Genomic DNA, 49,529 nt, shown 5'->3' with positions numbered 1-49,529 from the left:
AAGGAACGGACACTTCCTTCGTACTCACCCGAGAGACTCTCTCAGGCTTTCCTCCGGGCGTTTCCCTTCGGTCTTGCGATTCCGACTCTATCAGACCGTTTTCCGATCCGATTTCCTCGGTGCTTTCCAGGTTTCCGCTTTCGCGTTTCCCTTTCCGGCGGTTCCGACTCTATCAGATCCTTTCGGGCCTGATTCCCAGTCAGGGGGCTTGTCTTCGCGGCTGCAGAGCCGTTCTGACGAGTGAGACGTTAGCGGAATCTCGGCTCCCGAGCTAATCGGGGGTGACGTCCTTTCGAACGTGGATTCCTCATTTCGCAAACGCACAGCAAAACGAGTCGACGACGGATCGTCGTTCGTTGAGTGCTTGTTGCGGAATGACTGTCCGGGGACCGACCGGAGTCGGCGCTCACGTCGGACAGCCCGGAGAACATTACGTACGGGGTGGAGGTGTGTCAACTCAGCTCCAGGCGGCCTGCCGGCGGCGTAGTCTGGAGCCATGACTACGCATACGTGCACCCAGCAGTGGTGGGCCGCCTGACGGCGGCCGTACTCACGTATGTACTCAACGGCCGCCGCCTCGGCGGCCGTTTTTGTGTCTCCCTCCTGGAGAGCCGGCCGGCGGGTGCGGCGGCCTCGACCAGGAGGTGGAGAGATGACGCGGATCTTCAGTGGGGTCAAGCCGACCGGGCATCTGACGCTGGGGAACTATCTGGGGGCCGTACGGCGGTGGGCTGATGTCGATCAGCACCGGGCCGATGCTCTGTTCTGCATCGTCGATCTGCACGCGCTGACCGTGGACCACGATCCGGGGCGCGTGCGCAGGCTCAGTCGGCAGGCGGCGACGTTGTTGCTGGCGTCGGGGCTCGATCCGGAGCTGTGCACCGTATTCGTACAGAGTCATGTGGACGAGCACGCACGGCTGTCGTATCTGCTGGAGTGCGTCGCGACCGACGGGGAGATGCGGCGGATGATCCAGTACAAGGAGAAGGCCGCGCGGGAGCGGGAGCGCGGTGGGAGTGTGCGGCTGGCGCTGTTGACGTATCCCGTGCTGATGGCGGCGGACATCCTGGCGTACGGGACCGATGAGGTGCCGGTGGGTGATGACCAGACGCAGCATGTGGAGCTGACGCGGGATCTGGCCACGCGGTTCAACCAGCGGTACGGGCACACGTTCGTGGTGCCGCGGGCCACGCGTCCGGAGGTTGCGGCGCGGGTCATGAATCTGCAGGAGCCGACGTCGAAGATGGGGAAGACCGATGACGTCGGGCCCGGGGTCGTCTATCTGCTCGACGAGCCGGAGGCCGTGCGGAAGAAGATCATGCGGGCCGTGACCGACAGCGGGCAGGACGTCGCGTACGACCGGGAGGCTCGGCCGGGGGTCTCGAATCTGCTGGAGATTCTTGCCGCCTGTGAGGGTGGGAACCCCGAGGCCTTGGGCGGTGTATATGAGTCGTACGGAGCTTTGAAGAAGGACACCGCCGAGGCCGTGGTCGAGCTCCTCAGGCCCGTACAGGAAAGGCACAAGGAGTTGTGCGCGGATCCTGCGTACGTGGAGGGGGTGTTGCGGGACGGGGCGGCGAAGGCCAGGGAGTTGGCGCGGCCGAGAGTGGACGCGGCGTATCAGGCGATCGGTTTGCTGACGGCGGGCTGATCGGGCCATCGGTTTGCCGGCAGCGGGCTGATCGGGCGATCAGTTTGCCTGCGGCGGGCTGCAGGACGGTGGAAGGCACGGCTGGAGGGCGGTGGGGCCGGGGGCGGGCCCGGCCCCGGGTCCGCTAGCTGTTGCCGGAGGCCAGTTCGCGGCTGCGGTCGCGGGCTGCCTCCAGTGCGGCGATCAGGGCTGCGCGCACACCGTGGTTCTCCAGTTCGCGGATGGCGTTGATCGTGGTGCCCGCGGGTGACGTGACGTTCTCGCGGAGCTTCACGGGGTGCTCCCCGCTGTCGCGGAGCATCACGGCGGCGCCGATCGCGGACTGGACGATGAGCTCGTGTGCCTTGTCGCGGGGCAGGCCGAGCAGGATGCCCGCGTCCGTCATGGCCTCCACGAGGTAGAAGAAGTACGCCGGTCCCGAGCCGGAGAGGGCGGTGCAGGCGTCCTGCTGGGACTCGGGGACGCGGAGCGTCTTGCCGACGGCGCCGAAGATCTCCTCGGCGTGGGCGAGGTGTGCGGCGGTGGCGTGGCTGCCGGCGGAGATGACGGACATGGCCTCGTCGACGAGGGCGGGGGTGTTCGTCATGACGCGGACGACCGGAGTGCCTGCGGCCAGGCGCTCCTCGATGAAGGAGGTGGGGATGCCTGCCGCGCCGCTGATGACCAGGCGGTCGGCGGGGATGTGCGGGGCGAGTTCGTCGAGGAGGGTGCCCATGTCCTGCGGCTTGACCGTGAGGATGAGGGTGTCCGCGGACTTGGCTGCCTCGGCGTTGGTGACCGCCGTGACTCCGTGGCGCTCCTGGAGTTCCTTGGCGCGCTCGGGGCGGCGGGCGGTGACCAGCAGGTCGGCGAGGGGCCAGCCGGCCCGGATCACTCCGCTGAGCAGGGCTTCGCCGATCTTGCCGGTGCCGAGGACTGCGACTTTCTGGGTCATGGTGCGGGTGCCCTCCGGGGGGTGCGTCGTCCGGTGTCCATCCTCGCACCGGGGGTGCGGGACGGGGTGGGCTGTCCGTTGGGCGGACGGGCCGCCGGTTACGCGGTCCGGCGTCGCAGGGTTGCCGCGCCCAGGGTCAGGACCAGGAGGGCGCAGCCCGCGACGATCAGGACGTCGCGGACGAAGGTGGCTGTCATGTCGGTGTGTTTGAGGACTTCGCTCATGCCCTCCACGGCGTAGGACATGGGGAGGACGTTGGAGATGGCTTCGAGGACGGGGTGCATGTTGGAGCGGGGGGTGAAGAGGCCGCAGAGGAGGAGTTGGGGGAAGAGCACTGCCGGCATGAACTGGACCGCCTGGAATTCCGAGGCCGCGAAGGCCGAGACGAAGAGGCCGAGGGCTGTGCCGAGGAGGGCGTCGAGGAGGGCGACAAGGAGGAGCAGCCAGGGGGATCCGGTGACGTCGAGGCCCAGGAACCAGACCGCCAGGCCGGTGGCCAGGGCCGACTGGATGATGGCGAGGGCTCCGAAGGCGAGGGCGTAGCCGGCGATGAGGTCGCCCTTGCCGAGGGGCATGGCGAGGAGGCGTTCCAGGGTGCCTGACGTGCGTTCGCGCAGGGTGGCGATGGAGGTGACGAGGAACATCGTGATCAGCGGGAAGATCCCGAGGAGGGAGGCGCCGATGGAGTCGAAGGTGCGCGGGCTGCCGTCGAAGACGTAGCGGAGCAGTACGAGCATCAGGCACGGGACGAGGATCAGCAGCGCGATGGTCCGTGGGTCGTGGCGGAGCTGGCCCAGGACGCGGGCGGCGGTGGCGGTGGTGCGGGAGAAGTTGATGGCGCTCGGGCGTTGGCCGGCGTGGGCACCGGCGGGCCGGGGTGCGGTGGTGGGCGTGGTCGTCGTGCTCATCGGACGGTCTCCTTGCGGGGGTGGTCGCCGGAGGGTGACTCGTTGCTGGAACGGGAGGCGTTGTCGGATCTCTGGCCGGGTGTGGGCCGGTTGGCCGTCGCGTTCGCCTCGTCGACCAGGTGGAGGAAGGCGGCTTCGACGGTGTCGGAGCCGGTGCGCTCGCGCAGGGCGTCCGGGGTGTCGTCGGCGAGGATCTCGCCCTCGCGCATCAGGAGGAGTCGGTGGCAGCGCTCGGCCTCGTCCATGACGTGGGAGGAGACGAGCAGGGTGGCCTCGCGTTCGGCGGCGATGGCGTGGAAGAGGTTCCAGAGGTCGCGGCGCAGGACGGGGTCGAGGCCGACGGTCGGTTCGTCGAGGACCAGGAGTTCGGGGGTGCCGAGGAGGGCGACGGCGAGGGAGACGCGGTTGCGCTGGCCGCCGGAGAGGTTGCCGGCGAGGGAGTCCGCGTGGGAGGTGAGGTCGACGTCGGCGATGGCCTGGGTGACGTTGGCGTGGCGGCGCTCGGCGCCTGCGCGGCCGGGGTCGAGGATCGCGGCGAAGTAGTCGAGGTTCTGGCGGATGGTCAGGTCGTCGTAGACGGAGGGGGCTTGGGTGACGTAGCCGATGCGGGAGCGGAGTGCGGCGTCGCCCGCGGGGCGGCCGAGGACTTCGAGGGTGCCGGTGACCTTGGCCTGGGTGCCGACGGTCGCGCGCATCAGGGTCGACTTGCCGCAGCCGGAGGGGCCGAGCAGCCCGGTGATCTGGCCGCGCGGTACGGCGAAGTCGAGTCCGCGCAGGACGGTGCGGGTGCCGCGTACGACGGTGAGGGCTTCGGCGCGGACGGCGGGCTGCCTGGTGGGGGCTGGCGGCTCTGGCGTGTCGGGTGACCTTGAAGCAATATTCATCATGTGATGAATATTGCTCCTGCGGGGTGGGGTCGTCAAGCCCGGCACCAGGTCGGGCTAAAGCCCCGTCGCATCCGACGGCGCAGGCGCGCGGGGGCGTGATCGGAAGGGGGCGGTCCGGGGTGGTGCGCTTCCGCGTTCACGCGGTGGTTACGCGAGAGGGGTACGTGCCCAACTCCCCTTCCTGACAATGGATTTCAGTGAATTTCAGGGAAGTGGGCGTGATCGGGACGGTGTTTGCGTTCGCGCTGATCGCCTCGGCCGAGTCGCTGTTCAGCGCGGCGGCGGTGGACCGGCTGCATCGGGGGCCGCGGGCCGACTACGACCGGGAGCTGATCGCGCAGGGCGCCGGGAACGCCGTCTGCAGCCTCCTCAGGGCACTGCCAGACCGCGGTGATCGTGCGGAGTGCGGCGAATGTGAGGGCCGGGGCGCGGACGAAGGTGTCCCGGGTGCTGCACGGGGTGTGGTTGCTGATGTTCACGGCCCTGCTGCCGGGGGTGCTCGGGGTGATTCCGGTGGCCGCGCTGGCGGGGCTGTTGGTGCACGCGGGCTGCAAGCTGGTGCCTGCACGGGAGTTGGGGCCGCTGTGGCGCGAGCATCGCGGGGAGCTGGTGGTGCTTGTCGTGACGGCGGTGGCGATCGTGGCCGGGAATCTGTTCGAAGGGGTCATCGTGGGCTTGCCCTTGCCGTCGCCAAGGCCGCCTGGGACATCAGCCATGTGCATGTGGAGACCGTGGACCGGGGGGGGGGACGCGGGGATGGTCGTACGGGTGGTCGGGCATGCGACGTTTCTACGGCTGCCGAAGCTGCTCGACGCCTTGGAGGCGCTGCCGCACGACCGGGACGTACGGCTGGAGCTGGGTGGGCTGCGGCACCTGGATCACGCGTGTGCGGCGGCCCTTGAGGGGTGGGCCGCCGGGCGGGGTCACGAACGCGTGGCGACGATCAGTTCGACGTCGTAGACCTCCTCGACCACGCCGTCCGGGAAGATGCCGAGCAGGTGGGCGCGCTCTTCGGTGAGGAAGGCGTTCGTGCCCTCCTCACCGAGGACCAGGAAGGCCGAGTGGCTGCCGATGTTGGCGAGGTGGGTGTCGAGGGGGACTCGGCGGCTCCAGCGGACCTGGTCGCGGTCGACGTTCAGGGTGCCGACCGGGGTGGTGGTGAGGGTGGCTGCGGCGGCGGCACCGCTGCCGTTCTTCTTCACGACCGCGTCGAGGCCGAGGAAGCGCTCGACCCGGTCGGCCGCCTCCGCGATCCAGGGGATGTCCAGGGCTTCGGTGTTCCACCAGAGGGCGAGCGCGCCGCCGTCCGGGCGCAGGACGCGGAACGCCTCCGGGATGGCCTGGGCCGGGTCGGTCCAGTGCCAGGCCTGGGCGTAGGTGACGAAGTCCGCGGAGGCGGTGGCGAGGGGGAGAGCGTTGCCGTTGCCCCGGACGACGGGGGTGTCGGGGAGCGTGCGGCGGAACTCGGCCGCCATGCCCTCGCCGGGTTCGATGGCCAGCACGTGCGCGCCCCTTGCCTTGAGGCGGGCGGTCGCGATGCCGGTGCCGGCGCCTACGTCCACGACCGTCGCTCCGGTGAGGGGGCGGTGCGCGAGGTCTTCGATCGCGTCGAAGAGGGTGGGGGGATAGGAAGGGCGGTTCGCGGCGTACTGGGCTGCGGCTGTGTTGAAGGAGTGGGCTCGGGTGGTGTGGGAGTGGGTCGCCATATGGTCATGATGGCGGGGGTGGGGCCTTGGGGGCGGGCGGTTTGGTGAGAGTTGGGCGTGGGTGACTGGAGGGGTTTTCGCCCCCTCCGCCCTTACCCGTCCCTTGCTTCCTGGGGGCTGCCGCCCCAGACCCCCACATCGCGCTGAACGCGCTCGTCCTCAAACGCCGTACGGGCTGAAAGATCAACCCCGGCCCGGGCTGAAGATCACCGGCTAGGAGTTGCGGCGCTTCTTCGAGGGGTTTCCCGTGCGGCGCTTGCTGCGGCGTTCGTACTGTTCGCGGGCCGTCTCGTACTCCTCGCGGTGGAGTTTCTCGCCCGGGGCCTCGGTGAGGGAGCGGAGGAAGTAGGCGAGGAGGGAGCCGATGAAGCCGATCGTGAGGAGGCCTCGGAGGGAGGCCTGGCGGTCGGGGTCGGGGCGTTTGGTGTATGCGGCTGAGGTGTGCCGGAACGCGAGGGCGCTGCACGCCGCGAACATCACGACGACCAGGATGTTCACCGCCTTGCCCACGTCCGCGATCTCCAGGCCCTGGTAGGCGAAGCGGAGCACGAAGCAGGCGGCCACCGCGGCGGCCAGGGAGCCGACGGCGACGCCGGCTCGGCGGACCGCATAGCCGTCGGTGTGGTCCACCCAGGTCGTGCCGAAAAATCGAAGGGGTTCGGGCTGGGGCCCCGCGGGGGTGCCGGTGCTGTCGTCGCTCACGCGTCGATTATCGCTCCGGCTCGGCCGCGGGGCCCTGGCGGTGGTCGGTCAGGCGCAGCGCGGGGCCACGTAGCCGTCGCTGCCCGTCTGGACGTAGGCGTCCGAGACGTACTCGCTGACGGCTATGCCGTCCCAGATGTTCGACGTGCCGTACGGGCCGGTGACCGACTCACCCGGCTTCTGGCAGAAGATCGGGACGTGGGCGCCCTCGGACAGGACGCGGACGATGCGGTAGGTGGTACCCGGGCCGCTGCGGACGTTGAGCCTGACGCCCGGTGCGACCGGGTAGTACCGCAGAGCCGCCGTCTCGGCCTGGGTCGCGACCGCTTCCTCGCCGCCGCCCTCGATTTCCTCAACACGGTCAACAGACATAAAAAACCTCCCCCGTTGGACCCCATGGCTGCCATGGGACCCCTTTGATTCCCCTGAATCAGGCCATGCACACACGTACGTTTCTCGCACTCGGAGGCTAGCAAGCCGCCTCCGTTTCGTACGAACCATCGACTAGGCTCCGTGCGTCGCGCGCGCGAAGGAACATCACGGGGGTGGGTCCCATGGCGCCACAGCGGAACAACGGAGCGGGCGTGGAAGCGGAACTTCCCGAGTACGCAGGTCACTACCGGTTGGAGTCCCGCCTGGGCTCCGGCGGCATGGGCGTCGTGCATCTCGCCCGCAGTACGTCGGGGATGCGGGTGGCGGTGAAGGTCGTGCACGCCCGGTATGCCATGGACCCCGAGTTCCGGGGGCGTTTCCGGCAGGAGGTGGCGGCGGCTCGACGGGTGAGCGGTGCTTTCACCGCGTCCGTAGTCGATGCCGATCCCGAGGCCGAACGCCCTTGGATGGCCACGCTGTTCATCCCGGGTCCCACCCTCGCCGACCAGGTGAAGCGGAACGGGTCCATGCCCGCCGGGGAGTTGCGCCGACTGATGGCCGGGCTCGCCGAGGCCTTGCGCGACATACATCGCGTGGGCGTCGTGCACCGGGACCTGAAGCCGAGCAACGTCCTGCTCGCCGAGGACGGCCCGAAGGTCATCGACTTCGGCATTTCCCGGCCAAAAGACAGCGAACTGCGCACCGAGACGGGCAAGTTGATCGGCACACCGCCGTTCATGGCACCCGAGCAGTTCCGGCGGCCGCGCGAGGTGGGACCGGCCGCCGACATCTTCGCGCTCGGCTCGGTGATGGTGCACGCCGCCACCGGGCGCGGGCCGTTCGACTCCGACAGCCCGTACGTCGTCGCCTATCAAGTCGTGCATGACGAGCCGGACTTGACCGACGTACCGGACAATCTTGCTCCGCTGGTGCTGCGCTGTCTCGCCAAGGAGCCCGACGACCGGCCCACTCCTGACGAGTTGATGCGGGAACTGCGGTCGGTGGCGGCCTCGTACGACACCCAGGCGTTCATTCCGGCCCAGCGGCCCAGTCGTGATCCGCAGCCGGAGGAGGACATTGTCTGGGCGAACGATCCACCGCCCGGCAGAGCCGTGGGGCGCCTCCGCAATGGGGTGATCCTGGCGGCCGGGGCTCTTCTCCTCGCCGCGGGCGGGACGTTCGCCTCGGGTCAGCTTCTCGACGGCAGCGGCGGCGCGCCCGCGGAAAGCGGCACACTGTCCGCGCCGGTAGCGTTCGACGGCTGGCACACCAAGCCCAGCTCCGGAAGCCGTGGGATGCCGCAATGCTCGTACGGCGGAGGGAAGTTGCTCTGTGCCCTGGCGGGGCTGTTCTCCGCCCTCGACCCGGCCGACGGAACGGTGCTCTGGCGGCACACCCTTGCCGATCGGGACACCCCGGACGGCCCACCGGTCGCGGAGGGCGGGCTGGTGCAGGCCGTCACGAGCGACGGTCAGCGGCTGGTGGCCCTCGACCCCGACTCCGGTGCGACGCGCTGGACGATGGACATCTCCGCGTACGGGCGAGTGCAGTACGCGGGCGGCATGGTGCTGCTCACGCGCGCCGACGGAACGGTCGTCGGGATGGACGCCTCGTCGGGCAAGCAGGTCTGGAGTCGCAGGATCGGCGACCAGACCGAACCGGCCTTTGCCGCGTTCAGCGCCGACGGACTCGCCTACGCCACGAGTACGACCGTGGACGGGACCCACACGCTTGTGAGCGGGGTGGATCGGCAGACCGGTGACGCGCGGTGGGACGCCCGCCTTGCGGGGGAACTGAAGCCGGTCGGCGCGTACGACGGCAAGGTGTTCTTCATGTCGGTGGACAGCTATGGCGAGACCGACGCGCTGGTCCGGTACGACCCGAAGAGCCTCGCGGTACAGCGCGTACCGCTCGAAACGTCACTCCCCACCGCGCAGGCCACCGTGCACGGAAACACCGTGTATCTGCTGGCCACCGGTGGCGGGCTGGTGGCCGTCGACATGGAGCCGCGTGCGCTGCGCTGGCGGCTCGAGACATCCGTCAGCCAGGGCTCGGCGCCCGTGGCCGACGACAGGCACGTGTACTTCACCGCCGCCGACGGGCGGCTGCTCGCGGTGGATGTCCGTACGGGGAAACTCGCGGGGCAGACGCGTGCGCGGCTCGGCTCGGACTCCGAGTTCGTCGTGCTCGCGCTGCAGGCTCCCGTGATCGTCGAAGACCGCGTCTATGCCACCGCCCCCGACGGAACCGTCTTCGCCGTGGACGCGGGCGACCCGTCCCACTGGTGACGAGCGGAGAGTCCGCCCCCGTGTCCCACTGGTGATGCGCGAAGGGGCTGCACCCGTGTCCACTGGTGCCACCCCAAGAGTCCGTCCCCTTGTCCCACGCGAAGAAGCCGTCCCCGCGTCACACTGCTGACACGCAAAGAGGCCGCTCCCGAAGGAACGGCCCCCGCGTGCAAGCCTCAGCCCAGCAGGGAGACGTCCCGCACCGCGCCCTTGTCCGCGCTGGTCGCCATCGCCGCGTAGGCGCGGAGGGCGGCGGACACCTTGCGGTCGCGGTTGGCGGGGGCGTAGACGCCGTTCAGGGCGTCGCGGCGCGCGGCCAGCTCGTCGTCGGAGACGAGGAGCTCGATCGTACGGCTGGGGATGTCGATACGGATGCGGTCGCCGTCCTTGACCAGGGCGATCGTGCCGCCGGAGGCCGCCTCCGGGGAGGCGTGGCCGATGGACAGGCCGGAGGTGCCGCCGGAGAAGCGGCCGTCGGTGACCAGGGCGCAGGTCTTGCCGAGGCCCCGGCCCTTGAGGAAGGAGGTCGGGTAGAGCATCTCCTGCATGCCGGGGCCGCCCTTGGGGCCCTCATAGCGGATGACGACGACATCGCCGTGGGTGATCTCCTTGCGGAGGATCTTGTCGACGGCCTCGTCCTGGGACTCGCAGACGACCGCGGGGCCCTCGAAGGTCCAGATGGACTCGTCGACTCCGGCGGTCTTCACGACGCAGCCGTCGACGGCCAGGTTGCCCTTGAGGACGGCCAGGCCGCCGTCCTTGGAGTACGCGTGCTCTGCGGAGCGGATGCAGCCGCCCTCCGCGTCCTCGTCGAGGGCCTCCCAGCGCTCGGACTGGGAGAAGGCCTCGGAGGAGCGGACGCCGCCGGGGGCCGCGTACCACAGTTCGAGGGCCTCGGGGGACGGGGAGCCGGCGCGCACATCCCACGTCTTCAGCCAGTCGGCGAGGGACGGGCTGTGGACCGAGTGCACGTCCTCGTTCAGGTGGCCGCCGCGGTGCAGCTCGCCCAGGAGGGCCGGGATGCCGCCGGCGCGGTGCACGTCCTCCATGTAGTACGTGCGGTCCTTGGCGACGTTCGGTGCGACCTTGGCGAGGCAGGGCACGCGGCGCGAGACCTCGTTGATCTCGTCCAGGCCGAAGGGGACGCCCGCTTCCTGGGCGGCGGCCAGCAGGTGCAGGATCGTGTTCGTGGAGCCGCCCATCGCGATGTCGAGCGCCATGGCGTTCTCGAAGGCCGCGATGGTGGCGATGTTGCGGGGCAGGACCGACTCGTCGTCCTGGTCGTAGTACCGGCGCGTGATGTCGACGACCGTGCGGGCCGCGTCCTCGTACAGGCCCTTGCGCGCCGTGTGGGTGGCGAGGACCGAGCCGTTGCCCGGGAGGGACAGGCCGATGGCCTCGGTCAGGCAGTTCATGGAGTTGGCCGTGAACATGCCGGAGCAGGAGCCGCAGGTCGGACAGGCGTTCTCCTCGATACGGAGGATGTCCTCGTCCGAGATCTTGTCGTTCACGGCGTCGGAGATCGCGTCGACCAGGTCGAGGGTGCGGACCGTGCCGTCGACCAGCGTCGCGCGGCCGGACTCCATCGGGCCGCCGGAGACGAAGACCGTCGGGATGTTCAGGCGCAGGGCCGCCATCAGCATGCCGGGGGTGATCTTGTCGCAGTTCGAGATGCAGATCAGGGCGTCGGCGCAGTGGGCCTCCACCATGTACTCGACGCTGTCCGCGATCAGGTCGCGGGAGGGCAGCGAGTACAGCATGCCGCCGTGGCCCATCGCGATGCCGTCGTCGACCGCGATGGTGTTGAACTCGCGCGCGATGCCTCCGGCCGCGGTGATGGCCTCGCTCACGATCCGGCCGACCGGCTGGAGGTGGGTGTGACCCGGCACGAACTCCGTGAAGGAGTTGGCGACCGCGATGATCGGCTTACGGCCGATGTCCGCGCCCGGTACACCGGAGGCGCGCATAAGGGCGCGTGCGCCCGCCATGTTGCGGCCGTGGGTGACTGTGCGGGACCTCAGCTCGGGCATCGTCGCTCGCTCCTTCGGAGGGATACCGGCTCGTACGGGCCGGCAGTCGTGACTGCTGGTCGTGACTGATTCGAGCGTACGCCGGTGCTCCAAGGGCTGGACAGGGTGTCCGGTATGCGGGACGAGCGTCTCGGCCGACGGTCATCGGGGAGGGGCGGGGCGGGGGCGGGGGCGGGGGCGGGGGCGGATCAATCATGCGCGTAAGCGTTTACGAAGACGCTTACGTCCCCTGTCAGGGAGCCGTGAGATGCCCCTGCACCACCGGCGCCACCCGCTCGATGATCCACTCCGCGTCCGCCGAGGCCAGTGGCTCGACCTTGATCACGTACCGCAGCATCGCGATCCCCACCAGCTGCGCGGCCGCGAGTTCGGCGCGGAGTTCGGCGTCCGGCAGGTCGACCTGCTGGGCGACACGGCGCAGCAGTTGGGTGGCGATGAGGCGGCGGAAGATGGCGGCCGCGACCTCGTTGTTGAAGGCGGAGCGGACGATCGCGAGCAGCGGCGTACGGGTCGTCGGGTTCTCCCAGACGCCGAAGATGAAGCGGGTCATGCGCTCGCCGACGCCGTCGAGCGGGCCGTCCCCGAGCTCGGTCGACGCGGCGAGGGCGGGTGCGAGGACGACCTCGATGGCCGCCTCGAAGACCTGTTCCTTGGTACCGAAGTAGTGGTGCACGAGCGCCGAGTCGACGCCCGCGGCCTTGGCGATACCGCGTACCGACGTCTTCTCGTAACCCCGCTCGGAGAACTCCTCGCGGGCCGCTTCGAGAATGCTGTCGCGGGTCGCGGGGGCCGCCTCCGTCTGCGTACGGGAGGGGCGTCCCCGGCGGCGGGGGGCGGCCGCGTCGTGCGGGGCGGCGTCCGTCACCGGCGCGGCACCTTCATCGGGGAGGCGAGGTGGAGCCTGGTGAAGGCCAGCGCCTCGGCCAGGTCGGCCTCGCGCTCGGCGCTGGACATGGCGCGGCGGGTGTTGACCTCGATGACGACGTGGCCGTCGAAGCCGGTGAACGCGAGGCGTTCGAGCAGCTCGGCGCAGGGCTGGGTGCCGCGGCCCGGCACGAGGTGCTCGTCCTTGTTGGATCCGTTGCCGTCGGCGAGGTGCACGTGGCCGAGGCGGTCGCCCATGCGGTCGATCATCTGCAGGGCGTCGGTGCGGGCCGTAGCCGTGTGACTGAGGTCGATCGTGAAGTGACGGTAGTCCTCCTTCGTCACGTCCCAGTCGGGTGCGTACGCGAGCATCTCGCGATCGCGGTAACGCCAGGGGTACATGTTCTCGACGGCGAACCGTACGTCCGTCTCGTTCGCCATCCGCCAGATCCCGGTGACGAAGTCAGCGGCGTACTGGCGCTGCCAGCGGAAGGGCGGGTGTACGACGACGGTGCCGGCACCGAGCTTCTCGGCCGCCGCCTGTGCGCGCTGGAGTTTGACCCACGGGTCGGTGGACCACACGCGCTGCGTGATCAGCAGGCAGGGGGCGTGCACAGCGAGGATCGGGACCTGGTGGTAGTCGCTGAGTCTGCGCAGCGCCTCGACGTCCTGGCTCACCGGGTCGGTCCACACCATGATCTCGACGCCGTCGTACCCGAGGCGCGCGGCGATCTCGAAGGCCGTCGCCGTCGACTCCGGATACACGGACGCCGTGGACAGCGCGACCTTCGCATCCGGGATGCGCACAACTGGTTCTGCCACGAGGGACAGCGTACGGGTTGCCTCCGGCGGTTTGGCGGGGGTGGTGGGGTTTGGCTGGGGGCTGCCGGTGACCCCCAGCCCTCCACCCCTGGCCTCTGCGCCTGATCGCCGTTGGGGTCTGCCCGTAGGCGACTGACACGTCGTGTGTGGCTGAGCGCGCAGTTCCCCGCGCCCCTGGCCGGGCGCCGCCCGCTCCCGGACCCTCACCTGATCGCCGTTGCGGGAACCGCCCGTACGCGGCTGACACGTCGTATGTGGCTGAGCGCGCAGTTTCCCGCGCCTCTGGCCGGGCGCTCGCCCGGGCAGATGGTCTACTCCGATGCCATTTGGTCGAGGCGGCGGAGGATCACGCCCTCTCGGAGGGCCCAGGGGCAGATTTCGAGGGTTTCCACGCCGAAGAGGTCCATGGCCGCCTCGGCGACCAGGGCCCCCGCGAGGAGCTGGCTCGCGCGGCCCTCGGAGACGCCGGGGAGTTCGGCGCGCTCCTCGGCGGTCATGGCGGCGAGGCGCGGGACCCAGTCCTGGAGGGACCGGCGCTTGAGCTCGCGCTGGACGTACAGGCCGTCGGCGGAGCGTGCGGCGCCGGCGATACGGGCGAGCTGCCGGAAGGTCTTGGATGTGGCGACCACGTGGTCGGGGGCCCCGATACGGCTGAACTCCCCGACCGTACGGGCGATCTCGGCCCGCACATGACGGCGCAGCGCCCTGACGTCGGCGGGATCGGCGGGGTCGTTCGGCAGCCAGGCCGCGGTCAGCCGGCCGGCGCCCAGCGGCAGCGACACCGCGGCGTCCGGCTCCTCGTCTATGCCGTAGCCGATCTCCAGTGAGCCGCCGCCGATGTCGAGGACGAGCAGCTTGCCCGCCGACCAGCCGAACCAGCGGCGGGCCGCGAGGAAGGTGAGCCGGGCCTCTTCCGCACCGGTCAGGACCTGGAGTTCGACGCCGGTCTCGGCCTGGACCCGGGCGAGTACGTCGTCGGCGTTGCTGGCCTCGCGCACGGCGGAGGTCGCGAACGGCAGCAGGGCCTCGACGCCCTTGTCCTCGGCGGACTCCAGCGCGACCCTGACCGTCTCGATCAGTTTGTCGACGCCTTCGGGGTCGATCGCACCGCTCGCGTCGAGCAGTTGAGCGAGCCGCAAATCGGCCTTGTGCGAATGCGCGGGCAGCGGCCGTGCGCCGGGGTGTGCGTCCACCACCAGCAGATGCACCGTGTTCGAACCCACATCGAGGACACCGAGTCTCATATACGGAACGCTACTGCGAGTCCGGCCCTTCGAGTGGGGCGGGGCGGACAGCCTCGATGAAAGGCGGTGGTCGGACGGCGGGTGGGGCGTCCCCGGAGCGGGCCCGCGCGACTTACCCTGGACGGGTGCCAAAGACGAAAAAGGCGAAGCCCGACAAATCGGCCAAGGGTTCTTCGCAGGCGAAGGCCACCAAGTCCACGAAGTCTCCGGACAGGAGGGACGAGAAGGGGCTCGACTTCGCTCGCGCGTGGGTGGAGTTTCCGGATCCCGCCGACGGCGAGCAGGTCTTCCGGTGCGATCTGACATGGCTGACCTCTCGCTGGAACTGCATCTTCGGAAGCGGCTGCCAGGGCATCCAGGCGGGCCGCGCCGACGACGGCTGCTGCACCCTGGGGGCCCACTTCTCGGACGAGGACGACGAGAAACGGGTGGCCGGCCATGTGGCGAGGCTCACCCCGGACCTCTGGCAGCACCACGGCGTGGGGACGAAGACCGGCTGGGTCTCGGAGGACGACGACGGCGAACGCCAGACCCGCCCGTACAAGGGGTCCTGCATCTTCCAGAACCGCCCCGGCTTCGCGGGCGGTGCGGGCTGCTCGCTGCACATCCTCGCCGTGAAGGAGGGCCGCGAGCCGCTGGAGACCAAGCCGGACGTCTGCTGGCAGCTGCCCGTGCGGCGGACGTACGAGTGGATCGACCGGCCCGACGACACTCGGGTGCTCCAGGTGTCCATCGGTGAGTACGACCGGCGCGGCTGGGGTCCGGGCGGCCACGACCTGCACTGGTGGTGCACGTCGGCGACGTCGGCGCATGGCGCGGGCGACCCGGTGTACGTCTCGTACCGCCCCGAGCTCGTCGAGCTGATGGGCAAGGAGGGGTACGACCGGCTGGTCGAGCTCTGCGAGGAGAGGCTGGCCTCGCAGCTGCCCCTGCTGGCTCCGCATCCGGCCGACCCGGTCCACTGAGGTACTCCGGGACCTGACGGTTACGTCCACTGAGGTACTCCGGGACCTGACGGTTACGAGGACGGGCTCGGGTCGCCGCTGTTGTCGGGCGGCGGGGTCGAGCCCTCCGGATCGGAAGGCGTCGGGTCCGTGGGGCTCGGCGTGGGCGTGGACGGGGGTTCGGACGGAGTCGGGTCGCTGGGCGTGGGATCCGGGTCGGACGGGCCCGGGTCGCTCGGAGTGGGGTCGGGGTCGGACGGGGTCGGGTCGCTGGGGCGCGGGCCGGGGTGGGTGGGGCGTGCGTTCCCGAATCCCCCGATCGTGACCTGGGCTCCTGCCGGTGCGATCGACACCCGCGCGGTCCAGGGGCCCACCGGCTCGCGCAGATGATCGACGTACACCTTGATCGTCAACGACTCGCCGGGTTCGAGGGTTCCCGCGGACTGGCTCAGATAGAGCCAGTGGGCACCGGTGTACGCGGACCAGTGAACCGGTGAACTCCCGGACGCCCTCAGCGTGATGAGCGTCGTGTCGCCGCTGTTGCCGGCCTCCACGGAGAGCTGTCCCGCGCCTGGTGACCGGCTGCTCCCGGGGGCGCTGATGACCTCCACGGAGACGTCGGGCGACTGGCTGCCCTTGGTGAACGGACTGTCAGGTTCGGTACTGGCGTTGCCCGCGTTCTCGTAGCCGCCCGAGCCGTCGCCGCCGATGCCGTCGAGTTCGTTGTCGCCCTGCTCCTCGGTCGCGGTGATCGAGCGGCCGTCCGCGCCCTCGCCGGTGAGGGGCGCGCCCCGGTAGGCCGCCCAGAGGGCGAGCACGGGGGCGGCGACGACGGTGGCGACGACGGTCGTCGTCACGGCACGCGCGCGTAGCCGGTCCCTTCGTGCGGCACGGTCCTTGGGGTCCATCGGGAAACCGCGCCGGTCGAAGCGCGGAGCGCCGCCCCGCGCGCGTGGGACGTGCGCCATCGCGACGTGCAGGGCCGCGCGGGGGGCCTCAAGGACGGGAAGCGCGGCGGGCGTGACGCTGGTGCCGGGCCAGGATCCTGCGACCGCGCGCTCGGCGGTACGGCGGCAGCGCGGGCAGTCGTCGACATGCCGGACCAGCTCCCGGCGCAGGGCGGTGCCGAGCACGAGCTGGTGGTCGCCGGTGAGGCGGGCGACGCTCGGGCAGCTGCCGGTCTCCACGACGGCGAGCGCGGCGCGGGTGCGCTCGACCTCGCAGGCGGCGGAGCCGAGCAGTTCGCGCGTGGAGGCGAGATCCATCCCGAGGACGGCGGCGACCTCGTGGGCGGCGAGCTGGTGGCGTACGGCGAGTTCGAGCGCCTCACGCTGCTCCGGTGTGGTGCCGGCGGCCTCCGGCCAGGCCAGCAGGGCGAGTTCACGGTGGCGCTGTGCCTGGGTCTCTTCGGACACGGAGGGGGAGCCGGACACGGAAGCTGAGGCGGATCCGGCCACGGACCCGGACCCGGGGGCGCTCAGGGCTGCCGCCGCGCGCCGGTCCGCGGCGTCCTTGTCCGCCGGCGTGTACGCCGTCTCCTGCGCCGTCCTGCGCGCGGACTTGGGGTCGCTCTTCGGGGCGCCCTTATGGCTTGCGCGCCCCCGGCCGGAGGCGTGCGCCGCCTGGCGCCTGCGCCGCGTCTCGGCGAGTTTGCGCAGACAGGCCCAGCGGGCCAGCGCGTACAGCCAGGCCCTGCGGTCGTCCGCGGCCGCCGGAGCGCGCGTGCCCCGGCGTTCGGCCAGGGCGAGAACGTCACCCAGGGCGGCGGTCGCCGCGTCGTGGTCGCACAGGACGGACAGGCAGTAGGTGAACAGGCCGTCCAGGTAGGGCTCATAGCGCGCGGGTGGGCGCTGAGCCATGGTGGTGCGGGTCGACGCGCCCCGGGGCGCGGCCCCCCGCTTGCGCGCGTCTCCGTGCGCCCGGTGTGCGCCGGTGGTGTGCGTGGAGGTCTCCGGACTGCTGCTCATCACCCGTGCGACCGTAGGTGCCAATCGGTGGCCCCTTCCTCCTCCTTGAGCACATTTAATCCGTACGGGTGAAACGATCCCTCATTAGGGGACAGGCACCTCCGATTCCGTGGCCTACGCCGTCACGGCGGGCGATGGCAATGCCATACGGGGGCGCGTGCCGGGCAGGTATCAGGCACGCGCCGGGCGAGAGGCGGATGAGGACCCGGGAAGCCTCCGGGTACTCCTGTGCACAGCGCCGGCCGCGGTGTCGGTGGGCTCGGCTACGGTTCGGTGCATGGCTGCCCGTACGAAATCCGCGAAGGACCGTCCGTCCTACCGCTGCACCGAGTGCGGCTGGCAGACGGCCAAGTGGCTCGGCCGTTGCTCCGAGTGCCAGGCGTGGGGGACGGTCGAGGAGTACGGCGCGCCCGCCGTCCGGACGACGACACCGGGCCGGGTCACCACGTCCGCGGTGCCCATCGGCCAGGTCGACGGCCGCCAGGCCACCGCCCGCAGCACCGGTGTCCCCGAGCTGGACCGCGTCCTCGGCGGCGGTCTCGTCCCCGGCGCGGTCGTCCTCATCGCGGGTGAGCCGGGCGTCGGCAAGTCCACGCTGCTCCTTGACGTGGCGGCGAAGGCGGCGAGCGACGAACACCGCACGCTGTATGTGACCGGCGAGGAGTCGGCCGGCCAGGTGCGGCTCCGCGCCGACCGCATCAAGGCGATCGACGACCACCTGTATCTCGCCGCCGAGACCGATCTGGCCGCCGTTCTCGGTCACTTGGACGCGGTGAAGCCGTCCCTGCTCATCCTGGACTCCGTACAGACCGTCGCCTCCCCGGAGATCGACGGAGCACCGGGCGGTATGGCCCAGGTCAGGGAGGTCGCCGGGGCGCTCATCCGGGTCTCCAAGGAGCGCGGCATGTCCACCCTCCTGGTCGGCCATGTCACCAAGGACGGCGCGATCGCGGGCCCCCGCCTCCTCGAACACCTCGTGGACGTCGTCCTGAGCTTCGAGGGCGACCGGCACGCGCGCCTCAGGCTCGTCCGAGGAGTCAAGAACCGTTACGGGACGACGGACGAGGTCGGCTGTTTCGAGCTGCACGACGAGGGCATCACGGGCCTCGCCGACCCCAGCGGCCTCTTCCTGACCCGTCGCGCCGAGGCGGTTCCCGGCACCTGTCTGACGGTCACTCTGGAGGGCCGCCGCCCCTTGGTCGCCGAGGTGCAGGCGCTCACGGTCGACTCGCAGATCCCCTCCCCGCGTCGTACGACCTCCGGTCTGGAGACCTCCCGCGTCTCGATGATGCTCGCCGTCCTGGAGCAGCGCGGCCGGATCACCGCCCTCGGGAAGCGGGACATCTACTCGGCGACGGTCGGCGGCGTGAAGCTCTCCGAGCCCGCCGCGGACCTCGCGATCGCGCTCGCCCTCGCCTCCGCCGCGAGCGACACCCCGCTCCCCAAGAACCTCGTGGCGATCGGTGAAGTGGGCCTCGCGGGCGAGGTCAGACGGGTCACGGGCGTGCAGCGCCGACTCGCGGAAGCCCACCGGCTGGGCTTCACGCACGCGCTCGTGCCGAGCGACCCGGGCAAGATCCCTCCCGGTATGAAGGTCCTGGAAGTCGCCGACATGGGGGCCGCGCTGAGCGTCCTGCCGAGGTCGCGTCGTCGAGAGGCCCCACGGGAGGAGGAAGAGCGCCGGTAGACTTTGCCCTGGTCTCGCCCATCCGTACGAACCAAGGGCGACCGGAAACCCCCCGCGACCCGAGGAGTGCAGTGGCAGCCAACGACCGGGCAGCAGCTCCCGGAAAGTCCGGTGGGAGCTCCGGTGCCGATGGCCTGATGCGCGCCGCCCTGAGCGCCGTGGCACCCGGCACGGCACTGCGCGACGGACTCGAGCGGATCCTCCGCGGCAACACGGGCGGACTCATCGTGCTCGGGTCCGACAAGACCGTCGAGGCGATGTGCACCGGCGGCTTCGTGCTGGACGTCGAGTTCACCGCGACGCGGCTGCGCGAGCTGTGCAAGCTCGACGGCGGCATCGTGATCGACAAGGACATCACCAAGATCCTGCGGGCGGGCGTCCAGCTGGTGCCCGACCCGATGATCCCCACGGAGGAGACCGGCACCCGGCACCGCACCGCGGACCGGGTGAGCAAGCAGGTCGACTTCACGGTCGTCTCGGTCTCCCAGTCGATGCGCCTGATCGCCCTCTACGTGGACGGCCAGCGCCGCGTCCTGGAGGACTCCGCGGCGATCCTCTCCCGCGCCAACCAGGCCCTCGCGACCCTGGAGCGCTACAAACTCCGTCTCGACGAGGTCGCGGGCACCCTGTCTGCCCTGGAGATCGAGGACCTGGTCACGGTCCGCGATGTCTCGGCGGTGGCCCAGCGGCTGGAGATGGTGCGCCGGATCGCCACCGAGATCGCCGAGTACGTGGTGGAGCTGGGCACCGACGGGCGCCTTCTCGCCCTCCAGCTCGACGAGTTGATCGCCGGCGTCGAGCCCGAGCGCGAACTCGTCGTACGGGACTACGTGCCCGAGCCGACCGCCAAGCGCTCCCGCACGGTCGACGAGGCCCTCTTCGAGCTCAACGCGCTCAGCCACGCCGAGCTGCTCGAACTCTCCACCGTGGCACGGGCGTTGGGCTACACCGGCTCCCCCGAGGCGCTGGACTCCGCCGTCTCCCCGCGCGGCTACCGCCTGCTCGCCAAGGTGCCCCGCCTGCCCGGCGCGATCATCGACCGCCTGGTGGAGCACTTCGGCGGCCTGCAGAAGCTTCTCGCCGCCAGCGTCGACGACCTTCAGACGGTCGACGGGGTGGGCGAGGCGCGGGCGCGCAGTGTCCGGGAAGGGCTTTCGCGACTGGCGGAGTCGTCGATTCTGGAGCGGTACGTCTGAGAGGTGGCCGACCGGTACCGGTCGGCTGCTCAGGGGGCTGCGCCCGCCCCCTCAGGTGTCTCAGCTCCGTCTGCCCTCCGCTTTCAGTCCTTGGAGAGCACGAACGACGTCTGCGCCTTCGTCAGTCCCGGCACCTGGACCTCCACCAGGTACGTGCCGGCGGTCGCCGAAATCGCGGGCGGCGTGGCGCACTCGGGGGCGCTGGCCTTGCGGTCCCACTCCACCGTGCGGGTCACCTGTCCGTTGGCGGTGACGCGGAAGAGGAGACTGGCGGAACCCGTCGGGCAGTCGCCGGAGGACCAGATGTCGTCGTCGCTGCCGGCCTGGGTGATCGTCACGACGGCACCCTTCGGGCCGAGGTCGACCTTGCAGTCGCTGCCGGAGGAGTTCGTCGCGGTCAGCTCGAACGTGGGCTTCTCGCCGGGCGCGTAGCTGTTGCGCACGCTGCTCAGCGTCAACTTGACCGCGCTCGCGGTGCAGTTGGGGAGAGTGGAACCGGCCGGAAGCTGATCGGCCGATCCTCCGGAGCCGTTGGAGCCGTCGTCGGTTCCAGTACCCGTACCGTCGCTCCCACTTGAGTCCCCGGAACCGGCGGTGGACCCTGCGCCGGAGCCCGAACCCGACCCGTCGTCGGATCCGTCGTCCGAACCGCTGCCACCCGTGCCGGCCGTCGACTCGTCGCGCCCGCCCGGGTTTTCACTGATCGCGGGACCTGAGCCGGACGGCCCGGGAGTGATCGTCGAGGGCACCGGGTTCTTGCCGTTGGATCCGTCCCCGTTGTTCGACCCGCCTCCGCCGCCGGAGCCGATCACCCACACGATCAGCAGCGCCAACAGGGCGAGCAGGGACAGCAGAACGGCCCTCCGACGCCAGTAGATGGTGGAGGGAAGCGGCCCGACCGGATTGCGCAGTGATCCCACGGCGCAAACTGTACGAGAGATCCGCGTCGGTGCTTGCCCCCACCCGCCGCCCTGGGTCAACTTTTCCGGATCATCATTCCGGGCTATGTGCTTACGGGGCACCGGGGTTGGGCTTTTTCGCCCCCTCCGCCCCTACCCGTCCCTTGTTCCTGGGGGCTGCGCCCCCAGACCCCCCTTCGCGCTGAACGCGCTCGTCCTCAAACGCCGGACGGGCTAAAAGATCTCTAGCCCCGGCCGACGGAAACGGGTGGGGGCGAAGGGAGCGAAAAACCACCCCACCCGACCTGCACCAGCAGACATCCCCGCCCACCCCCACATGGCAGGATCGACCCCGTCATGACTGCACCCACCAAACCCACGCCCCAGTCCGCGAACGCCACCACAGCCGCCGCCACCGGCGAGACCCTCCACACCCCCGTCATCGCCTGGTTCGACGCGCACGCCCGTGATCTCCCGTGGCGCCGTCCGGAGGCCGGCCCCTGGGGAGTGATGGTCAGCGAGTTCATGCTGCAGCAGACGCCGGTGAACCGTGTGCTGCCCGTGTACGAGCAGTGGCTGTCCCGCTGGTCCCGCCCCGCCGACCTGGCCAAGGAGCCGCCGGGCGAAGCGGTCCGCGCCTGGGGCCGCCTCGGCTACCCCCGCCGCGCCCTGCGCCTGCACGGCGCCGCGGTGGCCATAACGGAACGGCACGGCGGCGACGTACCGGCGGAGCACGCGCAGTTGCTCGCGCTGCCCGGAATCGGGGAGTACACGGCGGCGGCGGTGGCGTCGTTCGCGTACGGCCGGCGTCACGCCGTGCTGGACACGAACGTACGACGGGTCTTCGCGCGGGCGGTCACCGGTGTGCGGTACCCCCCGAACGCGACGACGGCGGCGGAGCGCAAGCTCGCCCGCGCGCTGCTGCCCGACAGCGAGCGGACCGCCTCCCGCTGGGCCGCCGCCTCCATGGAGCTGGGCGCACTCGTCTGCACGGCGAAGAACGAGACCTGTGACCGCTGCCCGATCGCGGCGCGCTGCGCGTGGCGTCTGGCCGGGAAGCCCGAGCACGAGGGGCCGCCGCGGCGCGGCCAGACGTACGCCGGTACGGACCGCCAGGTGCGCGGCAAGCTCCTTGCCGTACTCAGGGAGGCCGTCACCCCGGTCCCGCAGGCCGTCCTGGACGGCGTGTGGGCCGAGCCGGTGCAGCGGGCCCGCGCCCTCGACGGCCTCGTCGCCGACGGGCTCGTGGAACCGCTCGCGGGTGGTCTGTATCAACTCCCCTTGACGTAACCGACGCAGCCGGTACGGCAAAACAATCGCAACCTGGACATAACAGCACCCCGTCTTACCCATGCCCTACATCCGTTACACAACCGACGGACAGCCGAGCGTTCTCCGCATGCTGGCTCGGACAGGCCCGTGACAACCCCTCCGTAGCTTCATCTCAGGCAACGGACAACCGGCGGCCGGCGACAGCCGACAGGCCGGAAACGGGGATGGAGGCGGTTGATCATGGCGCACGGCGAGGTGCTCGAATTCGAGGAGTACGTCCGCACCCGGCAGGACGCGCTGCTGCGCAGTGCCCGCCGCCTGGTTCCCGACCCCGTCGACGCCCAGGACCTGCTGCAGACGGCGCTCGTGCGGACGTACGGCCGCTGGGACGGCATCGCGGACAAGCGGCTCGCCGATGCCTACCTGCGGCGCGTGATGATCAACACGCGGACCGAGTGGTGGCGGGCCCGGAAGCTCGAAGAGGTGCCGACCGAGCAGCTTCCGGACGCCTGCGTCGACGACTCCACCGAGCAGCACGCGGACCGTGCCCTGCTGATGGACATCATGAAGGTGCTGGCTCCCAAGCAGCGCAGTGTCGTGGTGCTGCGACACTGGGAGCAGATGTCCACTGAGGAGACGGCCGCCGCCCTCGGCATGTCGGCCGGTACGGTCAAGAGCACGCTGCACCGGGCCCTGGCCCGGCTCCGCGAGGAGCTGGAGAACCGGGACTACGAGGAGCGCGGCGCACGCGCGCTCGAAGTGAGTGAGGGGCGGGAGCGTTGCGCGGCGTAGAAAACCGGGCCAGGCAGGTCGGACGGGCCGGCTCAGTCCGGTCGTCCCGGCCGGCCCGGCAGGCTGTGAAGGCGGGGAGTGCGGCGGTGGCCGCGTTCGCCGCCCTCGGCCTTTTCCTGACCGCCTGCGCGACGGGCGGTACGGGAGCCCGCGACGAGGGCCCGGCGGGCAGCGAAGCCGCCGTGCCCAGCACCGCGCAGTCACCCGCCGCCTCCGCCGCGAAGACACCCCAGCGCGTGGACGCGGTCAAGCTCGTCAAGAACGACCCGGAGGTCAGCCCGGCGGTCAAGAGCGCCCTGAAGCCGTGCGTCGCCGACGAGTACCCGGTGGACGTGTCGTACGGAAAACTGACCGGCGGAACCGCGAACGACGTCGTGGTCAACGTGATGACCTGCGCCGATGCCGTCGGCGTCGGCTCGTACGTCTACCGCGAGAAGGACGGCAGGTACCAGAACGTCTTCAAGACCGAGGAACCTCCGGTCTACGCCGAGATCGACCGGGGCGACCTGGTGGTCACCCAGCAGCTGTACGCGAAGGGCGACCCGATGTCGTATCCCTCCAGCGAAGAAGTGATCACCTACGCCTGGTCGGCGAACCACTTCGCGGAGGAGTCCCGGATCCACAACGACTACAGCAAAGCGGTGGGCGGCGCGGAGGCCCCCACCGCCGCGACCGACAACTGAGAACAGATACCTGACAACAAGGGATGGCAGAGCCTCGGATGGCAGAACACCGGATGCCGGAGCACCGGATGTCGGAACATCGGTCGGCAGAGCATCGGATGGCAGATCACCGGATGTCGGAGCATCGCATGTCGGAGCACCGGATGGCAGAGCAGACCCACGTCCTGTTCGTCGAGGACGACGACGTCATCCGCGAGGCCACCCAGCTCGCGCTGGAGCGGGACGGCTTCGCGGTCACCGCGATGCCCGACGGACTGTCGGGCCTGGAGGCGTTCCGCGCGAACCGCCCCGACATCGCGCTCCTGGATGTCATGGTGCCCGGTCTTGACGGCGTCAGCCTGTGCCGCCGTATCCGCGACGAGTCGACCGTCCCCGTGATCATGCTGTCCGCGCGCGCCGACTCGATCGACGTCGTCCTGGGGCTGGAGGCGGGCGCCGACGACTACGTGACCAAGCCGTTCGACGGCGCCGTCCTGGTCGCCCGCATCCGCGCGGTGCTGCGCCGCTTCGGGCACGCGAGCGGGCCGGCGAACGGCTCGGCGACGGAGGGGCACTCGTCGGTCGACGGCAGTGTGCTCTCCTTCGGCCACGGCGATCTGGAGATCGACACCGAGGGCATGGAGGTCCGCAGGGGCGGTACGCCGGTGGCGCTGACGCCCACCGAGATGCGGCTGCTCCTGGAGTTCTCGTCGGCGCCGGGCACGGTCCTGAGCCGCGACAAGCTGCTCGAACGCGTGTGGGACTACGGCTGGGGCGGTGACACCCGCGTCGTCGACGTCCATGTGCAGCGGCTGCGTACGAAGATCGGCCAGGACCGCATCGAGACGGTCCGCGGCTTCGGCTACAAGTTGAAGGCCTGAGCAGGGGTATGCGGGGGATATTCAGCCGCCGGGTTCCGAAAAGAACGGCCGGGGCCAAAAGGGGCAACGGCGCGGGCATCCGGACCGGCGTCCGATGGAAACTCAGCGCCGCGATCGCCCTCGTCGGCGCGCTGGTCGCGATCGCGCTGAGCCTGGTCGTGCACAACGCGGCGCAGGTGTCGATGCTCGACAACTCGCGCGATCTGGCGGACGAGCGCCTCCAGGTCGCACAGCGCATGTACGAGTCGGGGCGCACGCTGGCCTTCGGGGTCGAGGTCGACGACCCGTCCATCCCTGCGGCCCTGCTGGAGAAGGTCACGCAGGGGCGGCGGGCGACCTACGTGTCCGACGGCCCCAGCGGCGTGCCGGACATCTGGGCCGCCGTGCCGCTCAAGGACGGCCGCGTCCTCTCGCTCCACACGGGTTTCACCGACCGCAACAGCGACGTCATGACCGATCTCGACCAGGCGCTGCTCATCGGCTCGATCGCGGTCGTCTTCGGCGGCAGCGCGCTCGGCGTGCTCATCGGCGGCCAGTTGTCGCACCGGCTGCGCAAGGCCGCCGCCGCGGCGAACCAGGTCGCCTCGGGCGACACCGAGGTCCGGGTGGGCGACTCCATCGGCGGGTTCCTGCGCGACGAGACCGACGACCTGGCACGGGCGGTGGACGCGATGGCGGACACGCTCCAGCAGCGTATCGAGGCCGAGCGCCGGGTGACCGCCGACATCGCGCACGAGCTGCGTACGCCGGTGACGGGGCTGCTGACCGCGGCGGAACTGCTGCCTCCCGGCCGCCCGACCGAGCTCGTCCGCGACCGTGCCCAGGCCATGCGCACCCTCGTCGAGGACGTCCTGGAGGTCGCACGGCTCGACGGCGCCTCCGAGCGGGCCGAGCTGCAGGACATCCTGCTCGGCGAGTTCGTGTCACGGCGGGTGACGGCCAAGGACGCGGACATCGAGGTACGCGTCGTGCACGAGTCGGAGGTCACGACGGACCCGCGCCGCCTGGAGCGCGTCCTGTTCAACCTCCTCGCCAACGCGGCCCGGCACGGCAAGCCGCCCGTCCAGGTGACCGTCGAGGGCCGCGTCATCCGCGTACGCGATCACGGCCCCGGCTTCCCGGCGGCCCTCCTAGTCGACGGCCCCCGCCGCTTCCGCACCGGCAGCCCCGACCGCGCGGGCTACGGCCACGGCCTCGGCCTCACCATCGCCGCAGGCCAGGCCCGAGTCCTCGGCGCCCGCCTGACCTTCCGCAACGTCCTGCCCCCCGGCGCCCCTGACGACGTCCCCGCCGAGGGCGCGGTAGCAGTCCTCTGGCTACCGGAACACGCCCCGACGAACACGGGGAGCTATCCGATGCTGCCGGACTAGACATCGACATCCGCAGCCCGGCTGCCGCTGGAGATTTTCAGCCCGTCCGGCGTTCGAGGACGTGCCCGTCCAGGCCGACAGCGGGGGTCTGGGGCGGCAGCCCCCAGAAACGGGACCGGAAGGGGCGGAGGGGGCGAAGAAACTCACGCCCCAGCCCCGTACACGCACACGCACACGCACACGTAAGAACGAAGACCCCCGGGGCGGACAACGCCGGGGGTCTTCGGGCCGAGAAGGAGTGGACGCGACTCAGACGGCCTCTGCAACCGTCTGCTTCACCCCGGCGGCGTCCCCAGCCGCCCCCTCCTCGACCGGCTTCGCCGCCCCCGCCCCCTTGAGCGGAACCTCCTTGACGAACAGCCCGGCGACCAGCGCGATCACAGCCACCACCGCCCCCAGCAGGAACGCGGAGTGCGTCCCGGAGGACACCGCGTACTGGTACGCCTCCCGCGCCGCGACCGGCAGCTTCGCCAGACTGGCCGCATCGAGCTGCGCGGACTGCTCGGTCACCTGCGACCCGAGCGCCCCGGCCCGCTCGACCATCACGTCCTGCACCCGCTGGTTGAACAGCGCACCCATGATCGCGACACCGAAGGAGGAGCCGAGCGTACGGGCGAGGGTGCTGGTGGAGGACGCGACACCCATGTCCTTCAGCTCGACGCTGTTCTGCGCGACCAGCATGGTGATCTGCATCAGGCAGCCCATACCGGCGCCGACCACGGCCATGTACACCCCGGACGTCAGCCGGGTCGTCTCGGTGTCCATCTGCGAGAGCAGGTAGAGGCCGACCGTCATGAGCAAGCTGCCCGCGATCGGAAAGACCTTGTACCGGCCGGTGTTGGTGGTGACCCGCCCGGCCACCATCGAGGTGACGAGCATCGCACCGAGCATCGGCAGAAGCAGCAGCCCCGAGTTGGTCGCGGACGCGCCCTGCACCGACTGCTGGTACAGCGGAAGGAAGAGCGTCGCACCGAACATCACGAACCCGGTGATGAAGGCGATGATCGACATGAGGGTGAAGTTGCGGCTGCGGAAGATGTGCAGCGGTACGACCGGCGCGGCGGCCTTGGTCTGCACGAGGACGAACCCGACGAGCGCGACGACACCGATGGCGATGAGTTCCATGATCCGGGCCGAGCCCCAGGCGTACTCACTGCCGCCCCAGGTGGTGACGAGCACGATGGATGTGATGCCCACGGTGAGCAGCCCGGCGCCCAGATAGTCGATCCGTCCCTCCACCCGCTTCTTCGGCAGATGCAGTACGGCGCTGATCGCGAGGAGCGCGACGATGCCGAGCGGCAGGTTGATGTAGAAGGACCAGCGCCAGCCCCAGTGGTCGGTGATGGTGCCGCCGACGAGCGGTCCGGCGATCATGGCGAGCGCCATCACGCCGGCCATCATGCCCTGGTACTTGCCCCGCTCACGCGGCGGAATGAGGTCCCCGATGATCGCCATGACGCCGACCATCAGACCGCCGGCGCCGAGCCCCTGGATCGCGCGGAACCCGATGAGCTGTCCCATGTCCTGGGCCATACCGCTGAGCGCGGACCCGATCAGGAAGATCACGATCGAGGTCATGAAGGCGCCCTTGCGCCCGTACATGTCGCCCAGCTTGCCCCAGATGGGGGTGGAGGCCGCGGTCGCGAGGGTGTACGCCGTCACCACCCACGACAGGTGTTCCAGTCCTCCCAGCTCGCCCACGATCGTCGGCATCGCGGTGCCGATGATCATGTTGTCGAGCATCGCCAGCATCATCGCGACCATCAGCGCGAACAGGACCACGCGCACGCTGCGTGGCTGTTTCTCGGGCTCTGCCACCACTCCGGTGTTGTCCGCCATAGTTCCCACTCCCCTAGGTACAGCTGCCGTCGTCGGCCACTTACTTGCCGACCGGCAAGTTGTCTACACTAGGGAAATTAGACCGGCAACTAGCCGGGCGTCAAGTAAGTTTGACCGGGCTTTGCCGGCCGGGCGACAGGCAGGTTTCCCAGGGAGCGCGAGGACCAGGAGAATGGGCGGCACCATGGACGGCACCAAGCGACAGCGCCGCGGGGACACCCGCCAGCGCATCCAGGACGTGGCCCTCGAACTCTTCTCCGAGCAGGGCTACGAGAAGACCTCGCTGCGCGAGATCGCCGAGCACCTCGACGTCACGAAGGCCGCGCTCTACTACCACTTCAAGACCAAGGAAGAGATCCTCATCAGCCTCTTCCAGGACCTGACACGACCGCTCGACGAGCTGATCGAGTGGGGCAGGCAGCAGCCGCACAGCCTGGAGACCAAGAAGGAGGTCCTGCGCCAGTACAGCGAGGCCCTCTCCGGCGCGGCCCCGCTCTTCCGCTTCATGCAGGAGAACCAGGCGACCGTACGAGAGCTGAGCATCGGCGAGACGTTCAAGGACCGTATGCACAGCATGCTGGACATCATCAAGGAGCCGGAGTCGGCGCTGACCGACCAGGTCCGCTGCGTCAGCGCGCTCTTCACGATGCACGCCGGGATGTTCGTCCTCAGAGACGTCGAAGGCGACCCCGAGGAGAAGCGAAAGGCTGTCCTGGAGGTCGCGATCGACCTGGTGACGCAGGCACACGGAGGCACCGCCGCCTCCTGACCTTTCCTAGACAGTCACACCCTTGGAGCGCAGGAAGGCGACGGGGTCGACGGCGGACCCGTAGTTGGCGGTCGTACGGATCTCGAAGTGCAGGTGGGGTCCGCTGGAGTTGCCGGTGCTGCCGGACAGGGCGATGCGCTGACCGGTGGTGACGACCTGGCCGACCTTCACATTGATCTTCGACAGGTGGGCGTACTGCGAGTACGTGCCGTTGCCGTGCTTGATCACGATGGCATTGCCGTACGCGGGGCCGTCACCGGCGCCGTTCGGGCCGGCCTTGACGACGGTCCCGCCGTGCGCGGCGACGACCGGGGTCCCGGTGGCCACGGCGAAGTCCTGCCCGGAGTGGGTGGACGACCACATGGTGCCGGCCTGGGCGAAGCTGGCGGACAGGGTGTACTTCTTCACCGGGTCGACCCAGGCGGCCTTGGTGGCTTTCGTCGCGGCCTTCGCCTGCGAGACGCTCGCGGCGGTGACGGTTGCGCTGCTGCTCGCGGCGGCCGCGACCCCGGCGCCCAGCACGACCGAGGCGCCGAGGCCGACGGCCAGGACGGCCGCCCGCGTGCGGATCAGGGACGTACGGGAGTGACGGGACGTGACGCGCTTCGACATGGGGACCTCACGGAGACGGGGGCAGAAAGCCCACCCGACGAGGGGACACCCGCCGAATGGACCACTCCTTGGTAACCCCCACACCCACAGACCCCCAAACACGCCATCTACGATGAAAGGTCGTACTTGACCACGAAACTTACTCCTTCTTGACAGACGCCCCATCCAGCGATGAATCCTCCCGATTTTTTACAGGAGGGTGGGTTTAACCCCACTTCGAGCAGTCCCACCCCAGGGGAACGGCCACCCCCACCCACCCCTACGGGAAGCGCCGGACGCCCCACTGAGCCCCTAACCCAAAGGTCCGTTTTGCCCACATGAACTCTTCCACTATTCCCCCTAGTAACGGACAAATCGCCTGTGGGTCATGTCACCGGGTGACGCAGTCCGGGCCCGCGCAAATGTGACGCGGCCTACGCCCGCGGCGCGCCGAATACCCACACACCCCGCGGCCGTCACCGGCGGACACCCTCCGCGAAAGTGACACCCCGGACGTCACATTCACCACCACCCCAGCCGCACTGGCGACGCTCATACGAAGCCTCAATCGCCCCCACCCACGGACGAACCGCCTGTCGGAGGCATGAAAAAGGGGCCGCCCCAGAACCGAAGTCCCGGGGCAGCCCCTCCGTTCAGGCGAGCGCGGTAGCGCCTACGCCTCCTTGCTCAGGTTGGGACCGGCCCCACCCGCGGCCTGCTCGATCGGCGGGACGTCGGGGAGGGCGGACTTCTCCTCACCGCGGAAGGTGAACTTCTTCGCGTCACCCTCGCCCTCCGTGTCGACGACCACGATCTGGCCGGGGCGCAGCTCGCCGAAGAGGATCTTCTCGGAGAGCAGGTCCTCGATCTCGCGCTGGATCGTCCGGCGCAGCGGCCGGGCGCCCATGACGGGGTCGTAACCCTTCTTGGCGAGCAGCGACTTGGCGGTCGGGCTGAGCTCGAGGCCCATGTCCCGGTCCTTCAGCCGCTCGTCCACCTTGGCGATCATGAGGTCGACGATCTGGATGATGTCTTCCTCGGTGAGCTGGTGGAAGACCACCGTGTCGTCGACACGGTTCAGGAACTCGGGGCGGAAGTGCTGCTTCAGCTCCTCGTTGACCTTGACCTTCATGCGCTCGTAGTTGCTCTTGACGTCACCGGAGGCGGCGAAGCCGAGGTTGAAGCCCTTGGAGATGTCCCGGGTGCCGAGGTTGGTCGTCATGATGATGACCGTGTTCTTGAAGTCCACGACCCGGCCCTGGGAGTCGGTCAGACGACCGTCCTCCAGGATCTGGAGAAGCGAGTTGAAGATGTCCGGGTGAGCCTTTTCGACCTCGTCGAAGAGAACCACCGAGAACGGCTTGCGACGCACCTTCTCCGTCAGCTGGCCACCCTCTTCGTAACCCACGTAACCGGGGGGCGAACCGAAGAGCCGCGACACCGTGTGCTTCTCGCTGAACTCCGACATGTCGAGGGAGATCAGCGCGTCCTCGTCGCCGAAGAGGAACTCCGCGAGGGTCTTCGACAGCTCGGTCTTACCGACACCCGAGGGGCCGGCGAAGATGAACGAACCACCGGGACGCTTCGGGTCCTTGAGACCCGCTCGCGTACGACGGATCGCCTGCGAGAGCGCCTTGATGGCGTCCTTCTGGCCGATGACCCGCTTGTGGAGCTCGTCCTCCATGCGCAGCAGACGCGAGGACTCCTCCTCGGTGAGCTTGAAGACCGGGATGCCGGTGGCCGTGGCCAGGACCTCGGCGATCAGCTCACCGTCGACCTCGGCGACGACGTCCATGTCGCCGGCCTTCCACTCCTTCTCCCGCTTGGCCTTGGCGGCCAGGAGCTGCTTCTCCTTGTCGCGGAGGGAGGCGGCCTTCTCGAAGTCCTGCGAGTCGATCGCGGACTCCTTGTCGCGGCGCACGCCCGCGATCTTCTCGTCGAACTCGCGGAGGTCCGGCGGCGCGGTCATCCGGCGGATGCGCATCCGGGAGCCGGCCTCGTCGATCAGGTCGATCGCCTTGTCGGGGAGGAACCGGTCCGAGATGTAGCGGTCCGCGAGCGTCGCGGCCTGCACCAGGGCCTCGTCCGTGATGGAGACGCGGTGGTGGGCCTCGTAGCGGTCCCGCAGGCCCTTGAGGATCTCGATCGTGTGGGGGAGGGAAGGCTCCGCCACCTGGATCGGCTGGAAGCGGCGCTCGAGGGCCGCGTCCTTCTCGAGGTGCTTGCGGTACTCGTCCAGAGTCGTCGCACCGATGGTCTGCAGCTCGCCGCGGGCCAGCATCGGCTTCAGGATCGAAGCCGCGTCGATGGCGCCCTCGGCGGCACCCGCACCGACCAGCGTGTGCAGCTCGTCGATGAACAGGATGATGTCGCCGCGGGTGCGGATCTCCTTGAGCACCTTCTTGAGGCGCTCCTCGAAGTCACCGCGGTAGCGGGAGCCGGCGACCAGTGCGCCGAGGTCCAGGGTGTAGAGGTGCTTGTCCTTGAGGGTCTCGGGCACCTCGCCCTTGACGATGGCCTGGGCGAGTCCCTCGACGACGGCGGTCTTGCCGACGCCGGGCTCACCGATCAGGACCGGGTTGTTCTTCGTACGACGGGACAGCACCTGCATGACCCGCTCGATCTCCTTCTCGCGCCCGATGACCGGGTCGAGCTTGGACTCACGAGCGGCCTGGGTGAGGTTCCGGCCGAACTGGTCGAGGACCAGGGACGTCGAGGGAGTGCCCTCGGCGGGGCCGCCACTGGCGCCGGCGGTCTCCTTGCCCTGGTAGCCGGAGAGCAGCTGGATGACCTGCTGCCGCACCCGGTTGAGGTCTGCGCCCAGCTTGACCAGGACCTGGGCGGCGACGCCCTCGCCCTCACGGATCAGGCCGAGCAGGATGTGCTCCGTGCCGATGTAGTTGTGGCCCAGCTGAAGGGCCTCGCGGAGCGAAAGCTCCAGGACCTTCTTGGCACGGGGGGTGAAGGGGATGTGCCCGGACGGGGCCTGCTGACCCTGCCCGATGATCTCCTCCACCTGCTGGCGGACCGCCTCGAGCGAAATCCCGAGGCTCTCCAGGGCCTTAGCGGCGACACCCTCACCCTCATGGATCAGGCCCAGGAGGATGTGCTCGGTGCCGATGTAGTTGTGGTTGAGCATCCGGGCTTCTTCCTGAGCCAGGACGACAACCCGCCGCGCGCGGTCGGTGAACCTCTCGAACATCGTTAATCGCTCCTCAGAGCGGTCAGGCAGTAAGGGGACGCTCCCCTCCCTGTCCTTCCGCAGCTTAGTCCCGCAAGCAGGGACCGCTCATTCCAACTGCCGACACCGTCCTTGGCCTCCTGACCCCGAACGCCGACATCTGCTCCAACCTGATGGTGCGAGACGATGTTCCCGCAGGCCAGGCAGATACCCTCTCCCGCTGTACGCCGATGGCGAACGTGAGATGCCCGAGCCATGCGTGTCGCCCCTCCCACTAGGGATGTCTTACCCGCACGCACTGACACTCCATGCCGCGCGCGCCGGTTCCCTCCGCTACGGGCGAACACCCTTGCGCCGTCGATCACCCCCGCACGCCCCCATTTCCCGCACTCTGTGCGTTCACCGGAACACCCAGCGTAACTCCGGAGCCTTTCCGGCTGTTGCTCTTGGCATGATTCCCACCGTTCCCCACCCCCGTCGGCCGCTCGATCGGAGAGATCCGAGTGACCCCGTGCGGCAGTGGTACGAGAACGAACTCGGCTGGGCGACAGTGCCCGGAGCGCCGGTACGACTTGTCACGGGCCTGCGCTTCGACGTGCTGGACGTGCCTGCGGAGGCGGGATACGCGGTTCTACGGCGGCACATGCGGCCTGGTACGGGGTCTCCGGTGGCACTTCACACGGGGCGCCCGACGCGGGGTGAGCGGATGCGGTTCCTGGTCGCCCCGGGGAGCGCGGACGAGCTGCCGGGGCTGCTCGACTGGCTGGAGTGGGGCGCCCTCACGCTGGACCTCAGGGCGATCGGCGCGGGCGGGAGCATCGAGGCTCCTGGGCCACCGGACCTGGGCACTTCACAGGGGGCGGGTTCAGCAGGGGCCTGCTCACCGGTCTCACCAGGAGCCGGTCCACCACTGACCAGTCCACAGGGGGCCGCTGTCTGGCTGCGGCCCCCCGAGCCTGGGTGCGAGGTCGAGTCCTCGCTGCCGACGATGTCGGCGCTGCCGGCACTTTCGGCCGTGGGGGGCGGTGGGGGCGCCCCCGATCTCGTACGACTCGTCGACACGATGGCGACGCAATGCCACCGGGTACGGCTGCGGCGCGTGTGCGCTCAGCCGTTGGCCTTCTCGTAGGCCTCACGAATGGCCGCGGGAACCCGGCCACGGTCATTGACCTCGAAGCCGTTCTCCTTCGCCCACGCGCGGATCTGCGCGGTGTCCTGGCTGCCACCGGAAGCGACGCGAGCCTTTCCGCGTGCACCCGAAGCGCGGCCCCCCGTACGGCGGCCACCCTTCACGTAGGCGTCGAGAAGGCCACGGAGCTTGTCCGCATTGGCAGTCGTGAGATCGATTTCGTACGTCTTGCCGTCCAACGCGAACGTCACGGTCTCGTCCGCCTCGCCACCGTCGAGGTCGTCGACAAGAAGGACCTGAACCTTCTGTGCCACCGGATTTCCTTTCATCGATAACTTCAGGGCCGCGGGACTACAGCGTCTGCCGCTGTTTCACGGCCCCTGTTATATGCAGTACTGCAGTACGTCGGAAAGCAAACCGCTTTTGCTGGAAAAACACAAACCCCTGGAGGAGACTCACTGGGCACTGACAGACCGGAAACGTGCGCGTTTCGGACATAGGGAACCTGGGCAGGGCGTTCAACCGGAATAGTTGTCGGCGATCACAGATGCAGAAGCATCCGGCTGTTGCCCAAGGTGTTCGGTTTCACTCGTTCGAGACCGAGGAACTCCGCCACGCCCTCGTCATAGGAACGCAGGAGCTCGGCGTAGACATCGGTGTCAACGGGTGTCTCACCGATCTCCACGAAGCCGTGCTTCGCGAAGAAGTCGACTTCGAAGGTCAGACAGAAAACACGTCGAACGCCGAGCCAGCGCGCGGTCTGCAGCAACTTCTCCAGCAACTGATGACCGACACCTACGCCCTTGACCGCTGGGTTCACGGCGAGAGTACGGACTTCCGCGAGGTCTTCCCACATCACGTGCAGCGCGCCGCAGCCGACAACCTGGGCGTTGTCGTCCCGTTCCGCGACCCAGAACTCCTGGATGTCCTCGTAAAGCGTCACCGTCGCTTTGTCGAGCAGGATGCGCTGTCGGACGTTCGAGTCAAGGAGTCGGCGCACGGCGGCGACATCGCTGGTCCTGGCCCGCCGGACGGTGATGGCTTTTGCGCTCGCTTCGGGACGCTCTGACGGAAGCTCCGCGGGATGCTCTGCTGGCATGAGCGGACGCTATCGCCCGCTGTCGTCGCGGCCGGAGCCGGGGTTCTCGCCGGGCGGGTTCTCCGCCCCGGGCGTTTCCGGCCCTTGGACCATACGTACGGCGTCACGCAGCGCTTGTCCCTGTTCCTCGCTCATCATGCCGAAGAACGCGACGAGAGCGGCGGCCGGGTTGTCACTCTGTGACCAGGCCTCGTTCATGAGCGCGGCCGAGTAGGCGGCACGGGTGGAGACCGCCTCATATCGATAGGCCCGGCCTTCGGCTTCCCTGCGCACCCAGCCCTTCTGATGGAGATTGTCCAAAACGGTCATCACCGTGGTGTAGGCGATGGACCGTTCCTGCTGAAGGTCTTCCAGGACTTCTCGAACGGTCACCGGGCGGTTCCACTTCCACACCCGCGTCATGACCGCGTCTTCGAGTTCTCCCAATGGGCGAGGCACAGCTCAGAACAATAGTGGGAGATCACCAACAAAAAGGGCGTACGACTCGAAAAACGTATGAGTCGTACGCCGATGAGTGCGCAGGTGAGGGCCGGATGCTCAGCCCTCGGTGCTCCGTGAGTCCTGTCGGGCGCTCTCCGCGCGCGCGAGGGCGGCGTCGACGACCGCGTCCTCCTTGGCCTTGTTGGCCCCGCCCTGGCTCTTCACGATCGTCACGATCAGCCCGATGAAGAACACGGCCATCACTACCGGGGGCACGAGCGCGGAGACATAGTCCATGGCTCCAGAGTAGCTAGCCCGCCGCGAGCTGTTGAGGGGGGTTCGCCGGTGGCGGTGCGGGCTTGCGCTTCGGGGGGAAGACCTCGCCCGGGGTGGGAATGGGGCGCTCCGGGCGCGGGGTCTTGGCCGGGGGCCGTGACTGAGGCTGCGCGGCCGGCTTCTCCGCGGGCTTCTTGGCGCCCTCGTCCGAGGCCAGGCCGCCGGGGAGGGCGAGGAGGCGGGTGCGGGACGACGGGACGGCGCGGCCGGCCAGCCGTGCGCGTACGTCCTGCTCGGCGAGCACCCGGCAGCGGTGCAGGAGGGCCGCCGCCGAGGGGTTGCCGCGCAGGGCGCGGAGCGCGGAGAGGTCGTCCGGGTTCGGGCGGTAGCCGTTGCCGAGCACCTCCTCCAGGAGCAGCAGGTAGCCGGCGGCGGTGCCGGGCAGCGCGGCCCGGTAGCGGACCAGGTCGGCCACCAGGAAGGTCCGGAGCCTGGCTCCCTCGCGGGCCGCCTCGTCGAGGGACTCGGCGAGGCGAAGGCAGTCCTGGAGGTCCTCGGCCGAGACGGGGCTGGGGTGGAGGGCGAGGGCGAGAGCGCGACGGAGCACACGCAGCTCCTCCGCACCGAACGCCATGCCGCCGCGGGATCCGTATGGCGTGGGCATGCGCCGACGATACGCGCTAATCAGACAAAACGCGCATAAGGCGAGACCGCGGCGCGCCTCACTCCGGGGGCCACGCTTCAGCCCGCCCGCCGCTCAAGGACGACACGGCACCACCCCGATCCCCAGCCCGGCCGACGTTCGTGAACGAGGAGGCGGCACAGCACCCACACCCGGTCCGGGTTGTGAGGACAGGCAGCGCCATCCCCATCAGCCCGGCCGACGTTCATGAACGAGGCAGCGCCATCCCCATCCCTCACCCACCCACGGAGGCAGCACCCTTCCCCCCGGGGCCGGGGGGTCTTTCAGCCCGTCCGGCGTTTGAGGACGAGGCCGTTCAGGCCGAAGCGGGGGTCTGGGGGCGGCAGCCCCCAGGAACGGGACGGGTAGGGGCGGAGGGGGCGAAAAACCCAGCAGCGGCCAGCCGCAGGCGCTACGTCCGGGACACGTTCCGCTCGTACACCAGCCGCAGCCCGATCAGCGTCAGCCACGGCTCGTGCTCGTCGATGACCGACGCCTCGCCGAGAACCATCGGCGCGAGGCCACCCGTCGCGATGACGGTGACGTCGTCGGGATCGTCGGCAAGCTCGCGCGCCATCCGGTTGACGACACCGTCGACCTGGCCGGCAAACCCGTAGATGATGCCGGACTGCATCGCCTCGACGGTGTTCTTGCCGATGACCGTCCGCGGCCGGGCGATCTCGATCTTGCGGAGCTGGGCGCCCTTGACGCCGAGGGCCTCGACGGAGATCTCGATGCCCGGAGCGATCACCCCACCCGCGTACTCCCCGCGCGCGGACACCGCGTCGAACGTCGTCGCCGTACCGAAGTCCACGACGATCGCCGGCCCCCCGTAGAGCTCGACCGCCGCCACCGCGTTGATGATGCGGTCGGCGCCGACCTCCTTGGGGTTGTCCATCAGGATCGGCACACCGGTCTTGATGCCGGGTTCGACCAGCACGGCGGGCACGTCCCCGTAGTAGCGGCGTGTCACCTCGCGCAGCTCGTGCAGCACGGACGGAACCGTGGAGCAGATGGCGATGCCGTCGATGCCGTCGCCGAGTTCATCGCCCAGGAGCGGGTGCATGCCCATCAGGCCCTGGAGGAGCACGGCGAGCTCGTCGGCGGTGCGGCGGGCGTCCGTGGAGATGCGCCAGTGCTCGACGATCTCCTCCCCGTCGAAGAGGCCGAGGACGGTGTGCGTGTTGCCGACGTCGATCGTGAGCAGCATGGGTCCTACGCCGCCTCGTCCGTCGACGCCTCGCGCAGGTCGAGGCCGATGTCCAGGATCGGCGAGGAGTGCGTGAGCGCGCCCACCGCCAGGAAGTCGACGCCGGTCCCGGCGTAGGCCTCGGCGGTGCCGAGGGTGAGGCGGCCCGAGGCCTCCAGGAGTGCGCGGCCGTCGACCAGGGCGACGGCCTCCGCGCACTCGTCGGGCGTGAAGTTGTCCAGAAGGATCAGGTCGGCGCCCTCGTCCAGGACCTCGCGAAGCTGGGCCAGGGTGTCGACCTCGACCTCGATCGGCAGGTCCGGGAAGGCCTCGCGTACGGCCTTGAAGGCCTGCGCCACGCCGCCTGCGGCGACCACGTGGTTGTCCTTGACCAGCGCCGCGTCCGAGAGGGACATGCGGTGGTTGACGCCGCCGCCGCAGCGCACCGCGAACTTCTCCAGGGAGCGCAGGCCCGGCGTCGTCTTGCGGGTGTCGCGTACCCGGGTGTCGGTGCCCTCAAGGGCGTCCGCCCACGCGCGCGTGGCGGTCGCGATGCCGGAGAGGCGGCACAGCAGGTTCAGCGCGCTGCGCTCGGCCGTCAGCAGGTCACGGGTGAGCGTGGTGACGGTCAGCAGCTTCTGGCCGGCCTCCACCCGGTCGCCGTCCTCGACGTGCCGCTCGACCGCGAACTCGTCCGTGCAGACCACGGAGATGACCGCCTCGGCCACCCGCAGCCCCGCGACCACACCCGCGTCGCGGGCGACGAAGTCGCCGGCGGAGACGGCGTCCTCGGGGATGGTCGCGACGGTCGTCACGTCCACGCCGTGGCCGAGGTCCTCCTGGATGGCCACGTTCGCGATGTCCTCGACCTCCAGCGGGTCGAGTCCCGCCTCGGCGAGGAGCTGCGCGAGCGCGGGGTCGAGGCCGCACTCCAGGTACGTCTCGTCCGTGTCGGCGCCACAGGCGCAGCCGTCGCCGCAGCCGCCGCTCTGGACGAGGGGAAGGTCGGGGGTGCTCACTTCGGTCACTGCTCCTGGGAAGGGGACTGACGGACCTGGCGGGTCTGCCGGGTCGGGGGGAAGTCTGCGGTGTCTGTGGTGTGTACCGCGAGCGTCCGGTCTGGATTCAGCCGTACGACGATGTGGCGGCGCCAGTCCGTGTCGTCCCGGTCGGCGTGGTCCTCGCGCCAGTGGCAGCCGCGGGTCTCCTCGCGGAGGCGGGCGGCGGTGACCAGGGCCCGGGCCACGCTCAGGAGGTTGGTGGCCTCCCAGGTGTCGACGCCGGGCTCGGCGGTCTTGCCGTTCTCGTCCAGGGCGTCGCGGGCGTCGGTGTGCAGCCGCTGGAGTCGCTCGGCGGCGTCGGCGAGGGAGGCTGCGGAGCGCAGGACGCCGGCGCCGTCCGTCATGATCCGCTGGATCGCGAACCGGGCCTCCGGGGCGAGCAGCGGGTGCGCGGGCTTGTCGGGGTGCGGAACCGGCTCGGGCACGCGCGCGTGGAGGCGGTTCTCCTCGTGCCGGGTCGCGATGTCCGCCGCGATGCGCTCGGCGTAGACCAGGCCCTCCAGGAGGGAGTTGGAGGCTAGCCGGTTGGCGCCGTGCACGCCGGTGCAGGCGACCTCGCCGCACGCGTACAGGCCCGGCACCGTGGAGCGGCCCAGGGCGTCCGTGCGGACGCCTCCGGAGGCGTAGTGGGCGGCCGGGGCGACCGGGACGGGCTCGGTCACCGGGTCGATGCCGTGGGCGCGGCAGGCGGCCAGGATCGTCGGGAAGCGGTGCTCCCACATGTCGGCGCCGAAGTGCCTGGCGTCGAGGAACATGTGCTCGGCGCCCTGCTCCTGCATCCGGCGCATGATGCCCTTGGCGACGATGTCCCGGGGCGCCAGCTCGGCCAGTTCATGCTGGCCCACCATGAAGCGCACACCGTCCGCGTCGACCAGGTGGGCGCCCTCGCCGCGTACCGCCTCGGAGACGAGCGGCTGCTGCCCCTCGGCGTCCGCGCCCAGGAAGAGCACGGTCGGGTGGAACTGGACGAATTCGAGGTCGGAGACCTCGGCGCCCGCGCGCAGGGCCAGCGCCACTCCGTCGCCCGTCGACACCGAGGGGTTGGTCGTGGCGGAGAAGACCTGGCCCATGCCGCCGGTGGCGAGGACCACGGCGGGGGCGTGCACGGCTCCCACGCCGTCGTGCTGGCCCTCTCCCATGACGTGCAGGGTCACGCCCGCGGTGCGGCCGTCGGCGTCCGTGAGGAGGTCCAGGACGAGCGCGTTCTCGACCGTCCGCAAGCCACGCGCGCGTACCGCCTCGACGAGCGCCCGGGAGATCTCGGCGCCGGTCGCGTCGCCGCCCGCGTGGGCGATGCGGCGCCGGTGGTGGCCGCCCTCGCGGGTCAGTTCCAGGGCGCCCTCGGCGGACTCGTCGAAGTGGGCGCCGGTCTCGATGAGACGGCGTACGGCGTCGGGGCCCTCGGTGACCAGGATGCGTACGGCCTCCTCGTCGCACAGGCCCGCGCCCGCCACCAGGGTGTCGTCGAGGTGCTGTTCGGGGGTGTCGCCCTCGCCCAGGGCCGCGGCGATGCCGCCCTGCGCCCAGCGCGTGGAGCCGTCGTCCAGGCGGGCCTTGGTGACGACGACGGTCCGCAGGCCCGCGGCCTCGCAGCGGAGGGCGGCTGTGAGGCCCGCGACGCCGGAGCCGACGACCACGACGTCGGCGGTGAGGGCCCAGCCAGGGGCGGGCGCGTGCAGTCGTATGCCGGTACCAGTGCTCTTACCGGTACCCGTACCTGTGCCTTGGCCGGTCACGAGGCCGCTCCGAAGGTGAGGGGGATGTTGTCGATCAGGCGGGTCGTCCCGACCCGGGCGGCGACGGCGAGGACCGCCTCGCCGGTGAAGTCCTCGTCGATCTCGGTGAAGTCGGCCGGGTCGACCAGCGCCAGGTAGTCCAGGACCAGGGGCGGCTGCATACGGGCCGCCTCGTCCAGGACGAGGCGGGCAGCCGCGCGGACACCGGAGGGAACGCCGGGGACGGCCTTGGCGACGGCGTGCGCGTCGGCCGCCGCGCGCGACTCGCCGATCGCGCTGAGGGCCTCGGCACGCGCGCGCGTGGCGGGCACTTCACGGGCACGCGCGCGCAGGGCCTCCTGGGCGGCGTGCCGGTCGCGGCCTGCGAACAGTGCCCCCGAGAGGGCGAGCGCGGTGCGCCGCTCCTGGGGCGAGAGGTAGCGGTTGCGGCTGGAGAGGGCGAGCCCGTCCTCCTCACGGACGGTGGGTACGCCGACGATCTCCACGCCGAAGTTCAGGTCACGCGCCATGCGCCGGATCACGGCGAGCTGCTGGGCGTCCTTCTGCCCGAAGAGGGCCACGTCGGGCCGGGTGAGGTGCAGCAGCTTGGCGACGACGGTGAGCACGCCGTCGAAGTGCCCGGGGCGGGTGGCTCCTTCGAGGAGCTCACCCATGGGGCCCGCGCTGACGCGGACCTGGGGCTCGCCGCCCGGGTAGACCTCGTCCACGGAAGGGGCGAACACGGCGTCCGCGCCCGTCGCTTCGGCGATCTTGAGGTCGGCGTCGAGGGTGCGCGGGTAGCGGTCGAGGTCCTCGCCCTTGCCGAACTGGAGGGGGTTCACGAAGACCGTGACGACCACTTCGCCCTCTTCGCCGGCGATCTCCCGAGCGGTGCGGATCAGGGTGGCGTGGCCCTCGTGCAGGGCGCCCATGGTCATGACGACGGCTCGACGGCCGCCGCGCACGCGCGCGTGCAGCTCGTCGGCGGTGCGCAGGAGGGCGGTGGTCGTGGTCATCGGGAACTCCCGTCGTTGCGCAGGAGGGCGAAGTTCATCGGAGGCTCCCGCCGCCGGGGAGGGGGGCGGCCGTCATCGGAGGCTCCCGTCATCGGGCAGGAGGACGGCGGTCATCGGTCGCTCCCGTCATCGGGCAGGGCCGCGCCGTTGGCGAGTACCCCCAACAGGTCCTCGGCCAGTTCCGGCTTGAGGAGCCCGTGGGCGAGCGCGCGGTCGGCGGTCGCGCGGGCCATCGCCAGATAGCCCGGGACGGTCCCCGGGGCGTGCTTGCGCAGCTCCGCGACGTGCGCGGCGACCGTGCCCGCGTCGCCGCGCGCGACGGGCCCGGTGAGGGCCGCGTCGCCCGACCGCAGAGCGTTGTCCAGGGCGGCGCCGAGGAGCGGGCCCAGCATCCGGTCGGGGGCTTCCACGCCGGCGGCGCGCAGCAGCTCCATGGACTCGGCGACCAGGGTCACCAGGTGGTTGGCGCCGAGCGCGAGGGCCGCGTGGTAGAGCGGCCGGTTCTCCTCGGCGATCCACTCGGGCTCGCCGCCCATCTCGATCACCAGGGCCTCGGCGGCCAGCCGCAGCTCCTGGGGCGCGGTGACCCCGAAGGAGCATCCGACGAGCCGCTGTACGTCCACAGGGGTGCCGGTGAACGTCATCGCGGGGTGCAGGGCGAGCGGCAGCGCGCCCGCCCTGAGCGCCGGGTCGAGCACGCGTGCGCCGTACCGCCCCGAGGTGTGCACGAGCAGTTGCCCGGGTCGCACGGCCCCGGTCTCCGCGAGCCCCTCCACGAGCCCCGGCAGGGCGTCGTCGGGGACGGTCAGCAGCACCAGATCCGCCCGCGCCATCACCTGCGCCGGGGTGACCAGCGGCACGTCGGGCAGCAGCTGCGCGGCCCGCCGTACGGAGGCGTCGGAGACTCCGGAGACGGCCACCGGGCGGTGCCCGGCGAGCTGGAGGGCGGCCGCCAGAGTGGGGCCCACCCGGCCGGCGCCGACGACGCCGACAGTGAGCCGCGCGGGGCGGTCCCTGGGATCTGGCTGTTGGAATGTGCTCACTCGACGACGGCCTTCCCGTTCCAGTCCGCTCGGGGTACCGGACGATGTACCGGACGATTTCTCGTCATGTTAACGCGATTGCTTCGAGGGGCGTTTTCGTTGTCCACAGGCTGTGGGTTTCCGCAGGTCCCGGGGGTGCGGAAATCGGGGTGCCACAGCGGCCTCGCGCGTTGCATCATCCGGGGATGAGCGATACGGCGAGTGAGACGGCGGCAGAACCGGTGGACCAACCCGCGGAAGAGACCGATGAGCAGAAGCGAGGGCGCCGTGTCGCCGCCTGGCGGGCCGCCCGGCGGGTGCTGTGGCGCCCCAGCTACCAGACCACGGTCCGCGACCGGCTGGCGTGGCTCAACGACGGGGCGGAGGGCGTCTACGACCTCGACCAGCCGGTCGACATGTACGGCGACCGGCTCGTGGAGACCCTGGAGGAGCGGGTCGCGGGCCTGCTCGGCAAGGAGGCCGCCGCCTTCTTCCCCACCGGCACCATGGCCCAGCAGATCGCCCTGCGCTGCTGGGCGGGCCGCACCGGGAACCCGGCCGTCGCGCTGCACGGGCTGAGCCACCCGGAGAAGTATGAGCGGCACGCGTTCAGCCAGGTCAGCGGTCTGCGTCCGGTCCATGTGACGGACGAGCCGAGGCTGCCGACCGCCGAGGAGATACAGGACATCGCGGAGCCCTTCGGCACACTGATGCTCGAACTGCCCCTCAGGGACGCCGGTTTCCTGCTGCCCTCCTGGGAGGAGCTTTCCGAGACCGTCGCGGCCGCGCGGGAACGTGACGCCATGGTGCACTTCGACGGGGCCCGGCTCTGGGAGTGCACCGCCCATTTCGGCCGCCCCCTGGACGAGATCGCGGGCCTCGCGGACAGCGTCTACGTGTCGTTCTACAAGTCGCTCGACGGACTCGGCGGGGCGGCGATCGCGGGCCCGAAGACGCTGATCGACGAGGCGAAGACCTGGCGGCACCGGTACGGCGGCATGGTCCTCCAGCAGTTCCCGACCGTCCTGGCCGCGCTCATCGGGCTGGACCGGGAGCTGCCGCGGCTGCCGGAATACGTGGCCCACGCGCGCGTGGTCGCCGCCGCCCTGCGCGAGGGGTTCACGGAGGCCGGGGTCCCCTGGGTACGCGTCCACCCCGAGGAACCGCACACCCACCAGTTCCAGATCTGGCTGCCGTACGCACCCGATGTCCTCGGGGACACGGGGCTGCGGCAGACCGAGGAGACGAAGACCGGCCTCTTCGGGCAGGGCTGGGCGCGGGGCGGCCCGGGACTGGCGTACACCGAGGTCACAGTGGCGGAGCCCGGCCTGGAGTGGACGGCTGAGGACGTCAAGGCGGCCGTACGCGACTTCGTGGACCGGCTGCCGCACTGACCACCGGTCACCGGCCGGCGTGCAGCCACCGGCCCAGGGCTTCCCGCATCCGCCCATGGGCCGGGCGGCCCGCCAGCACCGCGCGGAACCGCCGGTGGTCGCGCAGCTCGCGTACGGCCTGCCAGTCGTGCATGCCGGGGGCCGGAGGGGCGGCGTCGCCGTGCTGCCGGGCCCGGTAGGTGTCGAGGAGGTACTGCTGGGTGACGCTCATGGCGGATCGCCTCTCGGGACGGGGAAGGGGATCCGTGGGCCCCGCGCGGTGTGCCCCGGTGACCCCAGCCTGCGCCTGCTCAGGCCGTACGTCGCCTCGATTGACGGCTGCGGTCAATCGACGGCGGCGTTGTCAGTGGCGGGGTGCACCATGAGGTCATGAGCGTGCACATCGACATCACCGGGCTGCGGCGGGAGGACATCGCCGTCGTGCCGTCACCGCTGGCCGAGCTCGGGATGGCACTGCACGCCCTGTCCGAGCCGGGTCACCACCCCGGGCTGCAGGGCTGGGCGACGGGGGTGAGCGCACGCCTGGAGCCCGATCTCGCGGACCGGATGTGCGAGGCGGACTTCCTGTGGCGGACGACGTTCTCCGACCTGTTCCTGCCCGCCGCCGGGATCCCGGGAGGCACCACCCTGCCGGGCGCGACGCTCGCCGAGGACCTGGACCTGCTGGACAAGCTGACGGACGAGCAGTTCGTGGACGCGGCCCTGGAGTTCACGTGCGCGGCGGCGTACGACTCGGAAGGGCCCACCGCGCTCTCCGACCCGGAGGTGCGCCGCCGAGCGCTGGAGCTGGCCGCCTCGCGCGGGCCGCAGCAGGCGCGGTTCACCAGGCGGCTGCTCGACGATCCACCGACCGTCCGGGCCTGGCTGCGGCGGTTCCTGGAGGACTGCGAGGAGGCCTTCTTCGCCGAGGCCTGGTCCCGACTGCGCCACCAGCTCGCGGCGGACGCCCGGCACAAGTCGGAGCTGCTGCGGCACAAGGGCCTGGGTGAGGCGCTGGCCTCGGTGTCCCCCGCGACAGCGCTGGACGAGGCGGCCGGGCGGATCACCGTCGACAAACTGGCCGAGGGCCGCACCGTCACCGCGGACGTCGGCCTCCTCCTCGTGCCCACCAGCCTCGGCCGGCCGCACCTCATGGTGCTGCACCGATACCGCTGGCAGCCGGTGCTGCACTACCCGGTCAGCTCCCCCGAGCTCGCCGCCCCGCCCTCGGTCGAGCAGCTGACCCTGCGGATGACCGCGCTGTCCCACCCGGTCCGGATGCGGATCTGCCGCCACCTGGCCCGCAGCGCGTACACCACGGGCGAGCTGGCGCAGGTCCACGGGATGAGCGCCCCCGAGATATCCCGGCACCTGAGCGTGCTCAAGAAGGCGGGCCTGATCACCACACGGCGCCGGGGCCGGTATGTGCTGCACCAGTTGGACGTCACGGTCGTGGCCCGGCTGGGGAGTGACTTCCTGGAGGGGATCCTGCGCTGAGCGCTCCGGTGGACCTGGAGGGGATCCTGCGCTAGGGAGGCCTCCCCCGGCCGAGCCGAGCACCGGGCCTCCTGCCTTGGCTCAGTCGAGCCGGATGTGCCGCGCGCTCGTCCACGCCCGCCGCAGCCGCCCCCGCACGAGCCCGTCCCGGTTCGGTGTGAGGGTGAGGCCCGCCAGTACCGCTATCCGGTCCGCCGTCCTGGCGACCGTCGTGTGGTCGGTCCACAGGTGCTCGGCGAACTCCGGCTCGCGCAGCCGCTCCAGACAGTGGTCGAGCTCTTGCACGGCCCAACTCTCACGGCGCGGCGGCGCGTTCTTGCCGGCGACGTACTGCAGGAGGTGACCGAGGCCGCGTTCGCGCAGCCGCTTCAGTACGGTCTCGCGTTCGGCGAGGAGCGTGAAGTGGCATACGTCGTGGCCCATTTCGCGCAGCCGGCCGACGGTCTCCTCGAAGTAGCGGGGATCCGTGACCGTCATGGGGGCGATGACCACCCCGTCGTGCTTGCTGAGAGCCAGGTCGAGCACCTCGACCACGCCCTGCCGCCAGGACGTCAAGTCCTGGAAGTTGCCGCGCAGTTCCGGCGGCAGCATGCGACGCAGACCGAACCCGGCGTGTTCCGGGTCGCAGACGACGCTGTCCGGCAGCCGTCGCTGGATCTCGTGTGCGGTTTGCGTCTTGCCGCCCCCGAAGGGCCCGTTGATCCACAGGAGCATGCGCAGACCCTAGTGTGCGCCGGTCACGCGCCGGTCACACCCCCCTCGTTCACACCGTCAGGCCTGTCCGCCCGCCCGAACCAGCCCCGTCTCGTACGCGAGGACGACCACCTGCACCCGGTCGCGCAGCCCCAGCTTCGTCAGGATGCGCCCCACGTGCGTCTTCACGGTCGCCTCGGAGAGCACGAGACGGGCCGCGATCTCGCCGTTGGAGAGGCCCTGTGCGACAAGGATCATGACTTCGCGCTCACGGCCGGTGAGCCGTTCCAGCTCCTTGTGCTGGGGCTCCTTGCCGGCGTGCGGCAGCAGCGGCGCGAACCGGTCGAGCAGGCGCCGGGTGGTGGAGGGCGCGACCACGGCGTCGCCGCTGTGCACGGAGCGGATGGCCGTGAGGAGTTCGCCGGGCGGCACGTCCTTGAGCATGAAACCGGAGGCGCCGGCCTTCAGCCCGGAGAAGGCGTACTCGTCGAGGTCGAAGGTGGTGAGGATCAGCACCTTGGGCGGGTTGGGGTCGGAGCAGATCCGGCGGGTCGCCTCGACGCCGTCCAGCTTCGGCATGCGTACGTCCATCAGCACCACGTCGACCTCGGCCGCGCGCAGCACCTGGAGGGCCTCGACGCCGTCGCCCGCCTCGGCCACGACCTCCATGTCCGGCTGGGCGTCAAGCACCATCCGGAATCCGGTGCGCAGCAGCACCTGGTCGTCGACGAGCATCACGCGGATCGCCATCGGGGGCCTCTTCCGTTTCCGTCAAAATTCAATGCAATTCAATTCAAGTCAAGATCAAGGTCAGAGCGAGGCGCCGCGGGGAGGCGGCCGCAGGTGGTGTCAGTTCGCGGGCTTGAGCGGCAGCAGAGCGCTGATGCGGAAGCCGCCGCCGGGACGCGGCCCCGCGTCCAGGGTGCCGCCGACCATACCGACGCGCTCCCGCATACCGATCAGGCCGTGCCCCTGGCCGTCGGCGCCGCCCTCCTCGTACAGCTCGTGGGGTGCGCCCTTGCCGTCGTCCTCGACGAGCAGTCCGAGGCCGTCGTCGAAGTAGACCAGGCGCACGCTGGCGCCCGTGTTCGGGCCCCCGTGCTTGCGCGTGTTGGTGAGCGCCTCCTGGACGATGCGGTACGCCGTGAGTTCCACGCCGCTGGGGAGGGGGCGCGGGGTGCCCTCGACCTTGAAGTCGACGGGGAGGCCCGAGGTACGGCACTGCGCGATGAGGTCGTCGAGCTGCTCGACGTCGGGCTGCGGCACGTACTCGCCGCTCTCCTGGTGCTCGCCGGTGCGCAGTACGCCGAGCAGGCGGCGCATCTCGGCGAGGGCCTGCCGGCCGGTGCCGGAAATGGTCTCCAGGGCCTTCCTGGCCTGCTCCGGGGCGGTGTCCATGACGTACGCGGCGCCGTCGGCCTGGACCACCATCACCGAGACGTTGTGCGCGACGACGTCGTGCAGCTCGCGGGCGATCCGGGCGCGTTCGGCGGCGACCGCGACCTTGGACTGCGCCTCGCGCTCCTTCTCCAGGCGGGCGGCGCGCTCCTCCAGCTGGGCGAGGTAGGCGCGGCGGGTGCGGATGGAGTCGCCGAGCACCCAGGCGAGCGCGAAGGGCACCGTCTGGAAGACGGCTATCAGGACGACGCCCACCGCGCTCGTGTCCGACTGCGGCCAGCGGATCTGCGAGATGGTTCCCGCGGCCAGACCACCGGTCAGCGCGAAGCGGGAGGCCCAGCGGGCGCCGTCCGCGGCGACGGTGTAGATGATCACCAGCATCGCGAAGTCGGCCGCCATCACCTCGACGTCGAGCGCGAGCTGTACGACGCCCATCGCGGCGACCAGGAGCAGCATCTTCTCGGGCATCCGGCGGCGCAGCGCGACGGTCAGGGAAAGGACCACGGCGATCGGGAAGGCCACCTCGGGCGACCCGTGGTAGTTCTCCCGGGCCCCCGCGACACTGGTCAGATTCACGCCGGAGATCCCGAGCAGGACGACAGCCCAGAAGCTGTCGACCCACGTCGGGTGCCTGCGGAGGAAGTCATAGAGGCGCTGCACGTAACCCAGAGTAGGGAAGCGTGCAGTGTGCAGGGGTCAACCGGAGGATCGATCCGCGAGCGCCGGGCGTACTCCCCAAGGTGGAGGCCCGGGGGTCCCCGCCGCTTAGCCTGACTCCGTGAGACGTGAGGAAACGGACGACTTCCGGGGCCGGCGCGAGGCGACGACGGACGGGTTCCAGGACCGGCGCGCGACGACGGAGGACGGGCTCCAGGGCTGGCGCGCGGCGACGGAGGACGGGTTCCCGGGCTGGCGCGCGGCGACGGAAGAGGCGCTGTACGGGCCCCGAGGCTTCTATCGCAGGCCCGAGGGGCCGGCCGGCCACTTCCGTACCTCGGTGCACGCCTCCTCGCTCTTCGCGGGCGCCGTGGCCCGGCTGCTGTGCCGCGTCGACGAGGTGCTCGACCGCCCGTCCCCGCTCGCCTTCGTCGACATGGCGGCGGGCCGCGGCGAGCTCGTGACCGCGGTCCTCGCCGCGCTCCCCGCCGAAGTGGCCTCCCGCGCGCGCGGGTACGCCGTCGAACGCGCCGAGCGCCCGGCCGGTCTTGATCACCGGATCGAGTGGCTGGCGGAACCCCCGAAGGGCGTCTCCGGACTACTGTTCGCCAACGAGTGGCTGGACAACGTGCCCGTGGAGGTCGCCGAGGTGGACTCGGAGGGCGTGGCACGCGTGGTTCTCGTACGCCGGGACGGGACCGAACGCCTCGGGGAGCCGGTCGCGGAGGCGGAAGCGGAATGGCTGCGGAAGTGGTGGCCGCTGTCCTTCGAAGGAGCCCGCGCCGAAATCGGGCTCGCCAGGGATGCCGCCTGGGGAACCGCCGTCGCCTCCCTCGGACGTGGTCTCGCCGTGGCCGTCGACTACGCGCACACCCTCGGCGCGCGGCCGCCGTTCGGGACCCTCACCGGCTTCCGGGAGGGGCGGGAGACGGTGCCCGTCCCGGACGGCTCCTGCGACATCACCGCGCACGTGGCGCTGGACGCGTGCGCGCTGCCCGGGGGGCGCGTGACGACCCAACGGGATGCGCTGCGTGCGCTGGGCGTGAGCGGCGCACGCCCGGCGCTCACGCTGGCGTCCACAGACCCCGCCGCATACGTGCGCGCCCTCGCGAGCGCCGGCGCGGCGGCCGAACTGACCGCGTCCGGCGGCCTGGGCGACTTCGGCTGGCTGCTCCAGCCGGTTGGAATTCCCCGCTTGCCCAGCAACGGGCCGCTTGCCGGTGGCCTACTTGTCGATGTCCCCGACCACGAAGAACAGTGACCCCAGGATCGCCACCATGTCCGCGACCAGCGTGCCCGGCAGCAGTTCGGTGAGCGCCTGGATGTTGTTGAACGAGGCAGAACGCAGCTTCAGCCGGTACGGGGTCTTCTCGCCCTTGCTCACCAGGTAGTAGCCGTTGATCCCGAGGGGGTTCTCGGTCCAGGCGTACGTGTGGCCCTCGGGCGCCTTCAGGACCTTGGGCAGCCGCTGGTTGATCGGGCCCGGCGGAAGGTCCGCGAGCCGGTCGAGGCAGGCGTCCGCGAGGTCGAGCGCGTTGTGGGTCTGCTCCAGGAGGCACTCGAAGCGGGCCAGACAGTCGCCCTCCTGGCGCGTGACCACCTTGAGGGTGTCCTGGAGTTCCCCGTACGCGAGGTACGGCTCGTCCCGGCGGAGGTCGAAGTCGACCCCGGAGGCGCGCGCGATCGGCCCGCTCACGCCGTACGCGTGCACGGCCTCCGGCGTGAGCGCCCCCACGCCCCGCGTACGCCCCCTGAAGATCTCGTTGCCGAGCACCAGGTCGTCGAACCGGTCCATACGGGAGCGCAGGGCGGCGACGGAGGCACGCGCGCGGGTGGTCCATCCG

Annotated in this window: 45 protein-coding genes and 1 pseudogene (1 of these 46 running past the window's edge); 16 read left to right on the top strand and 30 right to left on the bottom strand. The window is 70.4% G+C overall.

The genetic code is table 11. From position 1 onward, the window contains the following. The first annotated feature begins 652 nt into the window (after positions 1 to 652). Positions 653 to 1,651: a tryptophan--tRNA ligase gene (trpS, locus tag ACFVKT_RS32755; protein WP_385738273.1), complete on the top strand. Its 999-nt coding sequence runs from the start codon at positions 653 to 655 to the stop codon at positions 1,649 to 1,651. A 124-nt stretch (positions 1,652 to 1,775) separates the two neighbouring features. On the opposite strand, the gene proC is transcribed toward trpS, so the two are convergent. The 3 genes from proC to ACFVKT_RS32740 form a co-directional block, all read right to left on the bottom strand. Further along, positions 1,776 to 2,585 (bottom strand): pyrroline-5-carboxylate reductase, encoded by an 810-nt coding sequence (gene proC / locus ACFVKT_RS32750; protein WP_385738271.1) that lies wholly within the window; start codon positions 2,583 to 2,585, stop codon positions 1,776 to 1,778. A gap of 98 nt (positions 2,586 to 2,683) precedes the next feature. After that, positions 2,684 to 3,493, bottom strand: a complete 810-nt coding sequence (locus ACFVKT_RS32745; RefSeq protein WP_385738269.1) for an ABC transporter permease — start codon at positions 3,491 to 3,493, stop codon at positions 2,684 to 2,686. Then, positions 3,490 to 4,380: an ABC transporter ATP-binding protein gene (locus ACFVKT_RS32740; RefSeq protein ID WP_385738267.1), complete on the bottom strand. Its 891-nt coding sequence runs from the start codon at positions 4,378 to 4,380 to the stop codon at positions 3,490 to 3,492. The genes ACFVKT_RS32745 and ACFVKT_RS32740 overlap by 4 nt, the downstream gene beginning before the upstream one ends. Positions 4,381 to 4,589: 209 nt before the next feature. On the opposite strand from ACFVKT_RS32740, the pseudogene ACFVKT_RS32735 reads away from it, so the two are divergent. Continuing rightward, positions 4,590 to 5,340, top strand: a pseudogene (locus ACFVKT_RS32735) (SulP family inorganic anion transporter); the annotation flags it as partial. Here the strand turns inward: ACFVKT_RS32735 and ACFVKT_RS32730 are convergent. From ACFVKT_RS32730 to ACFVKT_RS32720, 3 genes are all read right to left on the bottom strand, one after another. Continuing rightward, entirely contained in the window at positions 5,304 to 6,086 is a 783-nt protein-coding gene (locus ACFVKT_RS32730; protein ID WP_385738265.1) for a class I SAM-dependent methyltransferase, read from the bottom strand. The pseudogene ACFVKT_RS32735 and the gene ACFVKT_RS32730 sit on opposite strands and share 37 nt — an antisense overlap. A 213-nt stretch (positions 6,087 to 6,299) precedes the next feature. Then, the gene (locus ACFVKT_RS32725) at positions 6,300 to 6,788 is read right to left on the bottom strand and encodes an EamA/RhaT family transporter (RefSeq protein ID WP_385738263.1); all 489 of its coding nucleotides are present in this window, start codon (positions 6,786 to 6,788) and stop codon (positions 6,300 to 6,302) included. Positions 6,789 to 6,836: 48 nt separating this feature from the next. Further along, complete coding sequence (locus tag ACFVKT_RS32720; protein WP_385738261.1) at positions 6,837 to 7,160, bottom strand: SH3 domain-containing protein; 324 nt, start codon at positions 7,158 to 7,160, stop codon at positions 6,837 to 6,839. Positions 7,161 to 7,342: 182 nt separating this feature from the next. Between ACFVKT_RS32720 and ACFVKT_RS32715 the strand changes: the two genes are divergently transcribed. After that, complete coding sequence (locus ACFVKT_RS32715; protein WP_385738259.1) at positions 7,343 to 9,448, top strand: serine/threonine-protein kinase; 2,106 nt, start codon at positions 7,343 to 7,345, stop codon at positions 9,446 to 9,448. A 176-nt stretch (positions 9,449 to 9,624) separates the two neighbouring features. Here the strand turns inward: ACFVKT_RS32715 and ilvD are convergent, their stop codons facing one another. From ilvD to ACFVKT_RS32695, 4 genes are all read right to left on the bottom strand, one after another. Continuing rightward, positions 9,625 to 11,478 carry a dihydroxy-acid dehydratase gene (gene ilvD / locus ACFVKT_RS32710; RefSeq protein WP_385738257.1) on the bottom strand — a complete coding sequence of 618 codons (1,854 nt, stop codon included), beginning with the start codon at positions 11,476 to 11,478 and terminating at the stop codon, positions 9,625 to 9,627. 232 nt (positions 11,479 to 11,710) lie between these two features. After that, complete coding sequence (locus ACFVKT_RS32705) at positions 11,711 to 12,343, bottom strand: TetR family transcriptional regulator (RefSeq protein WP_385738255.1); 633 nt, start codon at positions 12,341 to 12,343, stop codon at positions 11,711 to 11,713. Beyond that, positions 12,340 to 13,164, bottom strand: coding sequence for a sugar phosphate isomerase/epimerase family protein (locus tag ACFVKT_RS32700; protein WP_385738253.1), 825 nt, complete (start codon positions 13,162 to 13,164; stop codon positions 12,340 to 12,342). The genes ACFVKT_RS32705 and ACFVKT_RS32700 overlap by 4 nt, the downstream gene beginning before the upstream one ends. A gap of 311 nt (positions 13,165 to 13,475) precedes the next feature. Continuing rightward, entirely contained in the window at positions 13,476 to 14,408 is a 933-nt protein-coding gene (locus ACFVKT_RS32695) for a Ppx/GppA family phosphatase (RefSeq protein WP_385738251.1), read from the bottom strand. A gap of 125 nt (positions 14,409 to 14,533) precedes the next feature. Between ACFVKT_RS32695 and ACFVKT_RS32690 the strand changes: the two genes are divergently transcribed. Then, on the top strand, positions 14,534 to 15,373 hold the full coding sequence (locus ACFVKT_RS32690) for a hypothetical protein (protein WP_385738249.1): 840 nt from the start codon (positions 14,534 to 14,536) through the stop codon (positions 15,371 to 15,373). A gap of 53 nt (positions 15,374 to 15,426) precedes the next feature. Here the strand turns inward: ACFVKT_RS32690 and ACFVKT_RS32685 are convergent, their stop codons facing one another. Then, complete coding sequence (locus ACFVKT_RS32685) at positions 15,427 to 17,322, bottom strand: hypothetical protein (protein ID WP_385738247.1); 1,896 nt, start codon at positions 17,320 to 17,322, stop codon at positions 15,427 to 15,429. A 274-nt stretch (positions 17,323 to 17,596) separates the two neighbouring features. Between ACFVKT_RS32685 and radA the strand changes: the two genes are divergently transcribed. Together radA and disA are read left to right on the top strand one after the other, a co-directional pair. Beyond that, entirely contained in the window at positions 17,597 to 19,006 is a 1,410-nt protein-coding gene (gene radA, locus ACFVKT_RS32680) for a DNA repair protein RadA (RefSeq protein ID WP_385738245.1), read from the top strand. A gap of 71 nt (positions 19,007 to 19,077) precedes the next feature. Further along, positions 19,078 to 20,202 carry a DNA integrity scanning diadenylate cyclase DisA gene (gene disA / locus ACFVKT_RS32675; RefSeq protein WP_385738243.1) on the top strand — a complete coding sequence of 375 codons (1,125 nt, stop codon included), beginning with the start codon at positions 19,078 to 19,080 and terminating at the stop codon, positions 20,200 to 20,202. Positions 20,203 to 20,285: 83 nt separating this feature from the next. Here the strand turns inward: disA and ACFVKT_RS32670 are convergent, their stop codons facing one another. Next, positions 20,286 to 21,122: a hypothetical protein gene (locus tag ACFVKT_RS32670; RefSeq protein WP_385738241.1), complete on the bottom strand. Its 837-nt coding sequence runs from the start codon at positions 21,120 to 21,122 to the stop codon at positions 20,286 to 20,288. Positions 21,123 to 21,458: 336 nt separating this feature from the next. Here ACFVKT_RS32670 and ACFVKT_RS32665 point away from each other — a divergent pair, with 336 nt between their 5' ends. The 5 genes from ACFVKT_RS32665 to cseC all read left to right on the top strand — a co-directional run bounded on the left by ACFVKT_RS32665 (position 21,459) and on the right by cseC (position 26,078). Further along, positions 21,459 to 22,391 (top strand): A/G-specific adenine glycosylase, encoded by a 933-nt coding sequence (locus ACFVKT_RS32665; RefSeq protein WP_385738239.1) that lies wholly within the window; start codon positions 21,459 to 21,461, stop codon positions 22,389 to 22,391. A 222-nt stretch (positions 22,392 to 22,613) separates the two neighbouring features. Further along, positions 22,614 to 23,165 (top strand): SigE family RNA polymerase sigma factor, encoded by a 552-nt coding sequence (locus ACFVKT_RS32660; RefSeq protein WP_385738237.1) that lies wholly within the window; start codon positions 22,614 to 22,616, stop codon positions 23,163 to 23,165. Positions 23,166 to 23,251: 86 nt separating this feature from the next. Next, complete coding sequence (locus tag ACFVKT_RS32655; protein WP_385738235.1) at positions 23,252 to 23,848, top strand: hypothetical protein; 597 nt, start codon at positions 23,252 to 23,254, stop codon at positions 23,846 to 23,848. 143 nt (positions 23,849 to 23,991) lie between these two features. Next, positions 23,992 to 24,708: a two-component system response regulator CseB gene (gene cseB / locus ACFVKT_RS32650; protein WP_385738233.1), complete on the top strand. Its 717-nt coding sequence runs from the start codon at positions 23,992 to 23,994 to the stop codon at positions 24,706 to 24,708. Between the two features lie 8 nt (positions 24,709 to 24,716). After that, the gene (gene cseC, locus ACFVKT_RS32645) at positions 24,717 to 26,078 is read left to right on the top strand and encodes a two-component system sensor histidine kinase CseC (RefSeq protein WP_385738231.1); all 1,362 of its coding nucleotides are present in this window, start codon (positions 24,717 to 24,719) and stop codon (positions 26,076 to 26,078) included. Positions 26,079 to 26,327: 249 nt separating this feature from the next. Here the strand turns inward: cseC and ACFVKT_RS32640 are convergent, their stop codons facing one another. After that, positions 26,328 to 27,917 carry an MDR family MFS transporter gene (locus ACFVKT_RS32640; RefSeq protein ID WP_385738229.1) on the bottom strand — a complete coding sequence of 530 codons (1,590 nt, stop codon included), beginning with the start codon at positions 27,915 to 27,917 and terminating at the stop codon, positions 26,328 to 26,330. 172 nt (positions 27,918 to 28,089) lie between these two features. Here ACFVKT_RS32640 and ACFVKT_RS32635 point away from each other — a divergent pair, with 172 nt between their 5' ends. After that, positions 28,090 to 28,686 (top strand): TetR/AcrR family transcriptional regulator, encoded by a 597-nt coding sequence (locus tag ACFVKT_RS32635; RefSeq protein WP_385738227.1) that lies wholly within the window; start codon positions 28,090 to 28,092, stop codon positions 28,684 to 28,686. 6 nt (positions 28,687 to 28,692) lie between these two features. On the opposite strand, the gene ACFVKT_RS32630 is transcribed toward ACFVKT_RS32635, so the two are convergent. Continuing rightward, entirely contained in the window at positions 28,693 to 29,298 is a 606-nt protein-coding gene (locus tag ACFVKT_RS32630; RefSeq protein WP_385738225.1) for a M23 family metallopeptidase, read from the bottom strand. Positions 29,299 to 29,950: 652 nt separating this feature from the next. Next, positions 29,951 to 32,479, bottom strand: coding sequence for an ATP-dependent Clp protease ATP-binding subunit (locus ACFVKT_RS32625; protein ID WP_385738223.1), 2,529 nt, complete (start codon positions 32,477 to 32,479; stop codon positions 29,951 to 29,953). Positions 32,480 to 32,909: 430 nt separating this feature from the next. On the opposite strand from ACFVKT_RS32625, the gene ACFVKT_RS32620 reads away from it, so the two are divergent. Beyond that, positions 32,910 to 33,587, top strand: a complete 678-nt coding sequence (locus tag ACFVKT_RS32620) for an SCO3374 family protein (protein WP_385738222.1) — start codon at positions 32,910 to 32,912, stop codon at positions 33,585 to 33,587. Here ACFVKT_RS32620 and ACFVKT_RS32615 read toward each other — a convergent pair. The 10 genes from ACFVKT_RS32615 to ACFVKT_RS32570 form a co-directional block, all read right to left on the bottom strand. Next, positions 33,566 to 33,901 carry an Lsr2 family protein gene (locus ACFVKT_RS32615; protein WP_365429573.1) on the bottom strand — a complete coding sequence of 112 codons (336 nt, stop codon included), beginning with the start codon at positions 33,899 to 33,901 and terminating at the stop codon, positions 33,566 to 33,568. The genes ACFVKT_RS32620 and ACFVKT_RS32615 overlap by 22 nt on opposite strands. Before the next feature lie 227 nt (positions 33,902 to 34,128). Continuing rightward, positions 34,129 to 34,686 carry an amino-acid N-acetyltransferase gene (locus ACFVKT_RS32610; RefSeq protein ID WP_385738220.1) on the bottom strand — a complete coding sequence of 186 codons (558 nt, stop codon included), beginning with the start codon at positions 34,684 to 34,686 and terminating at the stop codon, positions 34,129 to 34,131. Positions 34,687 to 34,695: 9 nt separating this feature from the next. Continuing rightward, positions 34,696 to 35,088 carry a BlaI/MecI/CopY family transcriptional regulator gene (locus tag ACFVKT_RS32605; protein WP_385738304.1) on the bottom strand — a complete coding sequence of 131 codons (393 nt, stop codon included), beginning with the start codon at positions 35,086 to 35,088 and terminating at the stop codon, positions 34,696 to 34,698. Between the two features lie 135 nt (positions 35,089 to 35,223). Continuing rightward, positions 35,224 to 35,403, bottom strand: a complete 180-nt coding sequence (locus ACFVKT_RS32600) for a hypothetical protein (RefSeq protein ID WP_385738218.1) — start codon at positions 35,401 to 35,403, stop codon at positions 35,224 to 35,226. Positions 35,404 to 35,416: 13 nt separating this feature from the next. Further along, the gene (locus ACFVKT_RS32595; RefSeq protein WP_385738302.1) at positions 35,417 to 36,016 is read right to left on the bottom strand and encodes a hypothetical protein; all 600 of its coding nucleotides are present in this window, start codon (positions 36,014 to 36,016) and stop codon (positions 35,417 to 35,419) included. Positions 36,017 to 36,476: 460 nt separating this feature from the next. Continuing rightward, the gene (locus tag ACFVKT_RS32590; protein ID WP_385738217.1) at positions 36,477 to 37,274 is read right to left on the bottom strand and encodes a type III pantothenate kinase; all 798 of its coding nucleotides are present in this window, start codon (positions 37,272 to 37,274) and stop codon (positions 36,477 to 36,479) included. Between the two features lie 5 nt (positions 37,275 to 37,279). Beyond that, positions 37,280 to 38,272 carry a carboxylating nicotinate-nucleotide diphosphorylase gene (gene nadC / locus ACFVKT_RS32585; protein WP_385738300.1) on the bottom strand — a complete coding sequence of 331 codons (993 nt, stop codon included), beginning with the start codon at positions 38,270 to 38,272 and terminating at the stop codon, positions 37,280 to 37,282. A 5-nt stretch (positions 38,273 to 38,277) separates the two neighbouring features. Continuing rightward, positions 38,278 to 40,050: an L-aspartate oxidase gene (locus ACFVKT_RS32580; RefSeq protein ID WP_385738215.1), complete on the bottom strand. Its 1,773-nt coding sequence runs from the start codon at positions 40,048 to 40,050 to the stop codon at positions 38,278 to 38,280. Then, the gene (panC, locus tag ACFVKT_RS32575) at positions 40,047 to 41,045 is read right to left on the bottom strand and encodes a pantoate--beta-alanine ligase (protein ID WP_385738213.1); all 999 of its coding nucleotides are present in this window, start codon (positions 41,043 to 41,045) and stop codon (positions 40,047 to 40,049) included. The genes ACFVKT_RS32580 and panC overlap by 4 nt, the downstream gene beginning before the upstream one ends. A gap of 110 nt (positions 41,046 to 41,155) precedes the next feature. Then, a complete protein-coding gene (locus ACFVKT_RS32570) occupies positions 41,156 to 42,088 on the bottom strand; it encodes a Rossmann-like and DUF2520 domain-containing protein (protein WP_385738211.1) in 933 nt (310 codons plus the stop codon). Between the two features lie 185 nt (positions 42,089 to 42,273). Here ACFVKT_RS32570 and ACFVKT_RS32565 point away from each other — a divergent pair, with 185 nt between their 5' ends. Further along, positions 42,274 to 43,461, top strand: a complete 1,188-nt coding sequence (locus ACFVKT_RS32565; RefSeq protein ID WP_385738210.1) for a threonine aldolase family protein — start codon at positions 42,274 to 42,276, stop codon at positions 43,459 to 43,461. 7 nt (positions 43,462 to 43,468) lie between these two features. On the opposite strand, the gene ACFVKT_RS32560 is transcribed toward ACFVKT_RS32565, so the two are convergent. Next, positions 43,469 to 43,672: a hypothetical protein gene (locus ACFVKT_RS32560; RefSeq protein ID WP_385738209.1), complete on the bottom strand. Its 204-nt coding sequence runs from the start codon at positions 43,670 to 43,672 to the stop codon at positions 43,469 to 43,471. Between the two features lie 158 nt (positions 43,673 to 43,830). Between ACFVKT_RS32560 and ACFVKT_RS32555 the strand changes: the two genes are divergently transcribed. Then, positions 43,831 to 44,937, top strand: a complete 1,107-nt coding sequence (locus tag ACFVKT_RS32555; protein WP_385738207.1) for a DUF5937 family protein — start codon at positions 43,831 to 43,833, stop codon at positions 44,935 to 44,937. Positions 44,938 to 45,018: 81 nt separating this feature from the next. Here ACFVKT_RS32555 and ACFVKT_RS32550 read toward each other — a convergent pair whose 3' ends face one another. From ACFVKT_RS32550 to ACFVKT_RS32540, 3 genes are all read right to left on the bottom strand, one after another. Next, the gene (locus ACFVKT_RS32550) at positions 45,019 to 45,651 is read right to left on the bottom strand and encodes an AAA family ATPase (protein WP_385738205.1); all 633 of its coding nucleotides are present in this window, start codon (positions 45,649 to 45,651) and stop codon (positions 45,019 to 45,021) included. Positions 45,652 to 45,708: 57 nt separating this feature from the next. Further along, the gene (locus ACFVKT_RS32545; RefSeq protein ID WP_385738203.1) at positions 45,709 to 46,380 is read right to left on the bottom strand and encodes a response regulator; all 672 of its coding nucleotides are present in this window, start codon (positions 46,378 to 46,380) and stop codon (positions 45,709 to 45,711) included. 99 nt (positions 46,381 to 46,479) lie between these two features. Next, positions 46,480 to 47,688, bottom strand: coding sequence for a sensor histidine kinase (locus tag ACFVKT_RS32540; protein WP_385738201.1), 1,209 nt, complete (start codon positions 47,686 to 47,688; stop codon positions 46,480 to 46,482). 274 nt (positions 47,689 to 47,962) lie between these two features. Between ACFVKT_RS32540 and ACFVKT_RS32535 the strand changes: the two genes are divergently transcribed. Beyond that, positions 47,963 to 48,946 carry an SAM-dependent methyltransferase gene (locus ACFVKT_RS32535; RefSeq protein ID WP_385738298.1) on the top strand — a complete coding sequence of 328 codons (984 nt, stop codon included), beginning with the start codon at positions 47,963 to 47,965 and terminating at the stop codon, positions 48,944 to 48,946. Here the strand turns inward: ACFVKT_RS32535 and ACFVKT_RS32530 are convergent. Further along, positions 48,911 to 49,529 carry the 3' portion of an NADH-quinone oxidoreductase subunit D gene (locus tag ACFVKT_RS32530; RefSeq protein WP_385738199.1) on the bottom strand. The gene runs 533 nt beyond the window's last position, so the window shows 619 of its 1,152 coding nt (coding positions 534-1,152); the start codon falls outside the window, past its right edge — the gene reads right to left on this strand; its stop codon occupies positions 48,911 to 48,913. The two genes, ACFVKT_RS32535 and ACFVKT_RS32530, sit on opposite strands and share 36 nt — an antisense overlap.

The organism is Streptomyces sp. NPDC127595, from assembly GCF_042671685.1.
GTDB lineage: Bacteria > Actinomycetota > Actinomycetes > Streptomycetales > Streptomycetaceae > Streptomyces.
The sequence above is the reverse complement of the archived record's forward strand: the minus strand, read 5'-3'. Positions and strand labels throughout refer to the sequence as shown.

Excerpts from the sequence above, each read along its gene's own strand:
- trpS (WP_385738273.1), top strand. The coding sequence starts at position 653 with ATGACGCGGATCTTCAGTGGGGTCAAGCCGACCGGGCATCTGACGCTG.
- proC (WP_385738271.1), bottom strand. The coding sequence starts at position 2,585 with ATGACCCAGAAAGTCGCAGTCCTCGGCACCGGCAAGATCGGCGAAGCC.
- ACFVKT_RS32745 (WP_385738269.1), bottom strand. The coding sequence starts at position 3,493 with ATGAGCACGACGACCACGCCCACCACCGCACCCCGGCCCGCCGGTGCC.
- ACFVKT_RS32740 (WP_385738267.1), bottom strand. The coding sequence starts at position 4,380 with ATGATGAATATTGCTTCAAGGTCACCCGACACGCCAGAGCCGCCAGCC.
- ACFVKT_RS32730 (WP_385738265.1), bottom strand. The coding sequence starts at position 6,086 with ATGGCGACCCACTCCCACACCACCCGAGCCCACTCCTTCAACACAGCC.
- ACFVKT_RS32720 (WP_385738261.1), bottom strand. The coding sequence starts at position 7,160 with ATGTCTGTTGACCGTGTTGAGGAAATCGAGGGCGGCGGCGAGGAAGCG.
- ACFVKT_RS32715 (WP_385738259.1), top strand. The coding sequence starts at position 7,343 with ATGGCGCCACAGCGGAACAACGGAGCGGGCGTGGAAGCGGAACTTCCC.
- ilvD (WP_385738257.1), bottom strand. The coding sequence starts at position 11,478 with ATGCCCGAGCTGAGGTCCCGCACAGTCACCCACGGCCGCAACATGGCG.
- ACFVKT_RS32695 (WP_385738251.1), bottom strand. The coding sequence starts at position 14,408 with ATGAGACTCGGTGTCCTCGATGTGGGTTCGAACACGGTGCATCTGCTG.
- radA (WP_385738245.1), top strand. The coding sequence starts at position 17,597 with ATGGCTGCCCGTACGAAATCCGCGAAGGACCGTCCGTCCTACCGCTGC.
- ACFVKT_RS32665 (WP_385738239.1), top strand. The coding sequence starts at position 21,459 with ATGACTGCACCCACCAAACCCACGCCCCAGTCCGCGAACGCCACCACA.
- ACFVKT_RS32660 (WP_385738237.1), top strand. The coding sequence starts at position 22,614 with ATGGCGCACGGCGAGGTGCTCGAATTCGAGGAGTACGTCCGCACCCGG.
- cseB (WP_385738233.1), top strand. The coding sequence starts at position 23,992 with ATGGCAGAGCAGACCCACGTCCTGTTCGTCGAGGACGACGACGTCATC.
- cseC (WP_385738231.1), top strand. The coding sequence starts at position 24,717 with ATGCGGGGGATATTCAGCCGCCGGGTTCCGAAAAGAACGGCCGGGGCC.
- ACFVKT_RS32640 (WP_385738229.1), bottom strand. The coding sequence starts at position 27,917 with ATGGCGGACAACACCGGAGTGGTGGCAGAGCCCGAGAAACAGCCACGC.
- ACFVKT_RS32635 (WP_385738227.1), top strand. The coding sequence starts at position 28,090 with ATGGGCGGCACCATGGACGGCACCAAGCGACAGCGCCGCGGGGACACC.
- ACFVKT_RS32630 (WP_385738225.1), bottom strand. The coding sequence starts at position 29,298 with ATGTCGAAGCGCGTCACGTCCCGTCACTCCCGTACGTCCCTGATCCGC.
- ACFVKT_RS32625 (WP_385738223.1), bottom strand. The coding sequence starts at position 32,479 with ATGTTCGAGAGGTTCACCGACCGCGCGCGGCGGGTTGTCGTCCTGGCT.
- ACFVKT_RS32620 (WP_385738222.1), top strand. The coding sequence starts at position 32,910 with ATGATTCCCACCGTTCCCCACCCCCGTCGGCCGCTCGATCGGAGAGAT.
- ACFVKT_RS32610 (WP_385738220.1), bottom strand. The coding sequence starts at position 34,686 with ATGCCAGCAGAGCATCCCGCGGAGCTTCCGTCAGAGCGTCCCGAAGCG.
- ACFVKT_RS32605 (WP_385738304.1), bottom strand. The coding sequence starts at position 35,088 with ATGACGCGGGTGTGGAAGTGGAACCGCCCGGTGACCGTTCGAGAAGTC.
- ACFVKT_RS32600 (WP_385738218.1), bottom strand. The coding sequence starts at position 35,403 with ATGGACTATGTCTCCGCGCTCGTGCCCCCGGTAGTGATGGCCGTGTTC.
- ACFVKT_RS32595 (WP_385738302.1), bottom strand. The coding sequence starts at position 36,016 with ATGGCGTTCGGTGCGGAGGAGCTGCGTGTGCTCCGTCGCGCTCTCGCC.
- ACFVKT_RS32590 (WP_385738217.1), bottom strand. The coding sequence starts at position 37,274 with ATGCTGCTCACGATCGACGTCGGCAACACGCACACCGTCCTCGGCCTC.
- panC (WP_385738213.1), bottom strand. The coding sequence starts at position 41,045 with ATGACCACGACCACCGCCCTCCTGCGCACCGCCGACGAGCTGCACGCG.
- ACFVKT_RS32565 (WP_385738210.1), top strand. The coding sequence starts at position 42,274 with ATGAGCGATACGGCGAGTGAGACGGCGGCAGAACCGGTGGACCAACCC.
- ACFVKT_RS32560 (WP_385738209.1), bottom strand. The coding sequence starts at position 43,672 with ATGAGCGTCACCCAGCAGTACCTCCTCGACACCTACCGGGCCCGGCAG.
- ACFVKT_RS32555 (WP_385738207.1), top strand. The coding sequence starts at position 43,831 with ATGAGCGTGCACATCGACATCACCGGGCTGCGGCGGGAGGACATCGCC.
- ACFVKT_RS32550 (WP_385738205.1), bottom strand. The coding sequence starts at position 45,651 with ATGCTCCTGTGGATCAACGGGCCCTTCGGGGGCGGCAAGACGCAAACC.
- ACFVKT_RS32545 (WP_385738203.1), bottom strand. The coding sequence starts at position 46,380 with ATGGCGATCCGCGTGATGCTCGTCGACGACCAGGTGCTGCTGCGCACC.